The 56,377-nt window shown below is 64.8% G+C and carries 51 protein-coding genes, 6 tRNA genes and 1 pseudogene (1 of these 58 running past the window's edge); 40 read left to right on the forward strand and 18 right to left on the reverse strand.

Going from position 1 to position 56,377, the window contains the following annotated elements; genetic code table 11:
* The 4 genes and pseudogenes from ACE04A_RS03935 to ACE04A_RS03950 form a co-directional block, all read right to left on the reverse strand.
* Positions 1–959: pseudogene (locus ACE04A_RS03935) on the reverse strand (YeeE/YedE family protein); the annotation flags it as partial.
* 168 nt (positions 960–1,127) lie between these two features.
* On the reverse strand, positions 1,128–2,408 hold the full coding sequence (locus ACE04A_RS03940) for an arsenic transporter (protein ID WP_259251611.1): 1,281 nt from the start codon (positions 2,406–2,408) through the stop codon (positions 1,128–1,130).
* A gap of 9 nt (positions 2,409–2,417) precedes the next feature.
* Positions 2,418–3,362, reverse strand: coding sequence for an AEC family transporter (locus ACE04A_RS03945; RefSeq protein WP_279996946.1), 945 nt, complete (start codon positions 3,360–3,362; stop codon positions 2,418–2,420).
* Positions 3,363–3,395: 33 nt separating this feature from the next.
* Positions 3,396–4,298 (reverse strand): DMT family transporter, encoded by a 903-nt coding sequence (locus tag ACE04A_RS03950; protein WP_259252634.1) that lies wholly within the window; start codon positions 4,296–4,298, stop codon positions 3,396–3,398.
* A 112-nt stretch (positions 4,299–4,410) separates the two neighbouring features.
* On the opposite strand from ACE04A_RS03950, the gene ACE04A_RS03955 reads away from it, so the two are divergent.
* A complete protein-coding gene (locus ACE04A_RS03955) occupies positions 4,411–4,860 on the forward strand; it encodes a GNAT family N-acetyltransferase (protein WP_391441122.1) in 450 nt (149 codons plus the stop codon).
* A 117-nt stretch (positions 4,861–4,977) separates the two neighbouring features.
* Here the strand turns inward: ACE04A_RS03955 and ACE04A_RS03960 are convergent.
* Positions 4,978–5,062: transfer RNA gene (locus tag ACE04A_RS03960), tRNA-Leu, on the reverse strand.
* Between the two features lie 144 nt (positions 5,063–5,206).
* Here ACE04A_RS03960 and ACE04A_RS03965 point away from each other — a divergent pair.
* The gene (locus tag ACE04A_RS03965; RefSeq protein WP_447988249.1) at positions 5,207–5,818 is read left to right on the forward strand and encodes a tRNA-uridine aminocarboxypropyltransferase; all 612 of its coding nucleotides are present in this window, start codon (positions 5,207–5,209) and stop codon (positions 5,816–5,818) included.
* A 212-nt stretch (positions 5,819–6,030) separates the two neighbouring features.
* On the opposite strand, the gene ACE04A_RS03970 is transcribed toward ACE04A_RS03965, so the two are convergent.
* From ACE04A_RS03970 to ACE04A_RS03985, 4 genes are all read right to left on the reverse strand, one after another.
* Positions 6,031–6,115: transfer RNA gene (locus tag ACE04A_RS03970), tRNA-Leu, on the reverse strand.
* Positions 6,116–6,217: 102 nt separating this feature from the next.
* Positions 6,218–6,302, reverse strand: a tRNA-Leu gene (locus ACE04A_RS03975).
* 102 nt (positions 6,303–6,404) lie between these two features.
* Positions 6,405–6,489: transfer RNA gene (locus ACE04A_RS03980), tRNA-Leu, on the reverse strand.
* A gap of 102 nt (positions 6,490–6,591) precedes the next feature.
* Positions 6,592–6,676, reverse strand: a tRNA-Leu gene (locus tag ACE04A_RS03985).
* A gap of 279 nt (positions 6,677–6,955) precedes the next feature.
* Here ACE04A_RS03985 and rnr point away from each other — a divergent pair.
* The 12 genes from rnr to ACE04A_RS04045 all read left to right on the forward strand — a co-directional run bounded on the left by rnr (position 6,956) and on the right by ACE04A_RS04045 (position 19,639).
* Complete coding sequence (gene rnr / locus ACE04A_RS03990; protein ID WP_485819874.1) at positions 6,956–9,421, forward strand: ribonuclease R; 2,466 nt, start codon at positions 6,956–6,958, stop codon at positions 9,419–9,421.
* A gap of 142 nt (positions 9,422–9,563) precedes the next feature.
* Positions 9,564–10,301 (forward strand): 23S rRNA (guanosine(2251)-2'-O)-methyltransferase RlmB, encoded by a 738-nt coding sequence (rlmB, locus tag ACE04A_RS03995; protein ID WP_100857043.1) that lies wholly within the window; start codon positions 9,564–9,566, stop codon positions 10,299–10,301.
* A gap of 60 nt (positions 10,302–10,361) precedes the next feature.
* Positions 10,362–11,606, forward strand: coding sequence for a cystathionine gamma-synthase family protein (locus ACE04A_RS04000; protein WP_100857042.1), 1,245 nt, complete (start codon positions 10,362–10,364; stop codon positions 11,604–11,606).
* Between the two features lie 57 nt (positions 11,607–11,663).
* Complete coding sequence (locus tag ACE04A_RS04005) at positions 11,664–12,344, forward strand: Fe2+-dependent dioxygenase (protein WP_485819875.1); 681 nt, start codon at positions 11,664–11,666, stop codon at positions 12,342–12,344.
* Positions 12,345–12,701: 357 nt separating this feature from the next.
* Entirely contained in the window at positions 12,702–12,974 is a 273-nt protein-coding gene (locus ACE04A_RS04010) for an HU family DNA-binding protein (protein ID WP_003812968.1), read from the forward strand.
* A 169-nt stretch (positions 12,975–13,143) separates the two neighbouring features.
* Positions 13,144–13,219: transfer RNA gene (locus ACE04A_RS04015), tRNA-Val, on the forward strand.
* A 316-nt stretch (positions 13,220–13,535) separates the two neighbouring features.
* Positions 13,536–14,345: an energy transducer TonB gene (locus tag ACE04A_RS04020; protein WP_100857040.1), complete on the forward strand. Its 810-nt coding sequence runs from the start codon at positions 13,536–13,538 to the stop codon at positions 14,343–14,345.
* Between the two features lies 1 nt (position 14,346).
* Positions 14,347–15,294, forward strand: a complete 948-nt coding sequence (locus tag ACE04A_RS04025; protein WP_448718447.1) for a MotA/TolQ/ExbB proton channel family protein — start codon at positions 14,347–14,349, stop codon at positions 15,292–15,294.
* Positions 15,294–15,797, forward strand: a complete 504-nt coding sequence (locus ACE04A_RS04030) for an ExbD/TolR family protein (protein ID WP_259251589.1) — start codon at positions 15,294–15,296, stop codon at positions 15,795–15,797. Before ACE04A_RS04025 ends, ACE04A_RS04030 begins: the two co-directional genes overlap by 1 nt.
* Before the next feature lie 63 nt (positions 15,798–15,860).
* Entirely contained in the window at positions 15,861–16,532 is a 672-nt protein-coding gene (locus ACE04A_RS04035; RefSeq protein ID WP_006218435.1) for a response regulator transcription factor, read from the forward strand.
* Positions 16,533–16,598: 66 nt separating this feature from the next.
* On the forward strand, positions 16,599–17,714 hold the full coding sequence (locus ACE04A_RS04040; protein ID WP_259251588.1) for a sensor histidine kinase: 1,116 nt from the start codon (positions 16,599–16,601) through the stop codon (positions 17,712–17,714).
* Positions 17,711–19,639 carry a potassium transporter Kup gene (locus tag ACE04A_RS04045; protein WP_259251587.1) on the forward strand — a complete coding sequence of 643 codons (1,929 nt, stop codon included), beginning with the start codon at positions 17,711–17,713 and terminating at the stop codon, positions 19,637–19,639. Before ACE04A_RS04040 ends, ACE04A_RS04045 begins: the two co-directional genes overlap by 4 nt.
* Positions 19,640–19,743: 104 nt before the next feature.
* Here the strand turns inward: ACE04A_RS04045 and argG are convergent, their stop codons facing one another.
* Both argG and ACE04A_RS04055 read right to left on the reverse strand, forming a co-directional pair.
* Entirely contained in the window at positions 19,744–21,084 is a 1,341-nt protein-coding gene (argG, locus tag ACE04A_RS04050) for an argininosuccinate synthase (protein WP_259251586.1), read from the reverse strand.
* A gap of 152 nt (positions 21,085–21,236) precedes the next feature.
* Positions 21,237–22,145 (reverse strand): LysR family transcriptional regulator, encoded by a 909-nt coding sequence (locus ACE04A_RS04055; protein WP_100857034.1) that lies wholly within the window; start codon positions 22,143–22,145, stop codon positions 21,237–21,239.
* 96 nt (positions 22,146–22,241) lie between these two features.
* Here ACE04A_RS04055 and ACE04A_RS04060 point away from each other — a divergent pair, with 96 nt between their 5' ends.
* The 5 genes from ACE04A_RS04060 (at position 22,242) to ACE04A_RS04080 (ending at position 26,168) form a co-directional block, all read left to right on the forward strand.
* Complete coding sequence (locus ACE04A_RS04060) at positions 22,242–23,108, forward strand: amidohydrolase family protein (protein WP_448718444.1); 867 nt, start codon at positions 22,242–22,244, stop codon at positions 23,106–23,108.
* An 86-nt stretch (positions 23,109–23,194) separates the two neighbouring features.
* Positions 23,195–24,148: a Bug family tripartite tricarboxylate transporter substrate binding protein gene (locus ACE04A_RS04065; protein ID WP_448718443.1), complete on the forward strand. Its 954-nt coding sequence runs from the start codon at positions 23,195–23,197 to the stop codon at positions 24,146–24,148.
* A 2-nt stretch (positions 24,149–24,150) separates the two neighbouring features.
* Positions 24,151–24,681 (forward strand): carboxymuconolactone decarboxylase family protein, encoded by a 531-nt coding sequence (locus ACE04A_RS04070; protein ID WP_391442020.1) that lies wholly within the window; start codon positions 24,151–24,153, stop codon positions 24,679–24,681.
* A 39-nt stretch (positions 24,682–24,720) separates the two neighbouring features.
* On the forward strand, positions 24,721–25,284 hold the full coding sequence (locus tag ACE04A_RS04075; RefSeq protein WP_448718684.1) for a hypothetical protein: 564 nt from the start codon (positions 24,721–24,723) through the stop codon (positions 25,282–25,284).
* 32 nt (positions 25,285–25,316) lie between these two features.
* On the forward strand, positions 25,317–26,168 hold the full coding sequence (locus ACE04A_RS04080; protein WP_448718683.1) for an alpha/beta fold hydrolase: 852 nt from the start codon (positions 25,317–25,319) through the stop codon (positions 26,166–26,168).
* A 227-nt stretch (positions 26,169–26,395) separates the two neighbouring features.
* Here ACE04A_RS04080 and argF read toward each other — a convergent pair whose 3' ends face one another.
* Both argF and ACE04A_RS04090 read right to left on the reverse strand, forming a co-directional pair.
* Entirely contained in the window at positions 26,396–27,334 is a 939-nt protein-coding gene (argF, locus tag ACE04A_RS04085; protein ID WP_448718442.1) for an ornithine carbamoyltransferase, read from the reverse strand.
* 14 nt (positions 27,335–27,348) lie between these two features.
* Positions 27,349–28,572, reverse strand: a complete 1,224-nt coding sequence (locus tag ACE04A_RS04090) for an aspartate aminotransferase family protein (RefSeq protein ID WP_448718441.1) — start codon at positions 28,570–28,572, stop codon at positions 27,349–27,351.
* 188 nt (positions 28,573–28,760) lie between these two features.
* Here ACE04A_RS04090 and ACE04A_RS04095 point away from each other — a divergent pair, with 188 nt between their 5' ends.
* A complete protein-coding gene (locus tag ACE04A_RS04095; protein ID WP_100857029.1) occupies positions 28,761–29,051 on the forward strand; it encodes a DUF3579 domain-containing protein in 291 nt (96 codons plus the stop codon).
* 101 nt (positions 29,052–29,152) lie between these two features.
* Here ACE04A_RS04095 and ACE04A_RS04100 read toward each other — a convergent pair whose 3' ends face one another.
* Positions 29,153–29,872 (reverse strand): GntR family transcriptional regulator, encoded by a 720-nt coding sequence (locus ACE04A_RS04100; protein WP_100857028.1) that lies wholly within the window; start codon positions 29,870–29,872, stop codon positions 29,153–29,155.
* Positions 29,873–30,120: 248 nt separating this feature from the next.
* On the opposite strand from ACE04A_RS04100, the gene ACE04A_RS04105 reads away from it, so the two are divergent.
* The 8 genes from ACE04A_RS04105 (at position 30,121) to ACE04A_RS04140 (ending at position 39,278) form a co-directional block, all read left to right on the forward strand.
* Positions 30,121–30,858: an aspartate/glutamate racemase family protein gene (locus ACE04A_RS04105; protein ID WP_448718440.1), complete on the forward strand. Its 738-nt coding sequence runs from the start codon at positions 30,121–30,123 to the stop codon at positions 30,856–30,858.
* Positions 30,859–30,982: 124 nt separating this feature from the next.
* Entirely contained in the window at positions 30,983–32,560 is a 1,578-nt protein-coding gene (locus ACE04A_RS04110; protein ID WP_100857026.1) for an ABC transporter substrate-binding protein, read from the forward strand.
* Between the two features lie 80 nt (positions 32,561–32,640).
* Positions 32,641–33,633 (forward strand): ABC transporter permease, encoded by a 993-nt coding sequence (locus tag ACE04A_RS04115; RefSeq protein ID WP_100857025.1) that lies wholly within the window; start codon positions 32,641–32,643, stop codon positions 33,631–33,633.
* A complete protein-coding gene (locus tag ACE04A_RS04120) occupies positions 33,623–34,564 on the forward strand; it encodes an ABC transporter permease (protein ID WP_259251579.1) in 942 nt (313 codons plus the stop codon). Before ACE04A_RS04115 ends, ACE04A_RS04120 begins: the two co-directional genes overlap by 11 nt.
* A 26-nt stretch (positions 34,565–34,590) precedes the next feature.
* A complete protein-coding gene (locus ACE04A_RS04125; RefSeq protein ID WP_448718439.1) occupies positions 34,591–35,784 on the forward strand; it encodes an amidohydrolase family protein in 1,194 nt (397 codons plus the stop codon).
* Positions 35,784–37,283 carry an amidohydrolase family protein gene (locus ACE04A_RS04130; protein ID WP_485819881.1) on the forward strand — a complete coding sequence of 500 codons (1,500 nt, stop codon included), beginning with the start codon at positions 35,784–35,786 and terminating at the stop codon, positions 37,281–37,283. The genes ACE04A_RS04125 and ACE04A_RS04130 overlap by 1 nt, the downstream gene beginning before the upstream one ends.
* A complete protein-coding gene (locus ACE04A_RS04135; protein ID WP_100857021.1) occupies positions 37,280–38,305 on the forward strand; it encodes an ABC transporter ATP-binding protein in 1,026 nt (341 codons plus the stop codon). Before ACE04A_RS04130 ends, ACE04A_RS04135 begins: the two co-directional genes overlap by 4 nt.
* A complete protein-coding gene (locus ACE04A_RS04140; protein WP_448718438.1) occupies positions 38,295–39,278 on the forward strand; it encodes an ABC transporter ATP-binding protein in 984 nt (327 codons plus the stop codon). Before ACE04A_RS04135 ends, ACE04A_RS04140 begins: the two co-directional genes overlap by 11 nt.
* Before the next feature lie 42 nt (positions 39,279–39,320).
* Here ACE04A_RS04140 and ACE04A_RS04145 read toward each other — a convergent pair whose 3' ends face one another.
* The 3 genes from ACE04A_RS04145 to ACE04A_RS04155 form a co-directional block, all read right to left on the reverse strand.
* A complete protein-coding gene (locus ACE04A_RS04145; RefSeq protein ID WP_485819876.1) occupies positions 39,321–40,598 on the reverse strand; it encodes a TRAP transporter large permease in 1,278 nt (425 codons plus the stop codon).
* 35 nt (positions 40,599–40,633) lie between these two features.
* The gene (locus tag ACE04A_RS04150) at positions 40,634–41,134 is read right to left on the reverse strand and encodes a TRAP transporter small permease (protein ID WP_100857867.1); all 501 of its coding nucleotides are present in this window, start codon (positions 41,132–41,134) and stop codon (positions 40,634–40,636) included.
* A 102-nt stretch (positions 41,135–41,236) separates the two neighbouring features.
* Entirely contained in the window at positions 41,237–42,211 is a 975-nt protein-coding gene (locus ACE04A_RS04155) for a TRAP transporter substrate-binding protein (RefSeq protein WP_485819877.1), read from the reverse strand.
* Between the two features lie 101 nt (positions 42,212–42,312).
* Here ACE04A_RS04155 and ACE04A_RS04160 point away from each other — a divergent pair, with 101 nt between their 5' ends.
* From ACE04A_RS04160 to ACE04A_RS04200, 9 genes are all read left to right on the forward strand, one after another.
* Positions 42,313–44,850 (forward strand): ABC transporter permease, encoded by a 2,538-nt coding sequence (locus ACE04A_RS04160; RefSeq protein ID WP_448718436.1) that lies wholly within the window; start codon positions 42,313–42,315, stop codon positions 44,848–44,850.
* The gene (locus ACE04A_RS04165; RefSeq protein WP_438859238.1) at positions 44,850–45,272 is read left to right on the forward strand and encodes a group II truncated hemoglobin; all 423 of its coding nucleotides are present in this window, start codon (positions 44,850–44,852) and stop codon (positions 45,270–45,272) included. Before ACE04A_RS04160 ends, ACE04A_RS04165 begins: the two co-directional genes overlap by 1 nt.
* Positions 45,273–45,342: 70 nt before the next feature.
* Positions 45,343–46,011 carry a 3-deoxy-D-manno-octulosonic acid kinase gene (locus tag ACE04A_RS04170; protein WP_259252631.1) on the forward strand — a complete coding sequence of 223 codons (669 nt, stop codon included), beginning with the start codon at positions 45,343–45,345 and terminating at the stop codon, positions 46,009–46,011.
* A 145-nt stretch (positions 46,012–46,156) separates the two neighbouring features.
* Positions 46,157–47,260, forward strand: coding sequence for a polyamine ABC transporter substrate-binding protein (locus ACE04A_RS04175; protein ID WP_259251568.1), 1,104 nt, complete (start codon positions 46,157–46,159; stop codon positions 47,258–47,260).
* Between the two features lie 6 nt (positions 47,261–47,266).
* The gene (locus ACE04A_RS04180; protein ID WP_259251567.1) at positions 47,267–48,394 is read left to right on the forward strand and encodes an ABC transporter ATP-binding protein; all 1,128 of its coding nucleotides are present in this window, start codon (positions 47,267–47,269) and stop codon (positions 48,392–48,394) included.
* Positions 48,391–49,311 (forward strand): ABC transporter permease subunit, encoded by a 921-nt coding sequence (locus tag ACE04A_RS04185; RefSeq protein WP_100857014.1) that lies wholly within the window; start codon positions 48,391–48,393, stop codon positions 49,309–49,311. The genes ACE04A_RS04180 and ACE04A_RS04185 overlap by 4 nt, the downstream gene beginning before the upstream one ends.
* Positions 49,308–50,117 (forward strand): ABC transporter permease subunit, encoded by an 810-nt coding sequence (locus ACE04A_RS04190; RefSeq protein ID WP_259251566.1) that lies wholly within the window; start codon positions 49,308–49,310, stop codon positions 50,115–50,117. The genes ACE04A_RS04185 and ACE04A_RS04190 overlap by 4 nt, the downstream gene beginning before the upstream one ends.
* Positions 50,114–50,470, forward strand: coding sequence for a Spx/MgsR family RNA polymerase-binding regulatory protein (locus ACE04A_RS04195; protein WP_485819878.1), 357 nt, complete (start codon positions 50,114–50,116; stop codon positions 50,468–50,470). The genes ACE04A_RS04190 and ACE04A_RS04195 overlap by 4 nt, the downstream gene beginning before the upstream one ends.
* 15 nt (positions 50,471–50,485) lie before the next feature.
* Complete coding sequence (locus ACE04A_RS04200; protein ID WP_448718435.1) at positions 50,486–51,229, forward strand: DNA-3-methyladenine glycosylase; 744 nt, start codon at positions 50,486–50,488, stop codon at positions 51,227–51,229.
* Positions 51,230–51,294: 65 nt separating this feature from the next.
* Here the strand turns inward: ACE04A_RS04200 and ACE04A_RS04205 are convergent, their stop codons facing one another.
* Complete coding sequence (locus ACE04A_RS04205) at positions 51,295–51,996, reverse strand: PhoP regulatory network YrbL family protein (protein WP_259251563.1); 702 nt, start codon at positions 51,994–51,996, stop codon at positions 51,295–51,297.
* A 133-nt stretch (positions 51,997–52,129) separates the two neighbouring features.
* Between ACE04A_RS04205 and ACE04A_RS04210 the strand changes: the two genes are divergently transcribed.
* The 3 genes from ACE04A_RS04210 to ACE04A_RS04220 all read left to right on the forward strand — a co-directional run.
* Entirely contained in the window at positions 52,130–53,557 is a 1,428-nt protein-coding gene (locus ACE04A_RS04210; RefSeq protein WP_448718434.1) for a DNA recombination protein RmuC, read from the forward strand.
* Positions 53,558–53,738: 181 nt separating this feature from the next.
* Complete coding sequence (locus ACE04A_RS04215; RefSeq protein WP_448718433.1) at positions 53,739–55,265, forward strand: amidase; 1,527 nt, start codon at positions 53,739–53,741, stop codon at positions 55,263–55,265.
* Positions 55,266–55,348: 83 nt separating this feature from the next.
* Positions 55,349–56,377, forward strand: partial view of an isovaleryl-CoA dehydrogenase gene (locus ACE04A_RS04220; protein WP_485819879.1) — the 5' portion only. The gene runs 636 nt beyond the window's last position; 1,029 of the gene's 1,665 nt are visible here — the first part of the coding sequence; its start codon is at positions 55,349–55,351; the stop codon falls past the right edge of the window.

Raw genomic sequence — 56,377 nt, forward strand, 5'->3', positions numbered from 1 at the left:
GCCGCGCCCCGCGCGCCCAGCATCAAGCCAATGTCCATGACGGTGGTGACGTCCTGGCGCAGGGGAGCGCCCAGCGACGGCTGCTTGGCCCAGTAGGCCCAGCTTGCAACGTCACCGCCGACGGCGTTCAAGGTCTTGGCGCCCCACAGGGCGAAGGCCGACGTGATGCCCCAGGGGCGGCCGGCCAAGGCCAGCGTGGCGAAGTTCAGCACCACCAGCGCCACACCGCCCCAGATCAGCGGCCAGGGGCCTTGCAGCAAGGACACGGGGCGCGACGTGCGCGATGCGAAGGAAATCACGTGCCCGTGGCGGCGCTTTTCCAGAGCCGTTGCGCCCCAGGCAATCAGCGCGAACACGGCCAGGTTGGCGATCAGCGCGGGCGCCAGGCCCCAGGTCTTGATCAGCGAGGTGGGCGCCAGGGCGGGCAGGGCGGACCACCATTCAAAGTTGGCGGTGGCAATGACCGAACCCACAATGAAGAACAGCAGCGTGACCAGCATGCGGGTATTGCCCCCGCCCACGGCGAACAAGGGGCCGGAGGCGCAGCCTCCGCCCAGCTGCATGCCGACGCCAAAGAGAAACGCACCCAACAGCACCGACACGCCCGGCGGCGACACAAAGCCCGTGACCGGTTGGCCAAACAGCGTGCCCGCTGCCAGGAAGGGGAAGAACAGCAGCACGCCCACGCCCAGCATGAGCATCTGCGCGCGCAGGCCCGCACTGCGGCGGTCAGACACAAACACGCGCCAGGCCTGCGTGAAACCAAAAGAGGCGTGGTACAGCGTGACACCCAACAGCGCGCCGATGACCCACAGCGCACCCTGGCGCCAACTGACGGTCTGAAGCAGATACAGCGCGCCGGCCAGCAACAGCAGCAGGGCAATCCACAGGGGCTTGCGGTTGATATGGATGGGCGGCAGGGCCGAGGGCAGGGGCAGGGTCGAGGCGTTGGAGCTCATGGGGTATCCCGGTGGGATCGGATTCGTCAAAGCAAACGGGCGCAATAAGCGGCGCCCGTGGAGATGGATGAAAGTTTACGGCGGCAGTTTAATTGCTCATACCATCAATTAATGCTTGTCTAATAACTAAAAGTAATTAAAAGGCGGCGCAACGGGGATCCCCCGGATTTACTGCAAGCGCCACACCAGCGCTGCCAGAGTCAAGAGCAGCACCGGTAACGTCAGCACGATGCCCACCTTGAAGTAATAGCCCCAAGTGATGCGCAGCCCTTTGCGCGCAAGCACGTGCAGCCAGAGCAGGGTAGCCAGGCTGCCGATGGGCGTGATCTTCGGACCCAGGTCGCTGCCGATGATGTTGGCGTAGATCATCGCGTCTTTCAGCGGGCCGGTGGCGCTGGTGTCGGCGATCGACAGCGCGCCCACCAGCACGGTGGGCAGGTTGTTCATGATGGACGACAGGAACGCCGTGATGAGTCCCGTGCCCATCGCCGCGCCCCACAGCCCATACTCGGCGCACCAATCCAGCACCCGCGCCAGATGCGCGGTCAGGCCGGCGTTGCGCAGGCCGTAGACAACCAGGTACATGCCCAGCGAGAAGATCACGATGTGCCAGGGCGCTTCGCGCATGATCTTGCGCGTGCCCACGATGTGCTGGCGTCCCGCGATCAAGAGCAGGCCCAGCGCCCCGGCCGCCGCGATGGCGCTGACCGGAATGCCCATCGGTTCCAGCACGAAGAATCCGGTCAGCAGCAAGCCCAGCACGATCCAGCCGGCCCGAAAGGTGATCGGGTCGCGAATGGCCGAGGCGGGCGCGGGCAGTTGGCTGACGTCATAACGCGGCGGAATGCTCTTGCGAAAGAACAGCAGCAGCACCACCAGCGTGGAGCCCACCGCCATCAGGTTCACCGGCAGCATCACCGATGCGTACTCCCCAAAGCCGATGCCGAAGAAGTCGGCCGACACGATGTTCACCAGGTTCGAGACGATCAGCGCAATGCTGCCGGTATCGGCGATGAAGCCCGCCGCCATCACGAAGGCAAGCGACGCGCCCGGCCCAAAGCCCAGCGCCAGCAGCATTTCCATGACGATGGGCGTCAGGATCAAGGCCGCGCCGTCATTGGCGAACAGCGCCGACACGGCGGCGCCCAACAGCACGATCAGCACGAACAACAGCCGCCCGCGTCCGCCGCCCCAACGCGCCACGTGCAGCGCGGACCATTCGAAGAAGCCGGCTTCATCCAGGATCAAGCTGGTGACGATGATGGCGATAAAGGTGGCGGTGGCGTTCCAGACGATGCGCCAGACATCCGCGATGTCGGCCACGTGGACCACGCCGGTGGCCAACGCCAGGCCGGCGCCGATGACCGCGCTCCAGCCGATGGACAGGCCCCGTGGCTGCCAGATGACGAGCGTGATGGTCAGGATGAAGATGGCGGCGGCAAGCAGCATGACAGGCAATCAGGAAATGGGGTGGGCGCTGATCCAGGCCACCAGCAAGCTGACGGTGAGCACGGACGCGACGGTGGAAACGAGAATGGCGCGCGAGGTCACGCGGGCGTCGCGCCCGTACATCTTCGCCAGCATGAAGGGGCCCGTGCCGATGGGAAGCGCGCTCATCAGCACGGCGGTCCAGGCCCACAGCGGCGGCATCGAAAATACATAGAACGCCAGCACGGCGGTGATGATAGGCTGCAGCAGCAGTTTGCCGACCACCAGGCGCAGTACGCCGGGGCCCGCGGTGGCGGTTTCAGTCTGCGCCAGGAACAAGCCGATGGTGACCAGCGCGCAGGGGCTGGCCGACGCGCCCAGCAGGGCGACGTAGCGGTCGATGCCTTCGGGCAAGGTCAGGCCGGTGGCCGCCCAGGCCAGGCCGAGCACCGGCGCGGCCAGCAAGGGGTTGCGCATCAACGCGCGGCCCACCTTGAGCAGCGTGACGCCGACGTTGGGCGCTTGTTGCCGGTCGAACTCGATCAGGGCGATGGCAAAGCCGAACAGAACGCTGGCGGTCAGCAAGGTGGTGAACGCGGCGGGCGCCAGACTTTCCGCGCCAAACAGCGCGACACAAAGCGGGATGCCCATGTAGCCCGCATTGGCATAGGACGCCGCCAGGCCTTCGATGCTGCGGTCGGTGAGCGGGCGCCGTCCACCCCGGCCGGGCAGGAAAGACACCAGGAAGGTGACGGCGATGCCGCCCGCGAAGGCGGCCACAAAGCCCCAGTGCGCCATATGCGCCAGATCCACCTGCGTCATGGCGCGAAACAGCAGCGCCGGCAAGGACAGGTAGACCACATAGCGGTTCAAGGCGTCCGTGGCGCCGGGTCCCAGCACCTTGCCCCGGGCTGCCAGCCAGCCGGTCAGGATCAGCGCGAAGACCGGCAGGGCGGCAGTGATGACGGCGTTCATGGATAGGGGCGTGGGCGCGGGAAGGCGCTCATTCTACTTGGATGGCTGTGGATTCCGGCGCGCGCTGCGGCTAACCAGCAGAATGCCCGCTGCGGCCAACGCCATGCCTGGCCACGCCAGCGCCGGGATGGGTTCGTCCAGCGCCAACAGCGCAAAAATGGCGGCGCAGGGTGGCACCAGGAAAAAGAGCGCGGACACGCGCGAGGCTTCGCCGTGCCGGATCATGGTCAGCAGCAAGGTGATGGCGACCAGCGAATTTCCCACGACAAGATACGCCAGCGCGGCCAGCAACGGGCCTGTCCATTCAATGTGCATGGGTTCCAGCGCGAACGCCAGCGGCGCCGTCACGGCGAGCCCGACGGCATACTGCACCAGGTTGGACGTGACGGGATGCGTGGCCGCGCCGTAGCGCTTTTCGTAGAGCGTGCCGCTGGTGATGCAAAGCAGCGCGCCCACGGCGAACAGCAGCCCTAGCGGCGCGAGCACATCGATGGACGCCTTGGCCACGATGACCAGCGCGGCGCCCGCAACGCCCAGGCCCAGCCCCGCCCAGCGCCGGGCGTCGACCCGTTCATGCGCGATCATGGGCGCCAACAGGCCGATCAGAATGGGTTGCAGCGATGCAATCAACGCAAGCCCGGCGGCGGACATGCCCAGTTTCAGCGACAGGTAGGTGCAGCAGAAATACCCGGCCTGCAACAGCACGCCGACCATGGCCAGATGGCCCCATGCCCGCGCGCCTTGGGGCAGAGGCGGGCGCATGATCAGCATGAATGGCGCCAGGATGAGCACGACGCAGGCGTAACGCACGGCCAGGAAAGTCAGCGGGTCGGCGTAAGCCAGGCCGATCTTCAGCACCACGAAGCCGCTGGACCACAACAACAGGAAAAGCGCGGGGGCGGCTTTCAACCAGGTCGGGGGCGCGGCGGGCGTCATGTTGGGTGCGGGCAACGTGGGCAAGCCGCGATCGTACCCCTTTTCGTCTCGTTGTCATCCCTGCGAGAATGCGGCGTAGGATATTTATTGTTGATCTGCCGCACGCGAGGAAATGGAGATGTCGACCAACAAGCAATCAGCGGTGCGTATTGCCCTGGGTACCTGGGACCGCCTGCGCGAAGATGCCTATTCGGTCCGCCACGAGGTGTTCGTGGTTGAACAGAAGGTGCCGCCGGAGGTAGAGCTGGATGACGACGACGCCGTGTCGGTGCATGCGGTGGCCTATGGCCCCGACGGCACGCCGATGGGCACGGGGCGCCTGTTGCCTGATGGGCACATCGGCCGCATGGCCGTTCACAAACGGGCGCGTGGCATGGGCGTGGGCGGCCAGTTGCTTAGCGCCTTGATCGAGCAGGGCCATGGCGACGGGCACCGCATGCTGGTGCTGCACGCGCAAAAGCATGCCGCCGGTTTCTATGAGGCGCACGGCTTCACCGTCGAGGGCGAAGAGTTCATCGAAGCCGGCATTCCGCACGTCGTGATGACGCGCGAACTGAAGTAGGGCACTACGACGCCGCCCCGCCACGTCGGGCGCGGCAAGAAAAGAAAAAACCCCGGTCGTGTTCACGAACGGGGTTTTTCTTGGCGCATCACGACAGGTACCTCGTGATGTAATAATTGGTGCCCAGGAGAGGACTCGAACCTCCACACCTTGCGGCACACGGACCTGAACCGTGCGCGTCTACCAATTCCGCCACCTGGGCTTATGTTGCTTCTATCGCTGTTGCTTCATTCGTTTCGTCGCTCGCGCGGCGTTTCTTGTTCAGCAGCAGAGAAGCGAGATTATGCACATTTTTTTTGGCGTGCGCAAGCAAGAGTTTATTGGCCAGAGTTTATAGTGTCGCCCCATGTCTCGAGCCCTATGCACGCGTTGCCTGCGCCCCGAATCCCACTGCCTGTGCGCGCTTATCCCCGCCTTGTCATGCCGCACCCGTCTGTTGGTGCTGCAGCATCCCAGTGAAGCGCGCCATGCCTTGAACACGGCCAGGTTGGCGGTGCTGGGTTTGGCCGGCGCGCGGCGCGTGGTGGGCGAAACCTTCACGCCTGATGTGTGGGAAAAGCCGGGCTACGCGCCCCGTCTGCTGTTTCCAGGGCCTGCCGCCGAAGTCTTGACGCCCGGTTATGGCCGGGATCTGGATCAGCCGATTCAACTGATCGTGCCGGACGGCACCTGGGGGCACGCGCGCAAGCTGCTGCACATCAACCCGGAGCTGGCGGCGCTGCCGCGTGTGATGCTGCCGGCGGGGCTGACGACACGCTATCGCGTTCGCCATGCCGACATTCCGGGCGCGCTGTCCACCATTGAAGCGGTGACGCACGCGTTGAATGCGATTGAAGCCCCGATGAATGTCGACACCTTGTTGCGGCCGTTCGAAGCGCTGATCGACGGGCAGATCGAAGGGATGGGTGAGGATCTTTATGCGCGCCATCATTTGCAGCGCAAGGTGCCGTGGCGTTAATGTCTTCACCCATGGCTAGGTGGGAAGAGGGTGAATAATCAAATCGGCTGGGCGCAAATCGGGTGCATCGGATAATGCGCCCGATGTATCGAATGTCAGCCGCTTGCGCTTATTGGCGCGCATAAAGCAAAAGCCCCGAGCATCTTTCGATATTCGGGGCCTTCAGCCTTGCTATCAACCCAGCGCGAACGCTGTTCTGACTTATATGCGGGTGGTGCCCAGGAGAGGACTCGAACCTCCACACCTTTCGGCACACGGACCTGAACCGTGCGCGTCTACCAATTCCGCCACCTGGGCACTGGAAGAGCTATTTGCTCTAGCAGGTTTGCTGCTGGTACTGCTTGTAATGCTGCTTCTTGCTATCCAACCCGTTTGAAAACGGATTCGATTTAAATTCCGTGGTGCCCAGGAGAGGACTCGAACCTCCACACCTTTCGGCACACGGACCTGAACCGTGCGCGTCTACCAATTCCGCCACCTGGGCACTGGAAGAGCTATTTGCTCTAGCAGGTTTGCTGCTGGTACTGCTTGTAATGCTGCTTCTTGCTATCCAACCCGTTTGAAAACGGATTCGATTTAAATTCCGTGGTGCCCAGGAGAGGACTCGAACCTCCACACCTTTCGGCACACGGACCTGAACCGTGCGCGTCTACCAATTCCGCCACCTGGGCACTGGAAGAGCTATTTGCTCTAGCAGGTTTGCTGCTGGTACTGCTTGTAATGCTGCTTCTTGCTATCCAACCCGTTTGAAAACGGATTCGATTTAAATTCCGTGGTGCCCAGGAGAGGACTCGAACCTCCACACCTTTCGGCACACGGACCTGAACCGTGCGCGTCTACCAATTCCGCCACCTGGGCACTGAGAGATACTTGTCAGAACTATGTGATACGCTGCGGCCCTAGTTGCATTGTTTTTATTAAGTGCTGTATGTGGATTTCAACTTGCGTTGTTTTCAACATACTGACTTAACTAAAACATGCGTCCTGAGCGCACTTGGTTTTACAATGTGGTCTTTCGACCTAGGGTTGCAAGCTTGGTTTTGACACCTGATTTGCAACCCTTCTGACCATTTCTGCTTCAGTGTTCAGCCTTGGGCGAACCACAGAAGCTGCGCATTATATACGGAAATTTCAGCTTTGGCAAAACGATCGAATAACGAATCGAAAAACAACAGATCAACATCCTTGCCCGAAGCGCCGCCGGACTTCGACCCTGACGTCCCGTCCCGTGAAGCCATTCTGACCGCGCTGCGTTCCGCAGGTTCGCCGTTGTCTCCGGTGGAATTGGCCGAACGCATGGGCGTCGAGCGCGCGGCGACGATGGTCGGATTTGAACGCCGCCTGGGCGCCATGGAGCGCGACGGCCAGCTTATGCCCAACCGCAAGGGCGTCTTGCTGCTGGCCACCAAATTGGACTTCGTGGCTGGCAAGGTGCTGGGTCACCGCGACGGCTTCGGATTCCTGCTGCGCGATGATGGCGGGCCGGACCTGTTCCTGTCCCCGCGCGAAATGCTCAAGGTGCTGCATGGCGACCGCGTACTGGTCAAGCCCACCGGCGAATACCGGGGCAAGCCGGAAGGCACCATCGTTGAAGTCATTGAGCGCCGCACCAATAAGCTGGTGGGCCGTTTCCTGCACGAGCATGGTTTGTCCATCGTTGTGCCGGAAGACCAGCGCATCAAGCACGACATCCTGATTCCTCCCAGCGATACCAATGGCGCCCAGCATGGGCAGGTGGTCGCGGTTGAAATCATTGAGCAGCCCACTCGCCACACGCAGCCGCTGGGCCGTGTGGCTGAAGTGCTGGGCGAAATCGACGACCCCGGCATGGAAATCGAAATTGCCGTGCGCAAGTTCGACGTGCCGGTCGAGTTCTCGGAGGCGGCCCGCAAGCAGGCTGCCCGCCTGCCTGACGTGGTGCGCAAGAGCGACCTGAAAGACCGCGTTGATTTGCGCGACGTGCCGTTGATCACCATCGACGGTGAAGACGCGCGCGACTTCGACGACGCCGTGTATTGCGAACCCGTCGAGCTCGGCACGGGTCAACGCAAGCGTCCTGGCTGGCGCCTGCTGGTGGCCATTGCCGACGTCAGCCATTACGTGCGTCCCGGCGATGCGCTGGATGATGACGCCATCGAACGCGGCACCAGCGTGTACTTCCCGCGCCGCGTCATTCCGATGTTGCCGGAATCCCTGTCCAACGGACTGTGCTCGCTGAACCCCGACGTAGACCGCCTGGTGCTGGTGTGCGACATGGTGATCCCCGCGACGGGCGCCAAGGCCGGCACGGTCACGGCCTATCAGTTCTATAACGCGGTGATGCATTCGCAGGCCCGCACCACCTACACGAACATCTGGGCCGCGTTGCAGCAGCCTGGTGGCCCCGCCGCCGCCGCGATGCGCAACGTGTTGCCGCATGTCCAGCACTTGTATGAGCTGTTCCAGTTGCTGGTGCAGGGCCGCAAGAAGCGGGGCGCCATTGATTTCGATACCGTCGAAACCAAGATTGTCTGCAACGAACTGGGCCGCATTGAACAAATCGTGCCGTCGGTGCGCAACGACGCCCACAAGCTGATCGAAGAATGCATGCTGGCCGCCAACACCTGCGCGGCCGATTTCATGACGCGCAGCAAGCATCCTGGCCTGTACCGTATTCACGAAGGTCCCACGCCGGAACGCCTGCAGTCGCTGCGCGAATTCCTGCGTACGATGGGCCTGTCGTTGGGCGGGGGCGATATGCCCACGGCCAAGGACTACGGCGACTTCCTTGATTCCGTTCGCGGCCGTCCTGATTACCAGCTGCTGCAGTCCATGTGCCTGCGATCCATGCAACAGGCCGTCTACAGCCCCGACAACATGGGCCACTTCGGTTTGGCCTATCCGGGCTACAGCCACTTCACGTCGCCCATTCGCCGCTATCCCGACCTGCTGACGCACCGTGTCATCAAGGCGCTGTTGGCCGGGCAGCGCTATGTGCCCAGCCTGGACGACCACGCGGTGGTCATCGGGCGTACGCAGAAAGAACATGAACAGGCCATCTGGGAAAAGATGGGCCTGGTGCTGTCGGCCACCGAACGCCGCGCCGACGAGGCGTCTCGCGACGTCGAGGCCTGGCTCAAGTGCTGGTTCGTTAAAGAGCGCGTGGGCGAAGACTTCAGCGGCACCGTAACCGGCGTGGCCAGCTTTGGCATCTTCGTTACGCTGGATACGCTGCACGTTGAAGGGCTGGTGCACGTGTCCGAACTGGGCGGCGAGTACTTCCAATTCAACGATGGGCTGCATGAACTGCGCGGTGAGCGCACGGGCATGCGCTACCGCCTGACCGACAAGGTGCAGGTGCAGGTGGCGCGTGTTGACCTGGAAGCGCGCCGTATCGAGTTCCGTCTGGTGCAGGGCACGAGTTTCGACGCCTTGCGTAAGGCATCCGCCCGGGGTCCTGACGAGCCGGTGCGCCGCGTGAAAAAGGCGGCGGCGCCGAAGCCGGCCGCGCTGAAAGGGCAGACCGCCAAGGAACGCCGCGCGGACGCCAAGAAAGCGGGCAAGCCGCCTCGGACGGCCAAGCGCGCCGCCCCGGCAAAAAAGGCGACGCACAAGCGCCATTGACCTCCGGGTTGATGGTCCCTTCATGGTCGGCCCGCCGTAGGGCGGTACGGCCATAAGGGGTAACATTGCGTTGATGGCCGGCTTGGTCCGGTGGCCCGCCCCCTTTGGGGCGGGTATTCGTTTATCTAAAGGTATTGCATTTATGGCGTCGACCCAAGTTCTAGCCGGGTTTCACGCGGTTGTCGCGCGGCTGCGCCACGCGCCCGAGTCGATCAAGGAAATCTATGTCGAGGCCTCGCGCCGCGACAAGCGCATGCAGACGTTCATCGAACAGGCCGAGAAGGCGGGTTGCCGCGTGCATCCGGTTCCGATGGAACGCCTGGACGGGCTGTCGCGCGGCACGCGCCACCAAGGCGTGGTTGCCCTGGCCGACGAGCGCCAGTTGGCGGTGGACGTGGACGAAGTGCTCGACGTGATCGAAGGGCCGCCACTGCTGTTGATTCTGGATGGTGTGACAGACCCGCACAATCTGGGCGCCTGCCTGCGTACGGCTGATGCGGCGGGCGTGCACGCCGTGATCGCACCGCGTGACCGCGCGGTGGGTTTGAACGCCACCGTGCAGCGCGTGGCTTGCGGCGCGGCGGATACCGTCCCCTACCTGATGGTGACCAATCTGGCGCGCACCATGCGCAGCCTGAAGGATCGCGGCGTGTGGCTGGTGGGCACCGATGACCAGGCCACCGAGAGCATGCACCAGATCGACGCGCGCCAGCCCATGGCGTGGGTGATGGGGGCCGAAGGCGAGGGCATGCGACGCCTGACCCGCGAAACCTGCGACCAGTTGGTGAACATTCCGATGCTGGGTTCGGTGGAAAGCCTGAACGTCAGCGTGGCCAGCGCCGTCTGCCTGTACGAAACCGTGCGTCAGCGCAAAGCCTGACCGGTCCGCCCGACTTTTAGGCCCGACCTTTTTTCCAGATCTTTCTTTATTCAGCCCATCATGCACCAGAACGGCTTTACCACCACGATCCTCCATTCCGACCGCCAGCAATCCGTCGAGCACGGAGCGGTGCACAAGCCGATGCATCCGTCATCGGAATTCGCCTACGACGACGCGCGTGAGCTGGCCGCGGTTTTCCAGGGCAAGGCGGGCTTTACGTACGCACGCCAAGGCACGCCCACCACCACGGCGCTGGAAGCCAAGATCAATCACATGGAAGGCGGCAAGGGCACCGTCAGCTTCGCCACGGGCATGGCGGCGCTGTCGGCCATCTTCACGACCCTGCTGCGCCGCGGTGACCACATGGTGTCCAGCCAGTTCGTGTTCGGCAATACCAACAGCCTGCTGGGCACGCTGCTTGAGTTGGGCGTCGAGATCACCTTTGTTGACGCCACGGACGCTGCGCAAGTGCGCGCGGCCATTCAACCGAACACGCGCATGGTCTTCACGGAAACCATCGCCAACCCGGGCACGCAAGTGGCTGACCTGGCCGTGATTGGCGAGATCTGCCGCGAAAAGAATCTGGTCTACGTCGTGGACAACACCTTGACGTCGCCCTGGATGTTCCGCCCGTCAGCGGTGGGGGCGTCGCTGGTGATGAATTCGCTGTCGAAATACATCGGCGGCCATGGCAACGCGCTGGGTGGCGCGGTGACGGACACGGGCCTGTATGACTGGGCCGATTACTCCAATATCTACGACGCCTACCGCAAGGGTCCGTCCACCAGTTGGGGCCTGACCCAGATCAAGAAGAAGGGCTTGCGCGACATGGGCGGCACGCTGGCGGCCGAGCCCGCGCACCGCATCGCGGTGGGCGCCGAGACGCTGGCGCTGCGCATGGCCAAGCACTGCGCCAACGCGCTGGCGCTGGCCCGCTTTCTGAACGAACACCCTGGCGTGGCCAAGGTGCATTACCCCGGCCTGGCGGGCCACGCGCAGCATGCGCGCGCCGCCGCCTTGTTCGGCTCGCGCTTTGGTGGCTTGCTGGGCGTGGAGCTGGCCGATGGGGTGGACTGCTTTGATTTCCTGAACCGCCTGCGCATTGTGCTGATGGCAACGCACCTGGGCGACACCCGCAGCCTGGCCCTGCCTGCCGCGCACACCATCTATTACGAGATGGGCGCCGAGCGCCGCAAGCAAATGGGCATCGCGGACAGCCTGATCCGTGTGTCGGTCGGCATCGAAGACGAGGCCGATCTGCTGTTTGATTTCGATCAGGCGCTCAATGCTTGCCTGAAGGGATAATTCGGCAACGGCGTGCCGGACGTCTTTGCGACTGGCACGTTTCAAGGACTCCGGCTCATGCTTATACAGATTGCAGACGTTTTCACGCCCGACGAGGCGGCTGATATCCGCCAGCGGCTGGATGCCTCCGAATGGGTGGACGGCAAGGGCACGGCGGGCTATCAGTCCGCCGAGGTCAAGCGCAACCGCCAGTTGCCCGAACAGCATCCGCTGGCGCAGGAACTGGGCAACCTGATCCTGCAGCGGCTGGCCACGAACAACCTGTTCATGTCAGCCGCCTTGCCGCGCAAGATCTTCCCGCCCCTGTTTAACCGCTATGAAAGCGGCGAGGCCTTTGGCTACCACGTTGATAACGCGGTGCGGGGCATCACGGGCACGGCCGAGCGCGTGCGCACGGACTTGTCCGCCACGCTGTTTTTCTCGGAACCTGATTCCTATGATGGCGGCGAACTCGTCATCGATGACACCTACGGACCGCGCGCGGTGAAGCTGCCTGCTGGGCACATGGTGCTGTACCCGGGCACCAGCCTGCATAAGGTGAACCCCGTGACGCGCGGTGCGCGTGTCAGTTCGTTTTTCTGGATGCAAAGCCTGGTGCGCGAGGATAGCCAGCGCGCATTGCTGCTGGACATGGACGTGGCCATACAGCGGCTGAATCAGGACGTGGCGGGGCATGCATCGATCGTGCAACTGACCGGCATTTATCACAATTTGCTGCGCCGCTGGGCGGATGTTTGATTCAGGCTTGAAGTGTTTTCTTTGGTGTCGCGCAAACCCCGAAATGCGCGTTTGTGTTTATTGCGAAAGCGGCTAAAAGCTAGTATTGGCGCGGGTTGTGGTGAGGTTTTTGCTTGACAGCGGCTCTGCGCCAAGGCCTAATACACCTCTGCGTCGCTGACGGTTTGAAGGCATTTATGCCATCAAATCCTAAGCGGCGCAGCAGTTTAAAAGTTGTGCTTTTGCAGCGCAAGAAAAGTCTATCCACTGTCTGTTCGTCGTTTGTCGGACCTTGCGATTAGTTGGTGGCGTCCCCTCATGACAGCCATGAACCCCACGGTCTCGCCAGACTCCATACCTTGTGAGGGGTACACCTGAATGAACAAAACTGAACTCATCGATCACATCGCCAGCAAGGCCGATATCTCCAAGGCTGCCGCCGGCCGTTCGCTCGACGCCCTGATCGGTGCCGTCAAGACCACGCTGAAGAAAGGCGGCACGGTAACGTTGGTTGGCTTTGGCACGTTTGCCGTGTCGGCTCGCGCTGCTCGCACCGGCCGTAACCCGCGTACGGGCGAGACCATCAAGATCAAGAAGGCCAAGGTGCCGAAGTTCCGTCCGGGCAAAGCCCTGAAGGACGCCGTCAACTAATTGACGGCAAGGCAATCGCCGGGCACCGGCCCCACGCGATTTGCCGACAATGACGCGGTCCGGTATACTCCGGCCCGCGTATTGCTTTTGAGTACCCCGAGTTGGCTGCGAATTGGTCACTGCCTTGAACGAGTCATCGTGTTCAAGCAGCACTGAAAGTGTCAGGATCGGGTGCTTAGCTCAGTTGGTAGAGCGGCGCCCTTACAAGGCGTAGGTCACAGGTTCGACCCCTGTAGCACCCACCAAAAGCAACATTCGCATTTCTGCCAGTTCTCCAAGCGAAACCCGCACACCTCAACGTGGCGGGTTTTTTGCTTTTGGCGCCGCGCCAGGCTCGTTCGCCTGCCTTCTTTGCGCTTGCGCAAGCTTTCTTGTTCACGTTTTGAGCTTTCTGGTTTGACCCGGTAGGGCAGTGTTACGCTATTCCAGACGAAATAGAACGTGCGAATCATTCGCATTTAAGATATTATGATCGGCTTGTACCGGCTGGCAGATGCCGCTTTTTTTTGGGCGGCGTCTTCGTCTAGCTGGCCGGATAAGTCAATGCACCCTGGCTGATTCATGCCTAGTTTTCAACGCGGTTCGAATTCCTCTTCGCCGTCTTCATTTGGTATACGCGCTGGCGCCGGGCTGGCGGTTGTCGCACTTCACGCGGCTGTGATCGGAGCCATTTTCATGGCGCCCACGACTCGTCCTGAGCTTGAGGAACCCGAGGCCGTCATGGTCAGCTTGGTCGATGCGCCCATTCCGCAGGTCGCCAAGGCTGAACCCACGCCCGAACCGCCGCAGCCGGTGGTTGAGCCTCCGCCCGAGCCGCAGCCCGAAATCGAGCCGGAACCCGAGCCCGAACCCGAGCCGGAATTGAAGCCCGAACCGGAACCCGAGCCCGAGCCCGTGGTTGAAAAGCCGCCGATGCCGGCGCCGAAGCCCAAACCCAAACCAAAGCCCAAACCCAAGCCGCAACCCAAGCAGGAAGTCAAACCCGAGCCCAAGCCGGAGACGCCGCCGCCACAGACACCGCCCACGGGCGCGGTCGATGGCGCCCAGGCTTCGGCAAGCCCGCAGCAGGGTCCGCCGCCCGATCAGCCTGTGCTGGTGTCGAGCATCGAATTCCAGGGCGCGCGGCCCATGCCTACCTACCCGATGGCGTCGCGCCGCATGCGGGAAGAGGGGCGGGTGCTGGTGCTGGTGGAGATCAATACGCAGGGCCTGGTGGAACGCGCAACGATCGACACGTCGTCGGGCTTTTCGAGGCTGGATGAATCCGCGCTGACCGCGGCTCGCAAGGCCAAGTTCAAGCCCTATACCCGTAACGGCGTGGCCTATCCCGCCAAAGCCAAAATTCCGTTCGATTTCGTAATGAGGAACTGAGATGTCCAACGCACTGCATGGCGCCACCCTGGTGGCGCAGGCGACGACCAGCCCGGCCGCACCGGCTGCCGCCGCCACTGCGCCCGCAGCCCAACAAGCCGCCACGGCCGGCGCCGGCGTCGTTCAGCAATCGGCTGACGCGCTGCAAAGCGCCGCCGCCACGCTGCCGTCGCTGCCCGCGCCCGCCCCGGTCGCCACCCCCGACATGGGCTTCCTGCACTTTGTCGCCCAGAGCGACTTCGTGGGCAAGAGCCTGTTCGTCATCCTGATCCTGATGTCGCTGGTGACCTGGTACCTGATCCTGGTCAAGGCCGCCAGCAATGTCAGCATGCGCAAGCGTTCGGCGGACTTCCTGAACAAGTTCTGGAACGCCAGCTCGCTGGAGCAGGTCGAGCACGAAATCAGCACGCACGGCGCGCGCGATCCGTTCTCGCACCTGGCCAGCCACGCCATGCACGCGCAGGCGCACCACAACAAGTTCGGCGCCACCAAGCTGGAAGAGTCGGGCAGCAACTCCGATTTCGTCACGCGCACCATGCGCAAGGTGATCGACGAAGAAACCGCCAAGCTGGAAAACGGCCTGACGGTGCTGGCCTCGGTGGGTTCCACCGCGCCGTTCGTCGGCCTGTTCGGCACGGTGTGGGGCGTGTATCACGCTCTGGTCGGTATCGGCCTGTCCGACGGCGTGACCATCAACCGCATCGCCGGTCCGGTGGGCGAAGCCCTGATCATGACGGGCCTGGGTCTGGCCGTGGCCATTCCCGCGGTGCTGGCGTACAACACCTTCGTGCGCAACAACCGCGTGTTCCTGTCGCGCCTGGACGCCTTTGCCCATGACCTGTTTGCGTTCCTGACCACTGGCCAGCAAGTGATGCTGTCCGACGGCAAGGTGCGCGCCCTGCGCCGCCAGAACGGTAACGGCGCCGCGGTTCAACGCGGGAGCGAATAATGGCCTTTGGCAGCTTCGAGGGAAAAGGGTCCGGAAGCCATACGGTTTCCGAGATCAACATGGTGCCCCTGATTGACGTCATGCTGGTGCTGCTGGTGATCTTCATCATCACGGCCCCGCTGCTGGCGCATTCGATCAAGATCAACATGCCCCAGGTGGCCGCCGAGCAGATCGAGGAAGAGCCCAAGACGGTCGACCTGGCCATTGATGCCAGCGGCGCGCTGTTCTGGGACGAAAAGCCGGTCAATATTGACGACCTGCCCAACCGCTTCAAGTCGATCGCCGGCACCAAGCCGCAACCTGAAATCCGCATTCGCGCCGATCAGAACACGCGCTACGAAACGCTGGCCAAGGTGATGGCCGCGGCGCGCCGTTCGGGCATGTCGCGCATCGGGTTCATCACGACGCCGCCTTCCAGCGGCGCCGCGACTGGCGAAGCGCCGGCTGGGGCAACCCCGGGCAGCGCCACCCCGGCTCCTGCCGGGGCGCCGTCCGGCGGGTGAACGAATCCAGGGAAGGGGCGCATTTCGCGCCCCTTTTTTTTCGGATCGCGCTAGAATCGCGGCATGCGAGTTCTGGTAATCGAAGACGACACCACCCTGGGCCATGCGCTCCAGGAATTCCTGGCCGACCAGGGTTATGCGGTCGACTGGCTGACCGAAGGCGACCGAGTGCTGGGCGCCTTGGCTGGTCAGCCTTACGACCTCATGCTGCTCGACCTAAATTTGCCCGGCATGAGCGGGCTTGATGTGCTGCGGCAGTTGCGCCAAGACGGCAATCAAGTCCCCGTACTGATCCTTACCGCGCGCGACGGCATCGAAGACCGCGTTGCGGGCCTGGACGCCGGCGCCGACGATTACGTCACCAAACCCTTTGAACTGCCCGAGCTGGCGGCGCGCGTGCGTGCCTTCGGCCGGCGGCGCGCGGGCCAGGCGCAACCCCTGATCGAAGTCGGCCCGCTGGTGTTCGACACGGTCGGCCGCGAAGTACGCGCCAATGGCCAACGCCTGTCCTTGTCGGTGCGCGAGCTCTCCGTGCTGGAAATGCTGATGGCCCGCGTGGGCCGCGTCGTCACCAAGCGCCAGATAGTGAACTCCCTGTCCGCCTGGGATGCCGATTTCAGCGAAAACGCGGTCGAAGTCTACGTCTACCGCCTGCGCAAACGCCTGGAAGGCACCGGCGCCAGCATCCAGACGGTGCGCGGCTTCGGCTACATGCTGGATGTGGAAACGGCCTGACGGGCCTGGCGCCGCCGGCAGGTTCCGGCTGCGCCCTTCCATCCGCCCAAGCGAGGGTATCGCGTCATGACGCACGAACGCACTCCTTCTGCTCCCACGCCCACTCGCCCCTTGCTCCCTTCCCGCTCGCTTGCCCGGCATCTTGTCATTCGCTTGATGCCCCCGATTCTGCTGCTTGTCCTGCTGGACCTGGCGGCCACATGGGTGATCACGCACAAGATCGACATGTCGCTCTGGATGCTCGAAGATTTCTTCTGGCTGATGGTGGTGGGGCAGATTGCGCTGATTGCGTTGTTCACCTGGGTGGTGGTGCAGGGTGTGCGTTCCGGGCTGCGCTCGGTGAACCATCTGTCCGAGGAAATCCGGCAGCGCTCCATTGACGACATGCAGCCCCTGGAAGTGGCCGGCGTGCCGGTCGAGATCGAGCCCCTGGTCACGCACACCAATGACATGCTGCTGCGCCTGGATGCCTCGCTGGCGGCGCAGCGCCGCTTTATCGGCCATGCCGCGCACCAACTGCGCACCCCCTTGTCCGGCCTGAGGCTGGAATCCGAACTGATGCTGGCGCGCCCCTTGCCCGACGATGTCCGAGCGCGCGCCGAACGCATCAAGGCCGTGAGCGACCGCATGATCCGCCTGGGGCAGCAATTGCTGGTGCTGGCGCGCGCCGACCCCAATGCCCGGCCGCAAGACAGCTTTGTGCGCATCGACCTGTGCGAATGGGTGCGGGTGCATGGCGCCGAGTGGTTTCCGCGCGTGCGCGAGGCGCGCTACGAACTGGATCTGGTGGCGCCGGACGCCCCGATCTGGATCGATGCCGACCCCTTGCTGCTGGCCGAGCTGCTCAGCAACCTGATCGACAACGCCTTGCGCTACGGCAACGAAACCGGCCGAATCACGCTGATTGTGGGCGCCAACCCGCCGTCGCTGACGGTCGAGGATGACGGCCCCGGCATTCCGCCCGAGGAACGCGACCGTGTGTTTGAAGCGTTTTACCGTTCGCCCACCGCCACAGCCGGCGGCTCGGGCCTGGGGCTGGCCATCGTGCGCGAGATCGCGCACGCCCATGGCGCCTGGTGGAAGCTGACCAGCCGCCCCGACTTCTCTGGAACACGGCTGTCCGTCGTGTTCCCCGGCCCCCGCAAAGGGGCTCAACTTACTCGTCAAGAACTCCGATCATGAGCCAAGCCTCGGCTGGTGTCCCTTCCCCGACTGGCGCCCATGCGGGCGGCGTGCATGCGCCGTCGTCGCGCGCGGCGCTGATCCTGGGGGCCTTGGGCGTTGTGTATGGCGACATCGGCACCAGCCCGTTGTATACGCTGCGGGCCTGCCTGACCGGCCTGAGCGTGCACACCGACCTGGAGCCCGCGCACTTGCTGGGCGTGCTGTCCATCCTGTTCTGGATGCTGATGCTGGTGGTGTCCCTGAAGTACGTCACGCTGGTGCTGCGCGCCGACAACCGCGGCGAAGGCGGCACGCTGGCGTTGCTGGAATTGGCGGTGCGGGCACGCGAAGGCAAGCTGCGCTGGGTATTGATCGTGCTGGGGATATTCGGCGCGGCGCTGTTCTATGGCGACAGCATGATCACGCCTGCCATTTCGGTGCTGTCCGCGCTGGAAGGCATCGGGATCGTGTCGCATACCCTGGATCGCTGGGTGGTGCCGATCGCGCTGGTGGTGCTGGTGGCCTTGTTCGCGATTCAATCGCATGGCACGGGCTTGATGGGCAAGCTGTTCGGCCCGGTCATGCTGCTGTGGTTCGGCACGCTGGCCGCCTTGGGCGGTTGGCAGATCTGGCAGACCCCGGAAGTGCTGGCGGCCTTGAACCCCATGTGGGGCCTGCGCTTTGTCGTCGAATTTCCGCTGATCAGTTTCGTGCTGCTGGGCGCCGTTGTGCTGGCGCTGACGGGTGCCGAGGCCTTGTACGCCGACATGGGCCACTTCGGTCGGCCCGCCATACGCGGCGCCTGGTTCAGCATGGTGTTGCCGGCCTTGACGCTGTGTTATTTCGGCCAGGGCGCGCTGTTGCTGCGCAACCCGGAGGCCATCCGCAACCCATTCTTTCTGATGGCGCCGGACTGGGGCCTGGTGCCCTTGGTGGCGCTGGCCACCATCGCCACCATCGTGGCGTCGCAAGCCGTGATTTCCGGCGCGTATTCCGTCACGCGCCAAGCGGTCCAACTCGGCTTTTGGCCGCGCATGCAGATCCTGCATACCTCCGCCGTGGAAAAGGGCCAGATCTATCTGCCGCAGGTCAACGCGCTGCTGCTGTGCGCGGTGCTGGTGCTGGTGCTGCTGTTCCGCAATTCCGATAACCTGGCCGCGGCCTATGGGTTCGCGGTAACGGGCACGATGCTGACCACGTCGGTACTGGCTTTCGCCGTGCTGCCGCGCGGTACGACGGGCATCAAGCGCATGGCGTGGTTCGCTGTCCTGGGCTTCTTGCTGCTGTTTGATGTGCTGCTGTTTTCGGCCAACGTGTTCAAGATCCACGAAGGCGGCTGGCTGCCGCTGCTGGTGGCCATTGTGGTGTTCACGCTGATGATGACGTGGCGTCGCGGACGCCGCCTGCTGTCGGATATGCAGCAACGCGACCGCCAGCCGCTGAAGGAATTCATGGAGCAACTGGAGCAATACCCGCCATCGCGCGTGCCGGGCACCGCGATCTTCATGACGATGAATTCGGGCAACGTGCCGCCCGCGCTGCTGCATAACCTGAAGCACAACAAGGTGCTGCACGACCACGTGCTGTTCCTGACGATCCTGGTGGCCGACGTGCCGTACATCTCGCCCGAAGAGCGTTTCGTGGTGAACAAGCTGTCGTCGTCGAGTTGGACGGCAACGGTGAATTACGGCTTCAAGGAAGATCCGGATGTGCCGGAGGCGCTGCGCTTGGTGGCCGAAGCGTATCCCGAGCTGGATCTGGAACCGATGCGCACCTCGTATTTCCTGTCGCGCCAAACGGTCGTGGCCGCACGCAAGCCGGCGCTGTTGCGATGGAGGCGCGCCGTGTTTTCCTTCATGGCCCGGAACTCGACGCGCAGCACGAAGTTCTTCAAGATTCCCGCCAACCGCGTGGTGGAAATGGGCATGCAGGTAGAGCTGTAGCGGGCCGATCAGCTTCAAGCGCGCCGGCTTCGCTGGCGGCGCCGGCGCAATAAAAAAACCCCTCGATGACATGCATCGAGGGGTTTTTTGTTGGCGCTGAAGAATTACTTCTTCTTGGCCGCGTCTTTCAGTTGGGGCAGCGACGTGCCGCTGGACGCCAGCAAACCGGTCTTCACGTAGGTGAAGAGCTTTTCGCGGGTGTCGACGATGTCGAGGTTGCGCATGGTCAGTTGGCCGATGCGGTCGGCCGGCGTGAACGGGGCGTTTTCAACCTTTTCCATCGACAGGCGTTCCGGCGCGTACGTCAGGTTGGCCGATTCGGTGTTCAGCAGCGAATAGTCATTGCCGCGACGCAGTTCGATGGTGACTTCGCCGGTGATGGCGCGGGCAACCCAGCGCTGGGCCGTTTCGCGCAGCATGATGGCTTGCGGATCGAACCAGCGGCCTTGGTACAGCAGGCGGCCCAGCTTGCGGCCGTTTTCGCGGTACTGCTCGATGGTGTCTTCGTTGTGGATGCCGGTGACCAGGCGTTCGTAGGCGATGAACAGCAGCGCCAGGCCCGGGGCCTCGTAGATGCCGCGGCTCTTGGCCTCGATGATGCGGTTTTCGATCTGGTCGCTCATGCCCAGACCGTGACGGCCGCCGATGCGGTTGGCTTCCAGCAGCAGTTCAACCGGGTCGCTGTATTCCACGCCGTTCAGGGCAACCGGCTGGCCTTCCTCGAAGCGAACCGTGACTTCTTCGGCCTTCACGGCGACGTCGTCGCGCCAGAACGCCACGCCCATGATGGGCTTGACGATGCGGATGCCGGAATTCAGTTGTTCCAGGTCCTTGGCTTCGTGGGTGGCGCCCAGCAGGTTGGAATCGGTCGAGTAGGCTTTTTCGGCCGACATCTTGTAGTCGAAGCCGGCTTGGCGCATGTATTCGGACATTTCCGAACGGCCGCCGAGTTCGTCGATGAAGCGCTGGTCGAGCCAGGGCTTGTAGATCTTCAGGTCCGGGTTGGTCAACAGGCCGTAGCGGTAGAAGCGCTCGATGTCGTTGCCCTTGAACGTGCTGCCGTCGCCCCAGATGTTGACGTCGTCTTCCTTCATGGCGGCCACCAGCATCGTGCCGGTGACGGCGCGGCCGATGGGCGTCGTGTTGAAGTAGGTGATGCCGGCCGTCGAGATGTGGAACGCGCCCGCTTGCAGGGCGGCAATGCCTTCAGCCACCAACTGCGCGCGGCAGTCGATCAGGCGGGCATTTTCAGCGCCGTAGGCCAGGGCCTTGCGGGGGATCTCGTCGTAGTCGGACTCGTCAGGCTGACCCAGGTTGGCCGTGTAGGCGTAGGGGATGGCGCCGTTGTTGCGCATCCACAGCAGGGCCGCGCTGGTGTCGAGACCGCCGGAAAAGGCGATGCCGACCTTCTGGCCGGTAGGAAGGTTCGGGAGGATAGTGGTCATTGTTTGAGGTGAGACGCCAACAGGACTTTGACAAAAGGCTTTGACAGCAGCAAGCCGCCAAACAAGAAAGAGTGCGGGCATTTTAACTCTTTTGCCTGGGGCGGCCAGATCCACGCCGGTATTCCCCATTCCGCGGCGCCCCACGCGAGCGCTCAGGCCCCCGGCGCGAACAGCTTGGATAAATCCAGTTGCCGAATCAGTTGGCCGGTGGCCGTCGCCAGGCGGGTGGCGGGCCGGTGGCGGGCGCTGGCCAGCACGAGATTGTTGGTGATGGTGGGTGAGCCGATGTCGCAGAGCGACAAGGCATGTTCGGCGGCCGGGCCGCGCGCGGCCGAGCGCGGAAGAATGGCATAGGCGTCGCCTTGCGCGGCCAGTTCCACGATGGTCTGCACGGCGTCCACCTCGGCGGCCACCTTCAGGCGCACGCCCTGCGCGCGGCACACGCTTTCGACCAGCGTGCGGATGGCGTTGGGCAGGCTGGGCAGCACCAGCGGATAGTCGCCCAACTGCGCCACGGCAACGCGCGCGGGCAGCGGCGGCTGGTGGCCGGCGGCGGCGGCCAGCACCAGGTCTTCGCGGAACAGCGATTCGTAGGCAAGCTGGGGCGAGGGCGCGGGGTCATACAGCAGCGCCAGATCGACCCGCCCGGCCAGCAGCCATTCGCGCACCTGGGCGCTAAGGCCTTCGGCGACCGCGATAGAGGCTTCGGGGAAGCCGCGGCGAAAGGCCTGCACCAGCGGCGGCGTCAGCACGCGGGCGATACGCGGGGGCAAGCCCACCACAACCTTGCCCGTGGGCGTGGCGCGCAGCGTTTGCAGATCTTCCTTGGCGCGTTCGGCCAGGGTCAGCAGGGCGCGCGCATGCTCCAGGAAGCGCAAGCCGGCCTCGGTGGGTTCGGCGCCACGGCCGTTGCGGTAGAGCAGGTGCTGGCCAAGCTCCAGTTCCAGCAGGCGCACCTGGCGGCTCAAGGTGGGCTGGGCGACGTCCAGCATTTCGGCGGCGCGCGAGAAACTGCGCCGTTCCGCCACCCTGACGAAGTATTCGATCTGCTTCAGATCCATGGGATATTTGAATTATCTATATCTGAAATCAAAGATATAGCATTGTTCGGCACGCGGCAATCCGCGACGATGGCGTTTTCCCAGCAGGAACTCACTGTGCCCGATTGCCGTCCTCCGCTTGCGTCTCCGTCCCGTCCTCGCCACACGCTGCCGCCGGGCGCTTGCGACACGCACTGCCATGTGTTCGGGCCGGGCGATGTGTTCCCGTATGCCGAGGGCCGGTCGTACACGCCGCCCGATGCGCCGTACGCGGCCATGGCCGCGCTGCATGCGCACCTGGGCATCGAGCGCGCGGTGGTGGTGCAGGCCAACTGCCACGGCTCGGACCACAGCGCCTTGCTGGATGCGCTGGCGCAAAGCGGCGGGCGCTATCGCGGCGTGGCCTTGCTGGGGGCGGACGCCACGGCGGCCAGCGTCCAGCATCTGCATGATGGCGGCGTGCGCGCCGCGCGCTTCAACTTTGTGCCGCACTTGGGCGGCGCACCGGACCCGGCCGTGTTCGATCACGTGGTCGCCTTGATTGCGCCGCTGGGCTGGCACCTGTGCCTGCACGTGGACGGGGCGATGTTGCCCGACCTGTTGCCGCGCTTGCTGGCGCTGCCGGTGCCGTTTGTCGTGGACCATATGGGGCGCCTGAAGGCGGCCGATGGGCTGGAATCGCCCGCAATGCGGGCCTTGCTTAGCCTGGCTGATGTACCCCAGGCCTGGGTCAAGGTGTCGGGCATTGACCGTATCGCGTCGGGCAAGCGCCCGTTCGCCGAAGGCATCCCGTTTGTGCGCGCGCTGACCCTGGCCATGCCGGACCGCAGCCTGTGGGGCACGGACTGGCCGCATCCCAACGTGTCGGGCGACATGCCCGATGACGGCGAACTGGTGGACACGTTCTTTGAAGCGTGCCCGGATGCCGGACTGCGCCAGCGGGTGCTGGTGGACAACCCGGCAAGACTGTACGGATTCGTGTAGACGGCAGGCGGCTGCGCATCAGCGCGATCGCTTGGCGAGCAGTAAAAATTTCGAGCCATAAAAATTCGATTCAACGAGGAGACACCATGTTCAAGAAAGTGCTTTCAGCCGCCGTGCTGAGTTTCGCCGCCTTTGGCGCGGCGCATGCCGACGGCCCCGTTCGCCTGATCATCGCGTTCCCGCCCGGCGGGCCGGTGGACCTGGTGGGGCGCGTGCTGGCCGAGCAGTTGGGCAAAGAGCTCAAGCAGCAGGTCATCGTCGAAAACAAGGCGGGCGCCAATGGCAACATCGCCGCCGCCTATGTGGCCAAGGCGCCGGGCGATGGGTCGGTGCTGTTCCTGACCAGCGTGGGCGCGGTGGCGATCAGCCCGGCGCTCTACAAAGACATGCCCTACGATCCGGCGCGTGATTTCGCGCCGGTCTCGCGGGTGGTGAACAACGCCACGGTGTTCGTGGTGAACCCGTCCAACCCGGCGACGGACGCGGCCGACTTCGTCAAGCGCTCGCAGGCAGCGTCGCAATCGGTGGCGATCGGCTCGTCGGGCATCGGCAGCATTCCGCACCTGACCTTGGAAATGTTCGAAGACGCCAGCAAGGCCAACGTGCTGCATGTGCCGTACAAGGGCGCCGCGCCCGTCATCAACGACGTGATGGGTAACCAGGTGGCCGGTTTCTTCGGCGACGTGCCGGGCCTGATCGGCCATATCCAGGGCGGCAAGCTGAAGCCGCTGGGCATTGCGGCGCCCACTCGTCATCCGCTGCTGCCGGACGTGAAGACACTGGCCGAGCAAGGCATTGCCGGCGTGGAATCCAACAACTGGTATGGCATCGTGGCGCCCGCGTCCACGCCGACCGCCACCGTCGACAAGCTGAACCAGGCCGTGCGCGCGGCGCTGGGTAATGAAGCGGTGCGCAGCAAGCTGGAAAAATTCGGTGCGCAAGCGGCGCCCAGTTCGCCGCAAGAACTGGCCGACCTGATCGCGTCCGATCGCGCCAAGTGGACCGCGCTGATCCAGCGCAAGAACATCCGTCCGGAGTAAGTATGAGCGCCAGCCGAGTGACGCCCGTTGAACCGGGCACCCGCGCGGAACTGGCCACGCTGGAGGCGCGCATCAGCGCCGCGCGTGGTCGCATATCGCCGCTGTACCAGGTGCTGCTGAACAGCCCCGCCGTGGTGGAAGGCTGGGAAGCCATGCTGACCGCGATCCGCCAGAAGACATCGCTGTCGCCGCGTCTGCGCGAACTGATCATCTTGCGCGTGGCCACCTTGAACAATGCGCCGTACGAGTTTGACGCGCATGTGCCGCATGCCTTGGCGGGCGGCATGCCGCAGGACGTGATCGACGCCTTGCGTGCTAACCCGGCGCCTGGCGACGTGCAGGGGCTGGCGCCCGGCGAGGCCGACGTGCTGGCGCTGACCGACGCCATGACGCGCGACATCGAGGTGCCTGACGCGGTGTTCGCGCCCGTGCGCGCCCGTTACGATGACGCGCAATTGGTCGAACTGGCGGCCACGGTGGGCGCGTACAACATGGTGTCGCGCTTTCTGGTGGCGTTGCGCGTCGGGCATTGAAAGGAGAAAACTGTGCAGGAAATGCTGGAAGGGCAGGAAATGCAGCAAGGGATATTGCTGGTGTCGCTGGGCGAGCGTTTTGACAACGCGCGCGCGGCCGACCTGGCGCAGCGCCTGACGACGGGGCTGGACGGTGTGCGCGTCAATGCGTTCGCCGCGCTGGAAGAAGAAGACACCTACGTGTACCTGCGTGGCGCGGCGGACTCGTTGCCGGAAATCCAGGCGCGGCTGGCCGAGCACTTTCCAGGCGCCCGGGCGCGTGTGTTGCATCAGACTTTGGACTTGGCCGGTGCCTCCGCCGGCCAGGATGCGCCGTGGCACTACATCGTGGAAACCGATGTGCTGCCCGACGCCGAGGCGGACTTGAATGCCTGGTATGACCAGGAACATCTACCCGGTCTGGCGTCGGTGCCGGGCACGGTACGCGCGATGCGCTACGAATGCCACGATGAATCGCCGCGATACCTGGCCTGCTACGACCTGCACACCCGCGAAACCTTCGGCAGCCCGCCGTGGCTGGCCGTGCGCGCCACGGACTGGAGCAGCCGCGTGCGGCCATCGTTTCGCAATACGCGCCGCACGATGTTCAAGAAAATCCTGTGAATGCCAAGCCGGTGGAATGCCGGCAAGGAGACATGATGATGAAGCAACTGCTGACCGGCCTGACGATCACCTGCGCGTTCGCCGCGGTGTCGCCGGCGCTGGCCGATGCGCCCAAGCGCGTCAACGTGCTGGTGGGGAACGGCGCCACCATCGAAGTGCTGGACCAAGGGCAGGGGCCCGCGCTGGTGCTGTTGCCGTCGCGCGGGCGCGGCGCGCAGGATTTCGATGAACTGGCCGAACGTTTCGTGCAGGCGGGCTACCGCGTGCTGCGTCCGCAGCCGCGCGGTATCGGCGGCAGCACCGGGCCCATGTCGGGCATCACGCTGCATGACCTGGCCGATGACCAGGCCGCGGTGATCCGTAACGTGGCGCGCCAGCCGGTGGTGATGGTGGGCCACGCTTTTGGAAATTGGGTGGCGCGTACGACGGGGGTGGATCACCCTGAACTGGTGCGCGGCGTGGTGATCGTGGCGGCCGCGGCCAAGCAGTATCCCAAGGGCTTGAGCGAACACGTGGATCGCAGCGCGGATTTGTCGCTGCCGGATGCCGAGCGCCTGAAATCCATCCAGCATGCGTTTTTTGCGCCGGGTAACGATGCGCGTGTCTGGCTGAATGGCTGGTATCCGCAGGTCAGTGACAGCCAGCGTAAGGCGGGCAAGGCGACGCGCCAGTCTGATTGGTGGTCGGGCGGGGACAAGCCCCTGCTGGATTTGCAGGCTGAACTTGATTTGTTCAAGCCGCCTGCGACCCGGAACGAGATTCGCGATGAATTTGGTGGTCGCGTGTCGGTGGTGGTGATCGGGGGGGCTGGGCACGCGCTGGTGCCGGAGAAGCCGCAAGAGGTGGTGGACGCTATTGCGGGGTGGGAGCGTGGGTTGCGGTGAGGGGGCGGTTATTTGCGCGGGGTGATGGGTTGCGCGCGATCGGGGGTGGCTCTGTGGCCGGTACCGTCGCGCGCTTCACCCATCCTACGGGCCACCGTTGCGCGGGCCACCCGTCCAACGGGCCGGTGCGCGGGTCACCCGTCCAACGGGTTGCCGGTGCGCGGGTCACCGTTCAACGGGTCACCGGCGCGCGGTTCACCCATCCAAGGTGTGAACCGCCGCGCGGGTCACACTTGGCCGAGTAGCAGGAATTCCATCAGTGCTTTTTGTACGTGGAGGCGGTTTTCGGCTTCGTCCCAGACCACGCTTTGCGGGCCGTCGATGACTTCACCGGTGACTTCTTCGCCACGGTGGGCCGGCAGGCAGTGCATGAAGACGGCTTGCTCGTCGGCGGCGGCCATCATTTCGGCGTCCACGCACCAGTCGGCAAACGCCGCGCGGCGCTCTTCGTTTTCGGCTTCGTAGCCCATGCTGGTCCAGACGTCGGTCGTGACCAGGTGCGCGCCCTGGCAGGCCTCCATGGGGTCCTTGAACTGGCGCAGCACCTTGTCCGAAGGCGTGCCGATGCGGGACGCTTCGAGCTCGTAGCCGGCGGGCGTGGACACATGCAGCGTAAAGCCCAGCATCTCGGCGGCGTGCAGCCAGGTGTACGCCATGTTGTTGGCGTCGCCCACCCAGGCCACCGTCTTGCCCGCGATGGGGCCGCGATGTTCGATGTAGGTGAAGATGTCGGCCAGGATCTGGCAGGGGTGGAATTCGTTGGTCAGACCGTTGATGACGGGCACGCGCGAGTGCGACGCGAAGCGCTCGATGCGGGTTTGCTCGAACGTGCGGATCATGACGATGTCGACCATGCGCGAGATAACGCGCGCCGTGTCTTCGATGGGCTCCGAGCGGCCCAGTTGCGAGTCATTCGAGGTCAGGTTGATGACCGACCCGCCCATTTGGTACATGCCGGCTTCGAACGAGACGCGGGTGCGGGTGCTGGCTTTTTCGAACACCATCGCCAGCGTGCGGTCGTGCAGCGGCATGTGGAGTTCGTAGCGCTTGAACTTTTCCTTGATGATGCGAGCGCGGTCCAGCACGTAGGCGATTTCCGCGGGCGAGAAGTCCTTGAACTGAAGAAAATGCCGCAACGGGCCGTTTTGAGTCGTGGGAGGAGTCATGGTGTTGTCGCAGGTCATTGGGCCCGGCCAGGCTCAACGCCAGGTCGGGACAGGGATGATGAATTTTCGGCCAGAAACTGTTGGATGAGCGGGACCAGGGTGGCGACGATCTGGTCCGCCTCTTGCTTGTTCAGGATCAGCGGGGGCAGCAGACGCACCACGCGGTCGCGGGTGACGTTGATGAGCAGGCCCGCTTCCAGGGCGCGCAGCGCCAGCACGCCGCAGGGGCGCGCCAATTCAATACCCAGCATCAGGCCACGGCCACGTACCTCGGTCACGCCGGTGGTGCCCGCCAAGGCGCTGGCAAGCGCGTTCTGCAGATAGCTGCCCACGGTGTGGGCGTTGTCCAGCAGCTTGTCGGATTCCAGCGTGTTCAGCACGGCCAGGCCGGCCGCGCAGACCAGGGGCCCGCCGCCGAACGTGGTGCCGTGGCTGCCCGGCGTGAAGACGCCCGCCGCGGGGCCGGCCGCCAGCATCGCGCCGATGGGCACGCCGCCCGCCAGACCCTTGGCCAGCGTCATGACGTCGGGCTTGATGTCGGCCCATTGGTGCGCGAACCATTTGCCGGTGCGCCCGATGCCGGATTGCACTTCGTCGATCATCAGCAGCCAGCCGCGTTCGGTGCAAAGTTGGCGCAGCGCTTGCAGGTACGTGATGTCGGACGGGCGGATGCCGCCTTCGCCTTGCAGCACTTCAAGCAGCACCGCCGTGGTGCGCTCTTCGGCGTCGCCGGCCGCGCGCACGGCGGCAAGGTCGTTGTAGGGCACCTGGATGAAGCCGGTGGGCAGCGGTTCGAAGCCCTTGCGCGCCTTCTCGCTGCCAGTGGCCGCCAGCGTGGCCAGCGTGCGGCCATGCCAGGACGAATCCATGGTGATGATGTGGGCGTGCTTGTTGCCTTGCTGGTAGGCGTAATAGCGCGCCAGCTTGATGGCGGCTTCGTTCGCTTCCGATCCGCTATTGCAGAACGCGACTTCCCGCATGCCGGACAAGGCCGTCAAGTGGGCGGCCAGCGCCTCTTGCTGCGGAATGTCGTAGATGTTGGACGTGTGGATGACGCGCGCGGCTTGCTCGCTGATGGCGGCCACCAGCTTCGGATGCGCGTGGCCCAGGCAGGAAACGCCAATGCCGGCCAGCGCGTCCAGGTATTTGCGCCCGTTTGCATCCCACAGCCATACGCCCTGGCCGTGCGAAAACGCAACCGGCAGGCGAGCGTAGATATTGGCCAGAGGCGAGGTCATTGCGGATCCTCCTGGGGGATGACCAAAAAGCCGGTCCTTGATTCGATGAATCCCCAGGCGAAAGCGGGGCGGAATCGGCTTTTGGAAGAGAGCAAAGGATCAATCATATACAATTCGCGGCGCAGGGCGCATGTTTGATCACGCCGAAGATCCGGCTTTCGTGAAAGGCGCGCTGTAGTGAAGAACTCATGGCAACTAGCGTCAGACAATTCGTAATTCATGGCGTTACCGAAAGCGGTAGCCGATTCCGCCCCAGCGATTGGGCGGAGCGGCTCGCTGGCGTAATGGCTCAGTTCCGGCCCGCCGGCTGTGCCGGTAACCACCTCACCTATTCGCCTTATGTGCTGCCCGTCGTTATCGACGGCGTGCGCGGAATCGTGGTCGACTTGCGTTTGCGCGACCTGGAACCGCTGGCGTACAAGTTCGTGGTGGATTTCGCTCGCGACAACAACCTCAAGACGGAAGAACGCGAAATCTAAGTCCCGGAACGAAAAAGCGCCCCAACCGGGCGCTTTTCTCATTCGTGGGGAAAGTGGCTCGCCCATCGGGCGGGCTTGAGGCTACGCCGCGCGCGTGCGCATCACGTGCCGTAGCGATCCAGAATCTTGCGGATATCGCGCACGCCCGTTCCGTCGGTGCTCAGCAGCGCCCGCGCGGTGACGGATTCCAGATGGTGTTCAAGCAGATGCAGCACGTGCTTTTCGTCACGCGCGCGCAGGCCTTCCACAATTTCCATATGTTCGCTGACCGCGCATTCGCTGGAATGCGGCCGTCCGTAAAGCGCCAGGATCAGCGAGCAGCGCGACACAATTTCGTTCACGTAGCGGGCATAGACCGCGTTGCCCGATAGTTCGGCCATCAAGATGTGGAATTCGCCCGACAGCCGGATGGATTCGTTCGTGCTGTTGCGTTTGCGGGCCGCTTCCTCTTCTTCCACATGCCGTGCCAGGCGTGTCAGCCCGGCTTCGGTGATGTGTTGCAACAGCCGCCGGGCGACGTCGCGTTCCAGGCAGCGGCGCGCTTCGAAGATGTCGTGCGCTTCTTCCAGGCTGGGGCGCGCCACCGCCGCGCCGCGATTGGGGCGCAGGTCTACCAAGCCTTCACTGAACAAGCGCGTCAACACACTGCGGACGATGGTGCGGCTGACGCCGAAGCGTTCACCGATGATGTCTTCCGGCAGCTTGTCGCCGGGCAGCAGGGCCTGCTCGATGATGGCGCGGCGCAAATTTATGTATACGATTTCGCTGCGATTTACGTCTTTCTTTGGGGGCTCGTTGGCCGATGGCGCGAGAGGTTTCATCTTCTTCCTTGGCTCCTGGACCTGCGCGTATTTTTGTAATGCATAGGGGCCACGGAACCCGCGGCACCGCGCTGCGCGGGGCGTAAGCAAGCATAGTACAACGCCGCTAAGGGTTAGCGATAGCTTGAAGCCTGGCCTCAGGCGCGTACATTGTCGGCATAAATCGTATACAAACATTTATACAAAATCTCCAACTACTCAGTTAGTTGTTGACCTGTTTCGTATACAAACTTGCCGAGGTTTGTTTCATGTCAGCCATGCCCGACGCCGTGTCCCCGGACCGGCCCGCCTTCACGCCGTACCGCCTGCTGGTGGTCAACGGCAACACTACGTCCAGCCTGACGGACCGCCTTGCCGCGCAAGCGCACAGCTTTCTTGGCGGCGCAGCGCACATACACGCCGTCACCGCCGTGTTCGGGCCGCCCTATATCGCCAGCCGGGTCGAGGCCGCGGTGGCCGCCCATGCGGTGCTGGAAACCGTGGAGCGCGAAGTGGCCCTGGTCGACGCGCCCTTTGACGCCTGCCTGCTGGCCTGTTTTGGCGAACCCGGTATCGGCGCGGTGCGCGAATGCCTGACCGTGCCCGTCGTCGGCATGGCCGAAGCGTCCATCATGGCCGCCATGCAGCGGGGCGACCGCTACGCCATCGTCACGGTCGGCCAGCGCTGGCCGGGCATGCTGCGCGAACAGATCCGCCAGCTCGGGCTGGAAGCCCGCTGCGCCGCCATCATCGCCTTGCCCGGCAATGCGCTGGACTACGTGTCGCAAACGCCGGAGTCGGCCGCCCAGGTCAGCCTGGCGCTGGATGCCGCCGTGGCGCAAGGCGCCGACGTCATCATCGTGGCGGGCGCCGCGCTGGCGGGTTATCTGCCGGTGCTGACGCGCCGGCCCGCCGTGCCGGTCATCGATTCCTACCGCGCCGCGCTGGCGCAGGTGCTGGCCCTGGCATCGCTGGATCGGGTGCAACGCCAGTGCGCGTGGACCTGATCCGCTTTCCTGGCACAGCCGCCATCCCCATGGCGCCAGGCCAGGCCGGGGTGCAGCCGCAGACCGCAAGCCGCAAACCACACATCACAAACCACAGATCAATAGACAAGGGAGAGTTGCAGCCATGAAGACGTTGCTTAAATGGACCGCCGGCGCCGTGATCGCGCTGTCGGCAATTACCGGGGCTTCGGCCGCCAACACGCTGAAGTGGGGCGCCGCGCGCGACCTGGATTCGCTGGACCCGTATTCCTACGGCAGCACCTTCAATCTGGCGTTTCTGAACCATGTGTACGAAGCGCTGATCCGCTACGACGACAAGTTCAACATCACCCCGGCGCTGGCCGAATCCTGGGAAGCCACGTCGCCCACCGTGTTGCGCTTCAAGCTGCGCCAGGGCGTGAAGTTCCACAACGGCGCGTCGTTCACGGCGGACGACGTCGTGGCCTCGATGACCCGCGTGTCCGACGATGCCTCGCCGCTGAAGGGCAACCTGCCGGCCTTCAAGGCCGTGAAGAAGGTGGATGACTACACCGTCGACATCGAAATGACGCATCCGTATCCGCTGATGCTGAACGACCTGACCAACATCTTCATCTTCAACCGCCAGTGGCTGGTGGACAACAACAGCACCAAGCCGACCGACGCCGCCAAGAACATCGAAGGCTACGCCACGCACCACGCCAATGGCACCGGCCCCTTCAAGGTGGAGTCGTACCGGCCCGACACGCGCACCGTGCTGGTCGTGAACAAAGACTGGTGGGATAAGCCCCGTCACAACCTGGACCGCATTGAATTCACGCCCATCGCGTCCGCGCCGACGCGTGTGGCGGCGCTGCTGTCGGGCGATATCAACTTCACCGAAAACGCGCCCTTGCAGGATCTGGACCGCCTGCGCGCCGCGTCCAACGTGAAGGTGTTGGCGGCCACCGAACTGCGCACGCTGTACTTCGGCTTCAACCTGGGCGACAAGCTCGTCGGGTCGAACATCACCGACAAGAACCCGCTGAAAGATGTGCGCGTACGCCAGGCCCTGTACATGGCCCTGTCGCCCGACCTGCTGCAAAAGCGCGTGATGCGCGGCCTGTCGCGCACCACGGGCGCGCTGGTGGCGCCGTCCATACCCGGCTACGAGGCCAAGCAGGAAACGCGCTTGCCGTTTGACGCGGCCAAGGCGAAGGCGCTGCTGGCCGAAGCGGGCTATCCCAACGGCTTTACGTTGTCGCTGCTGTGTTCCAACGACATGTTCGTGAACGAGGAAGAGCTGTGCCAGGCGGCGGCGTCGATGTGGGCGCGGATCGGCGTGAAGGCCTCGCTGGCCAGCGGCCCCCGTTCGTTGCAGAACCCCAAGCGCTCGCGCGGCGAGTTCGACATCACCATCCACGGCTGGGCCAACGAGCCGCAGATCGATGCGCTGTCGATCTTGCTGCAAGTGATGCATAGCCGCACCGGCCCTGCCGGCGTCTTCAACTGGGGCCAGTGGGGCGATGCCGCGCTGGACGCCAAGATTGACGCGGCCGCGGCCGAGATGGACCGCGCCAAGCGCATCCAGATGATGGCCGAGGCCTTGCAGACCCTGCATGACGATGTGCGCTTCCTGCCGCTGCACCAGCAGCCCATGGCCTGGGCCGTGGGCGACAAGGTGGGCGACGTGCTGCAAATGCCGGACAACAAGGCGCGTCTGTGGACCGTGCGCATGCAGTAGCGCGCGTTCAGGGGGAACGCTGCGCTCCGCGATGGGCGTGGCGTTTCAAAGTCCGACATCAGGTCTGAAGGAGGCCGCACATGCTGGCATTCATTGTTAGACGGGTCTTCAACGCGGCTGGCGTGATGCTGGCGGTGGCGTTGCTGGCCTTCGTGATCTTCCGTTTTGTCGGCGACCCCGTCGACATGATGCTCAACGAGCAAGCCTCGCAGACGCAGCGCGACGAACTGCGCGAGCGCCTGGGGCTGAACGCCTCGATGGGCATGCAGTACGTCAACTTCGTCACCAACGCGGTGCAGGGCGAATTCGGTATTTCGTACCGCAACCAGCAAGACGTGTTTGCGCTGGTGGCCGAACGCTTTCCCGCCACGTTCGAGCTGGTGATGATGGCCACGCTGCTGTCGCTTGTGATCGGCGTGCCGCTAGGCGTGCTGACGGCCATCTACCGCAAGTCGCGCCTGGCGCAGGCCTTGCAGTTCGTGTCCATCCTGGGTATTTCGCTGCCCAGCTTCGTGGTGGGCATCATGCTGATCCTGATCTTCTCGGTGCAGTTGGGCTGGCTGCCCGGCTTTGGCCGGGGCGAGACGGTGAAGATCGGCTGGTGGTCCACCGGCTTGTTGACGCCGTCGGGCCGCGCCGCGCTGGTGCTGCCGTCCATCACCCTGGCGCTGTTCCAGATCACGCTGATCATGCGGCTGGTGCGGGCCGAGATGCTGGAAACGCTGCGCACGGAGTTCATCAAGTTCGCCCGCGCCCGTGGGCTGCCCGACCGCGTGGTGCACTTTCGGCTGGCGCTGCGCAACTGCCTGATGCCCGTCATCACGGTCACGGGCATGCAGATCGGCAACCTGATCGCCTTCGCGCTGATCACGGAAACCGTGTTCCAGTGGCCCGGCATGGGGCTGCTGTTCATTCAATCGGTCATGTTCGTGGACATTCCCGTCATGGCCGCCTATCTGGTGATCGTGTCTTTCATCTTCGTGACCCTGAACACGTTGGTGGACATGATGTATGGCGTGGTTGACCCTCGCCTGCGCAGCCAGCACGTCAAAGGAGGCGGCAATGCTCACTAACCCCTTTTCGGGCGGCGCGCAGAGCCGGATGTCCCGCTTCCTGCAAAGCGACTTATGGTGGAGCCTGCGCAACGATTACGTGGCGATGGGCGCGGGCATCGTGCTGCTGGCCGTGGTGTTGCTGGCGGTGTTTGCGCCGTGGATCGCGCCGCAGAACCCCTACGACCTGGCGCAGCTGGACCTGTTGAACGCCGAACTGCCGCCGTTCTGGGTGGAAGGCGCCGACCCGCAATTCCTGCTGGGCACCGATACGCAGGGCCGCGACGTGTGGTCGGCCATTCTGTATGGCTCGCGCATGTCGCTCGCCATCGGGCTGGCCACGGTGGTGCTGTCCTTGGCGATCGGGCTGCTGGTGGGGCTGGCGGCCGGCTATTTCGGCGGCTGGATCGACAACGCGCTGATGCGGGTGGGCGACACGCTGCTCAGCATTCCCACGATTCTTGTCGCCATTCTGGTGACGGCGGTGTTCCGCCAATTGCTGCCGCCCGGCCTGCGCGAAACACTGTCGGCGGTGATCCTCATTTTGGCCATCTCCATGACCAACTGGGTGCAGTACGCCCGCACGGTGCGCGCGTCGGCGTTGGTGGAACGCGGCAAGGAATACGTGCAGGCGGCGCGGCTGATCCGGGTGAGCCCGTTGCGCATCATGCTGACGCACATCCTGCCCAATACGCTGACGCCGGTGATGGTGACGGCCACGCTGAACCTGGGGCTGGCGGTGCTGATCGAGGCCACGCTGAGCTTTCTGGGCGTGGGCATGCCGCCGACCGAACCGTCGCTGGGCACGCTGATCCGCCTGGGCAACCAGTTTCTTTTTTCGGGGCAGTGGTGGGTGGTGGTCTTCCCCGCGCTGTATTTGAGTCTGATCGTGCTGGTGGTGAACCTGCTGGGCGATTGGCTGCGCGATGCGCTCAACCCCCGTCTGCGCTGAAGGCGCATCTTCAATAGAGGTCAAGCATGGAAAATGCAACGCTGTACACCCAGGTCCGCCCCGCCGGCGGGGAACTCACTACGGTGCTGGTGCGCGACGGCCGCATCCAGGCGCTGGGAGGCGCGGCGCCCCAGGGCGTGCCGGTGGTGGACGGGGGCGGCGCGCTGATGCTGCCGGGGCTGATCGACGCCCACGCGCATCTGGACAAGACGATGTACGGCATGCCCTGGTACCGCAACGACGTCGGCCCGAGGCTGATCGACAAGATCGAGAACGAACGCGCCGAGAAAAAGCGCCTGGGCATAGATCCCTACCGGCAATCGGCGCGGCAGATCGTGATGTCGATTGCCGATGGCACCAGTCACATCCGCAGCCACGTGGACGTGGATACCGACATCGGCCTGGCCGCCATTGAAGGCGTGATGCGCGCCCGCGAGCAGTACCGTGACCAGATCGATGTGGAACTCGTGGCGTTTCCGCAAAGCGGCCTGCTGATCCGGCCGGGCACGCTGGAACTCATGGACGAAGCCCTGCGCATGGGGGCGGAGGTGGTGGGTGGGCTGGACCCGGCCGGCATGGACCGCGATCCCAAGGGCCATCTGGACGCCATCTTTGCGCTGGCCGACAAGCACGGCAAGCCCATCGACATCCACCTGCACGAAGCGGGCGAGCTGGGCGCGTTTTCGATGCAGATGACCATCGACCGCGTGCTGGCGCTGGGCATGCAGGGCAAGGTCACCTTGTCGCACTCGTTCTGCCTGGGCATGCCCGACACGCAGGCGGTCCAGGCGCTGACGGATGGGCTCTTGCAAGCGGGCATACACATCATGACGACGGGGTCGGCGTCGCGTCCCGTGCCCAACGTGGCGCGGCTGCGCGCGGCCGGCGTCACCATCTGTACCGGCAACGACGGCATGCGCGATACCTGGGGGCCCTACGGCAAGCCGGACATGCTGGAACGCACCATGCTGGTGGGCCTGCGCAACAACTTCCGCCGCGACGACGAACTGGCGATGGCGTTGGACGTGGCCACCTACGGCAACGCGCGCGTGATGAAGCTGGCCGACTACGGCCTGGCCCCGGGCTGCCACGCCGACTTCGTGTTGGTGGACGCCGAAACCGTGGCCGAAGCCATTGTGGCGCGGCCGGTGCGCAAGCTGGTCGTCAAGCGCGGCCGCGTGGTGGCGCGCGATGGGCGCGCCTTGGTGAGCGCGCCGTGATGCCCGCCGCCGAAGGCCCCATCCTGCTTACCGCCCGCTGGGTGGTGGGCCACGAAAACGGGCGGCACTGCCTGTACGAAAACGGCGAGCTTGTCTTCGAAGGCGATCGCATCTTGTATGTGGGTCACCGGTATCCCGGGCCCGTCGCGCGCCGCCATGACTACGGCCGCGCGGTGATCGGGCCAGGCTTCGTGGACTTGGACGCCTTGTCGGACCTGGACACCACCATCCTGGGTTTCGACAATTCCCCCGCTTGGCAAAAGGGCCGCATCTGGCCCGAGACCTATATGAAGCAGGGGCCGTACGAGATGTACTCGGCCGCCGAGCTGGCGTTCCAGAAGCGCTATGCCTTCGCACAGTTGATCCGCAATGGCATCACCACAGCCTTGCCGATCGCCTCGCTGTTCTACCGGGTCTGGGGTGAAACCCGCGACGAGTTCCTGTCGGCCGCCAACGCGGCGGGGGAACTGGGCCTGCGTGTCTACCTGGGACCGGCTTACCGCAGCGGGCACACCTATGTGGATGCCGAGGGCAAGATCCGCTGCCACTACGACGAAGCGCGCGGCATGGCCGGACTGGCCGAGGCGCTGGCGTTCTGCGACGACATCGACAGCCGCTACGACAGCCGCTACAACGGCCGCATCCGCGCCATGCTGGCGCCCGATCGCATCGAAACTTGTACGCCGGACCTGCTGCGCGCATCGGCCGCCGCCGCGCGAGAACGCGAAATTCCGATCCGGCTGCATTGCTGCCAGTCGCGCCTGGAATACGACCTGGTGCTGGAACAACACGGCATGAGCCCGCCAGAATGGTTGCAAAGCCTGGACTTTCTATCGCCACGCGCCTTGCTGCCGCACGGCACGTATGTGTCCGGCTCGCGCCATATTTCGCGCCCGGGCCGCGATCTTGAAATCATCCGCGACGCGGGCGCCAGCATCGTGCATTGCCCGCTGGTGTCCGCGCGGCATGGCGCCGGGCTGGCCTCGTTCGCAAGCTATCGCAAGCTGGGCATCAACATCGGCATGGGCACCGACACCTGGCCGCCCGACATGGTGCAGAACATGCAGGTTGGCATGATGCTGTGCCGGGTGGCGGAAGGGGCCACCGAGGCGGTGCGCGCCGAAGACTATTACGACGCGGCCACGGTCGGCGGCGCCGATGCGCTGGGCCGCCCGGACCTGGGCCGCCTGGCCGTGGGCGCCAAGGCCGACATCGTCGTCTTTGATTTTTCGCACGATCGCAATGGCCAGATGATCGACCCGATCCAGACCTTGATGATCAGCGGCAGCGGCCGCGACGTGTCGCAGGTCATCATCGATGGGCGCTTCGTCATGGTGGATGGCCGCATTCCCGGCTTTGACGCCCGCCTGGCGCAAGAGCAGGCGCAGTCGCAGTTTGACGGCCTGGTAGCGCGCTACCCCGACCGCACCTGGGGGCATCCTCCGGTCGAACAGATTTTTTCTTCCAGCTATCCGCGTCCCGCAAGGAGCCCGTCATGATGGCAGTCGTACCCAACACCGCGCCGCCGCCCGCCGCCATTCCGACCTTGTCGGTGCGTGGCCTGTCGGTTGAATTTCCCACGCGCCACGGCACGCTGGTGGCCACGCGCGACATCAGTTTCGATATCCAGCCCGGCGAAATCCTGGGCATGGTGGGCGAGTCCGGCGCGGGCAAGTCCCTGACCGGTATGGCGGTGATCGGCTTGCTGGAGCCGCCCGGGCGCTTGGGCGCGGGTGAGATTCATCTGGCCGGCAAGCGCATCGACAACCTGCCGCCCAAGGCGCGCCAGCGTTTGCGCGGCAAAGAGATCGGCGCGATTTTCCAGGACCCGCTGACCAGCCTGCACCCGCTGTTCACCGTGGGCGACCAGTTGGTCGAAACCATCCGCCACCACGACAAGGGCTCCGCCACGGCCGCCCGCGCCCGCGCGCTGGAACTCTTGCAGGCCGTGGGCATCCCCGCGGCTGACAAGCGTATCGACCACTATCCGCATCAGTTTTCGGGTGGCATGCGGCAACGGGTGGTGATTGCCCTGGCCTTGGCGGCGCGCCCCGCGCTGATCATCGCGGACGAACCCACGACCGCGCTGGACGTCTCGGTGCAGGCGCAGATCACCGCGCTGCTGCGCCGGCTGTGCCGCGAGCAGGGCACGGCCGTGCTGCTGGTCACGCACGACATGGGCGTGATTGCTGAAACCGCGGATCGCGTGGCGGTGATGTACGCGGGCCGCATTGTGGAAATCGGCCCGGTGCTGGACGTGTTACGCCGCCCCGGCCACCCGTACACGCAGGGCTTGATGAACGCCATCCCCGGCCTGCGCCACCGCGCGGCGCGCTTGAACCAGATCGACGGCGCCATGCCGCGCCTGCACGCCATGCCCACCGGCTGCGCGTTCCACCCGCGTTGCGCGCACGCGGGGCCGCGCTGCACCCAGACTCGCCCGCCCCTGGCGGCATCGCCTTCGGGCGCCACGGTCAGCGCTTGCTGGCTGCATCAGGAAGGAGTGGCCCATGCCGCGTAATGACGATGTGCTGCTGCGGGCCGACGACCTGGCCTGCTGGTTCGATGTGTCGCCGCCCTGGCTGGAACGCACGCTGTCGCGCCAACCCGAGCAAACGCTGAAGGCGGTGGACGGGGTGTCGCTGGCGGTGCCACGAGGCACCACCTTGAGCATCGTGGGCGAATCCGGCTGCGGTAAGTCCACACTGGCCAAGCTGTTGGTGGGCCTGGTCGCGCCCACGCGAGGCAAGCTGGAATATGGCCGCAACCGATCGGGCGGCGTGCTGCATCCGCAAATGATCTTCCAGGATCCCTATGCCAGCCTGAACCCGCGCTGGCGCGTGGGCAACATCGTGGCCGAGCCCATCATCACGCTGGGCCTGCGCCAGACGCCGGCGGATACGCGCCGCCGTGTGGACGAGCTGCTGGAACTGGTGGGCCTGTCCGCCAGTGACGCAGGCCGCTTTCCGCATGAGTTCTCGGGCGGACAGCGGCAGCGCATTTCGATCGCGCGCGCGCTGGCGACCGAGGCGGAATTCCTGGTATGCGACGAGCCGACGTCCGCGCTGGACGTGTCGGTGCAGGCGCAGATCCTGAACCTGATGGGGGACCTGCAAAAGGAATTCGGGCTGACGTATGTGTTCATCAGCCACAACCTGTCGGTGGTGCGCCACGTGTCCGATAGCGTGGCGGTGATGTATCTGGGCAGGATCGTGGAGCAGGCCGCGGCGGATCAGTTGTTTGAATCCCCGCAGCATCCGTACACGCGCATGCTGCTGGACACGATTCCCGACCTGGAAGACCCCCGGCGCGACCGGGAGCCCATGGGTGGCGAAGTGCCCAACCCGATCCAACCGCCCTCGGGGTGTACGTTTCACCCGCGCTGTCCGGAAGCTAGGGACGAATGCCGGGTGGAGGTGCCCGAGGTCAGCCGGGTGGCGGGACGCCAACTGCGTTGCCACGCGGTGCGGTGGGAACGCGCGGTGGCGGCATAGCGGCGAGTATCGGGTGGGAGCCGGGCCCACCCCGATACCCGACTATTTCGCGTAGACCATATCTCGCAGGCCCAACGACAAGCCGGGCCAATACGTGATCACCAGCAGGCAGACGATCACCACCCCCACAAACGGAATCAGCGGTTTGATCAAGCGTTCAAGCGGCAGCTTGGCCACCGCCGATGCCGCGAACAGGTTGACCCCGAACGGCGGCGTGATCATGCCCAGCGCCAGGTTGACCACCATGATGATGCCGAAGTGCACCGGCTCGACGCCGAACTTCAAGGCCACCGGCAGCAGCAAGGGCGCCAGCACCACGATGGACGCCGACGTTTCGATGAACATCCCGATCAGGAACAGCGCCACGTTCATGCCCATCAGGAACGTGAACTTCGTATCGAAGACCTGCGACAGCCACGTGCCCAGCGCGTCGGGTACGCCGGCGCGGTTGAGCAGGAAGCTGAACACGCCCGCGTTCGCGATCACGAACATGATCACGGCGGTGGACACCACCGATTTGTGCAGCGTCACGGACAGTTGCTTGAAGCTCAGGCGGCGGTAGATGAACTTGCCCACCACCACCGCGTACATCACCGCCACCACCGAGGCTTCGGTGGGCGTTAACACGCCGCCATAGATGCCGCCCAGAATGATGACGGGCATCATCAGCGCCAGCCAGGCGTTCTTGAACGCCGGCCACAGCGGCAGGCGGCCTTCGCCGTCGCGCTTGCCCAGGTTGTTGCGCTTGGCGTAGAACCACACGTAGAACATCAGCGCAACGCCGATCAGGATGCCGGGCATCACGCCGGCAATGAACAGTTCGCCGGTCGACGTGTCGGTGGACACGGCGTACAGAATCATCGGGATCGACGGCGGGATGATCACGCCGAGTTCCGCCGCGCTGGCCTGTAGTGACGCGGCGAAGGGGGCAGGGTAGCCGTGGCGGACCATCGCGGGGATCAGGATGGCGCCCACGGCGAACGTGGTCGCCACGCTGGAACCGGCCACCGCCGCGAAGATCATGCAGGTCAGCACGCAGGTGCAGGCCAGGCCGCCCTGGATGCCGCCCACCACGCTCTTGGCGAATTCCACCATGCGTTCGGAAATGCCGCCGGCTTCCATCAGGTTGCCGGCCAGGATGAAGAAGGGAATGGCGACCAGCGGGTACTTGTCCAGCGCGGCGTACAACTGCTGCGCCACCACCACCCAGGGCAGGCCGGAACTGCCGACTCCCGCCAGGCTGGCCAGGCCGATCGACACGGCGACCGGTACCGACAGCCCGAAGAAGATCAGCATCGAGACAATCATTAATTGAGACATGGCGAGTTCTGCTGCGTAGGTTCGTTGGGGGCGGCTTAGCCTTGCGCGTCGTTGCGCACCGGCACGTCGTCTTCTTCGCCCGCGCACCAGCGGGCCAGCACGGCGATGGCGGCAAGCGTCGCGCCAACGGGGATCGCCAGATAGATCCAGGAAATCGAAATATCCAGGCTGGGCACGTTCTGGAAGCGCACCCGATAGGTCATGTTGCCGCCAATCCAGGCCAGAAAGCCCAGGAAGCTGGCGCAGATCAGCCCGATCACCGCTTCAAGCACGCGCCGCTTCTTTCCGCCCAACAGGTTGCGCAGCAGCTCCACGCTGATCATCGCGCCATGGCGAAAGGCCAGCGCCACGCCCAACAGCACGGTCCAGATCAGGAGGGCGCGGGTCAGCACCTCGCTCCAGTCGGCGGGCGATTGCAGCACGAAGCGGGCGATGACCTGGTAGAAGGCGGCGGCCGCGGCGGCCACCATCAAGAGTTGGGCAAGAACCGAGACCAGCTTGAACAGGCCGCGGTCGAAAGCGCAAAGCAAACGCATGATGAATCCCGATAGCGATGGGCGCATAGGATGAAAAACGGCAAGCGGCGGGATCAGGATCCCGCCGCTCAAGGCGGTATGCCCCGTGGGGGCAGCGCCGGCTTACTTGGTGTCGCGGATCGCGTCGATCAGCTTCTTGTCGAACTTCTTGTAGTACTCGGGGTAGGCGGGCTCGACGGCGGCGGCGAACGCGGCGCGGTCGACTTCGGTTACCTGCATGCCTTCCTTCTTCAACTGCTCGACACCGGTCTTCTCGATGTTGTCGACGTAGGCGCGCATGGCCATGGCCGATTCCTTGCCGGCCTTGTCGAAGTTGGCCTTGTCGGCGGCCGACAAACCTTCATAGACGTTGGCCGACATCAGCACCAGCGCCGGGCCGTACACGTGGCCGGTCAAGGACAGGTACTTTTGCATTTGCGACAGCTTGGCCGACGTGATCACCGACAACGGGTTTTCCTGGCCGTCGATGGTGCCTTGCTGCAGGGCGGTGGCCACTTCGGGCCAGGCCATGGGCGTGGGCAGAATGCCGATCTGGCGGAAAGCCGTGATGTGGATGGGGTTTTCCGTGGTGCGGATCTTCAGGCCCTTGGCATCAGCCGGGGTCTTGACCGGACGCACGTTGTTGGTCAGGTGGCGAAAGCCCTGTTCGCCCCAGGCCAGGGCGATGATGCCGCGGCTGGGAAACTTGGCCAGCATGTCCTGACCGATCTTGCTGTCCAGCACGGCACGGGCGTGCGGCAGGTCGCGCAGCAGGAAGGGGATATCGAAAACCCCCGTCTCGGGAACAAAATTCAGGGTGGCGCCTGTCGAAACGATGGCCAGGTCGATCGTGCCGATCTGCAGGCCTTCGATCACCTCGCGTTCGCCGCCCAGCGCGCTGTTGGCGAATTGCTGTACTTTGTACTTCCCGCCCGAGGAGGCCTCGATGGACTTGGCCAAGGCGGCGGCGCCGGCGCCATAGTGCGACGAGGTCGACAGGGCGTAGGCCATCTTCAGGGTGGTTTGTGCTGCCGAGGGCAGGGATGTGGCGGCCGCGCAGGCGGCCAGAACCGTGGCCGCAAGCCAGGATTTACGCATTGTCTTCTCCGGTATTAGGTATCTTTAGGGGCGGCGTTGCCTCCCGCCCCGGGATGATATCGGGATTCGGACGCCGTTTAGGCGGTTTTTAACATTGATGAATGATGGATTTCCCTGATATGTCACAGGCCAAGCGCCCCGGTTTCTGGTCCACCCTGCGCCTGGGCGCCAGGATGATGATGCGCGACGCCCGGGCGGGCGAGCTGCGCTTGTTGGTGCTGGCGCTGGTGGTGGCGGTGGCCGCGGTGACCAGTGTGGGCTTTCTGGCCGACCGCGTCAGCCGGGCGCTGGAACGCGACGCCGGCCAGATGCTGGGCGCTGATCTTGTGCTGGATGCCGACGAGCCCGTGCCCGCGCCATTTCTGGATCAGGCCCGCGAACGCGGCCTGACCCTGTCCAGCACAATGCAGTTCCCGTCCATGGTTGGCGCCGGCGACGGCGCGCAACTGGCCGCATTGAAAGCGGTGGAGCCGGGCTACCCGCTGCGCGGCGCCTTGCGCGTGGCCGAGGCCCCGTTCGCCCCTGACGCCGTCACCCGCGACATCCCGCCCGAGGGCGCGGTGTGGGTGGATGCCCAACTGCTGTCGCTGCTGAACCTGAAAGTGGGCGACACGCTGAACGTGGGCGACGCCCACCTGCGCGTGGACCGCGTCATCACCTATGAGCCCGATCGCGGGATGCAGTTCGTCAACGTGGCGCCGCGCGTGCTGTTGCGCGCCAGCGACTTGCCGGCCACCGGCCTGATCGCGCCCGGCAGCCGCATCGGCTACGCCATGCTGGTTGCCGGTCAACCGGACGCCGTGGCGGGCTACGCCACGTGGCTGAATCAAAACTTAAAGCGCGGGCAAAAAGTGGCCACCCTGGAGTCGGGCCGGCCGGAGGTGCGCCGCACGCTGGACCGCGCGCAGCGCTTCCTGTCGCTGGTCGCGCTGCTGGCGGTGCTGATATCCGCCGTGGCGGTGGCGCTGGCGGCGGGCCGCTACATGACCCGGCATCGCGACGGCATTGCCGTCATGCGTTGCCTGGGGGCGGTGCAATCGCAGATCTCGCGCATGCTGACGCTGGAGTTCGCCCTGGTGGGCCTGTTTTCATCGGCCGCGGGCTGCTTGCTGGGCTTTGCCGTGCACCAGGTGCTGGTGATGCTGCTGGGTTCCTTGATCGACACCAGCCTGCCCGCGCCGTCCGCCATTCCCGCCTTGCAAGGCGTGTTGACCGGCTTGTTGCTGTTGCTGGGCTTTGCCTTGCCCGCGCTGGCGCAACTGCGCCACGTGCCGCCCGCCCGCGTGCTGCGGCGGGATGCCGACACGCTGAGCGCCCGCAGCGCGTTCGGCTACGTGGTGGGCGCCACGGGCTTTGCGCTGTTGATCTGGTGGTTCGCGGGTGACGCCAAGCTGGGCGCGGTGGTGGCCGGGGGCTTTCTGGGCGCCTTCGCCGTGTTCGCGCTGGTGGCGTGGTTGTGCGTGCTGGGCCTGGCGCGTGTGCGCGGCTTGGCCTCGGGGTTTCCCGCGCTGCGTTTCGCGCTGGCGGGCGTGGTGCGCCGCCGCGCCGCCACCATCACGCAGGTCTGCGCGCTGGCCGTCGGGCTGATGGCGCTGCTGCTCTTGACCATGACGCGCACCGACCTGATCCAGGGCTGGCAGCGCACCATGCCGGCGGACGCACCCAACCGATTCCTGATCAATGTGCAGCCCGACCAGCGCCAACCCGTCAGCGACGCGCTGGCTCGCGAGGGCTTGGGCGGCATCACGCTGTCGCCGATGGTGCGCGGGCGCTTGATTGCCATCAACGGCAAGCCCGTGGGCCCGGACGACTACGAAGAACCCCGCGCCAAGCGCCTGGTGGACCGCGAGTTCAACCTGTCCTATGACGACGAGATGCCGTCGTCCAACAAGATCGAGCAGGGCCGTTGGCTGTCCCCGGACGCGACGGCGTCCGAGGTATCGCTGGAGTCGGGTCTAGCCAAGTCGCTGGGCCTGAACCTGGGCGACAAGATGACCTTCGACGTGGCGGGCCAGCAGGTGGAAGCGACCGTCACCAGCACCCGGCGGGTGGATTGGGATACGATGCGCGTCAACTTTTTTGCCATCCTGAGCCCCGCCGCGCTGGCCGACATGCCCCAAAGCTGGATCACGTCCTTTTACCTGCCGCCTGAAAAAGCGGCGGTGCTGCCCGCGCTGGTGCGCGAATTTCCGAACCTGACCGTGTTCGATGTCAGCGCCATCCTGCAGCAATTGCAGTCGGTGCTGAACGAAGTGGGCAAGGCGGTTCAGTTGCTGTTTCTGTTCACGCTCGCCGCCGGCGTGCTGGTGCTGTCGGCGGCGCTGACGGCCACCCGCGACGAGCGCATGCGCGAAGCGGCTGTGCTGCGGGCGCTGGGCGCCACGCGCACGCAATTGGCGCGCTCGCAGCGAATTGAACTGTGGGCGGTGGGCGGCCTGGCCGGCCTGTTGGCGGCAGCCGGCGCCACCGCCATTGCCTGGGTCCTGTCAACCCAGGTGTTTGACTTCACCATTACCCTGAGCCTGTGGCCGTGGCTGACCGGCATCGGCGCGGGCATGTTGGGCGCCTGGGCGGGCGGCGCCCTGGCCCTGCGCGGCGTGTTGCGCACGCCGCCCCTGGTCACCCTTCGAGAAACCTGATGACGACCCGCGTCCATACCATTAGCGAACCTGTGGAAAATTCCAGCAGCATTTTTGACCTTCTTGGCGGCGAGCCCGGCGTGCGCGCGCTGGTCGACCGCTTCTATGACCTGATGGACATGGAACCCGACCTGAAAGAACTGCGCGCCGCCCACGGCCCCAGCCTGGACGAGGCGCGCAACAAGCTGTTCTGGTTCCTGTGCGGCTATTTTGGCGGGCCGGACCACTACATCGAACGCTTCGGCCACCCCCGGCTGCGCGCGCGGCACCTGCCGTTTTCCATCGGCCAGGTCGAGCGCGACCAGTGGGTGACCTGCATCGGGCGCGCCATGGAAGACCAGGGCATCGACCCGGCGCTGGTGGAGCGGTTGCTGGAATCTTTTTACGGCGTGGCCGACTGGATGCGCAATCGTGAAGGCTGACGGCGCGCGCGCTGTCGACGCGCGATCCGGCGCGCAGCGCCAGTCCTGGGCGGGTCCGCTTGCGGGCGCCATGTTGAGCGATGCGTCGCGCCTGGCGGACGCCGGCCCCGACATTTTCAACCCGTCGCATTACGGCGACCGCGCCCGCCCGGTGGACGCGGGTGGCCGGCAAGCCGCCTGGTTCGTGCAGGGCGCGGGTTGGCAGGGCGTGTTGCGGCGCTACCGGCGCGGCGGCATGATCGCCCGCATCAGCCGCGACGCCTATCTTTGGAATGGCGAGGATCGCACCCGCAGCTTCCGCGAATTCCGCTTGCTGGCCGAGATGCGCGCGCAGGGGCTGGACGTGCCCGCGCCCCTGGCCGCCGCCTACTGGCGCCAAGGCCCGATCTACCGCGCGGCCATCGTGGTGGAACGCATTCCGGGCGTGCGGCCCCTGGCCCACGCGCTGGCCGAGCCGCTTTGGGGCGCGGTGGCGCAGGCCATCGTCCGCATGCACCGCGCCGGCGTCTGGCACGCTGACTTGAACGCCTTCAATATCCTGATCGGTGGCGACAACCGGGTCTGGCTGATCGATTTCGACCGCGGCACGCTCGGTGCGCTGTCCGAACGCCAGCGCCAGGGCAACCTGGACCGGTTGCGCCGCTCGCTCGTCAAAGTAGCGGGCGACGAGGGCGACCGCTTCTGGATGAAGCTGCGCGACAGCTACTGGACGGCTTGGGGCGTGGGCGTCCAACCCTGAACCGCCGCAAAGGGGCGTTGCCGTCGCGATCAGCCTTCAAATGCGCCAATTCGCCGCTAAAGTTGGGCAGGCCATCGCTAAAAGGCTTTATCATTTCGCCTTTTGGTAGTCCTGACATACACGGCATACGGCAAGGGGGCTTGTAATGGAACTAAGGGCGGGAATGCGCTGGGCGCTTGGCGCGGTGTTGGTCGCGGCATCGGCATCGTCGGCGGTCGCGCAGGACAAGGTCGTCAACGTCTACAACTGGGCCGAATACACGGCGCCGGACACGATTCCGGGTTTCGAAAAGGAAACCGGCATCAAGGTCCGCTATGACGTCTATGACAGCAACGACACGCTGCAAGCCAAGCTGCTTGCCGGCAAGTCGGGGTACGACGTTGTTGTCCCCTCCACCCATTACGCCTCGCGCCAGATCCAGGCCGGGCTGTTCCAGAAGCTGGACAAGTCCAAGATTCCCAACTGGAAGTACCTGGACCCGGAACTGATGGCGCTGGTCGCCTCGGTCGACCCGGGCAACGAGCACGCCATTCCGTGGGGCTACGGCACCAATGGCCTGGGCTACAACGTCACCAAGGTCAAGCAGATCATGGGCGACAACGTAGACCTGGCCAACTGGGACATGATCTTCAAGCCCGAGAATGCCGCCAAGCTGAAAGAGTGCGGCATTTCGATGCTGGACGAAGCCGCGCAGGTGTTCCCGGCCGTGCTGAAGTACCTGGGCAAGGATCCCAACAGCACCAACACCGACGACTACAAGGCCGCGCTGGATGTCTTGAAGCAGATCCGCCCGTACATCCGCCAGTTCAGTTCGTCGGGCTATATCGATGAGCTCGCCGTGGGCGACCTGTGCATGGTCTACGGTTTTTCGGGCGACGTGATGATTGCTCGCAAGCGCGCGCAAGAAGCCAAGAAATCGTATGAAGTGAACTACTTCATTCCGAAGGGCGGCGCGCCCGCGTGGTTCGACCTGATGGTCATTCCGAAGGATGCGCCGCACCCTGAAGAAGCCCTGGCGTTCATGAACTACATCGAAACTCCGCAGGTGCACGCCGCCATCACCAACACCATGTTCTATCCCAACGCCAACAAAGAGGCGCGGAAATACGTGGTGAAGGACGTGGCCGAGAACCCCATGATCTATCCGCCGGCTGAGGTCTCCAAGACCTTGTATGTGATCAAGGCGCTGCCCTTGAACATTCAACGCCTGCAAAACCGGATGTGGTCCGAGCTGAAGTCTGGAAGATAAGTCATCATGAGCGATAGCCGTTACTCGGCGCCGCATACGGTCGACCCGGACGAATTCGTCCGGGTGTCCGATGTGGTCAAGATCTTTGGCGATGTGGTCGCCGTGCGTTCCGTCAACCTGTCCGTCAAGCGCAACGAGATCTTTGCGCTGCTGGGAAGCTCCGGCAGCGGCAAATCCACCTTGCTGCGCATGCTGGCGGGCTTTGAGGACGCCACGTCCGGGCAGATCCTGCTGGACGGCGAGGACATCACCGCCGTGCCGCCGTACCGCCGGCCCGTGAACATGATGTTCCAGTCCTACGCGCTGTTCCCGCACATGACGGTTGAAGCCAATGTGGCGTTCGGCCTGAAGCAGGAAGGCGTGGACCGCGCTGAAATCCACGACCGCGTGTTTGAAGCGCTGGACTTGGTCCAGATGGCCGGCTATTCGCGCCGCAAGCCGAACCAGCTGTCGGGCGGCCAGCAGCAGCGCGTGGCGCTGGCGCGCAGCCTGGTCAAGCGGCCCAAGCTGCTGTTGCTGGACGAACCGATGTCCGCGCTGGACAAGCAGATTCGCCAGAAGACGCAGATTGAACTGGTGAAGATTCTTGAACAGGTCGGCGTGACCTGCATCATGGTGACGCACGACCAGGAAGAGGCCATGACCATGGCGCACCGCCTGGCCGTCATGACCGAAGGCCAGATCGTCCAGTGCGGCACGCCGCAAGACGTCTATGCCTTTCCGAATTCGCGCTTCGTGGCCAGCTTCATCGGGTCGACCAATATGTTCACCGGCACCATCGTGGTGGACGAGCCCGACCACGTGGCCATTGAATGCGGCGAATTGACGCGGCCGCTGTTCGTGAACCACGGCGTGAGCGAACCGCTGGGCATGGAAGTGCACGTGTCCATCCGGCCCGAGCGCCTGGTGGTGTCGCGCGAGCAACCGCCGGGTGAATACAACTGGGCGCACGGCATGGTCAGCCACATGGCGTGGATGGGCAGCTACGCGCTCTATCAGATTCGCCTGGACTCCGGCAAAACGGTGGAAGCCAGCGTGCCCAGCCTGTTGCTGGCCCAGATGGACGCGCCTGGCATCGACGAAGAAATCTTCGTCAGCTGGGGCGAAGACAGCGCGACGGTGCTGGCGTCATGATCCGCTTTTCGCCCCGCGACTGGTTGCCTTCCGGCCGGGCGCTGGCGGTGGTGCCGCCGTTTGCCTGGCTGGTGCTGTTCCTGCTGCTGCCTTTCCTGCTGGTATTGAAGATCAGCTTTGCCGAAGTGGAATTCGGCATTCCGCCGTATACGCCGCTGGCGCAATTCCAGGACGAAGCGGTGCAGTTCAGCCTGCACCTGCGCGGCTACATCCTGCTGTTCACCGACAGCCTGTACTTCAAGACCTACCTCAGTTCAGTGAAGATCGCCGGCATCACCACGCTGATCTGCGTGCTGATCGGCTATCCCATCGCGTACTACATCGCGCGCTCTTCGCCACGGGTGCGCAACCTGCTGCTGCTGGGCGTGATCCTGCCGTTCTGGACGTCGCTGTTGCTGCGCGTGTATGCGTGGGTGGGCATCCTGCGTAACGATGGCTTGTTGAACAACCTGCTGCAAAGCCTGGGCATTATTTCCAGCCCGCTGGAAATCTATCGCACCGATGTGGCGGTCTACATTGGCATGGTCTATGCGTACCTGCCGTTCTTCATCCTGCCGCTGTATGCCACGCTGGTGAAGATGGACTTGCGCCTGCTGGAAGCCGCGTACGACCTGGGCGCCAAGCCCTGGCAGGCGTTCTGGCAGATCACCGTGCCGCTGTCGCGACAGGGCGTGATCGCGGGCGCCATGCTGGTGTTCATTCCGGCCGTGGGCGAATACGTCATCCCCGAAATGCTGGGCGGCGCCAACACGCTGATGATGGGCCGCGTCATGTGGAACGAGTTCTTCAATAACGCGGACTGGCCCATGGCGTCGGCGGTGACGTGCGTAATGGTGCTGTTGCTGCTCGTGCCCTTGGTTTACTTCCAGTACAACCAGGTCAAGCAGCAGGAACAAGCCAACGGAGGCCGCAAATGAAAGGCCCCAACAAGACATTGCGCGCCGTGGTGCTGGGGCTGGGGTACTTCTTCCTGTACGTGCCCATCATCAGCCTGATGGTGTTCTCGTTCAACGCGTCGCCCACCGTCACGTCGTGGACGGGCTTCTCGTTTCGCTGGTATCACGCGCTGGTCAACGACGACGCGCTCTTGCGGGCCGCGTGGCTGTCGTTTCGCATCGCGGCACTGACGGCCACGGCCGCCGTCATCATCGGCACCTGGGCCGGCTATGTGTTGGGCCGCATGGGGCGCTTTCGCGGCTTTTCGCTGTACGTGGGCATGCTGAGCGCGCCGCTGGTCATTCCGGAAGTGGTGCTGGGCATTTCCTTGCTGCTGATGTTCGTGGAACTGCGCGGCAGCCTGGGCTGGCCCTCTGAAAATGGCGTGTTCACCATCTGGGTGGGGCACGTGACGCTGTGCATGGCGTTTGTGGCCGTTGTCATCCAGACCCGCATCCGCGACCTGGACCGCTCGCTGGAAGAGGCCGCGCTGGACCTGGGCGCAACCCCCATCACCGTGTTCTTCAAGATCACGCTGCCGCTGATCGCGCCGGCGCTGGCCTCGGCCTGGCTGCTGTCGTTCACGCTGTCGCTGGACGACGTGGTGCTGGCGTCGTTCCTGTCCGGCCCCAGCTCCAGCACGCTGCCGATGGAAGTGTTTTCGCGGGTGCGCCTGGGGCTGAAACCCGAGATCAACGCGCTGGCCACCTTGTTCATCCTGGCCGTGGGCACGTGCGTGATCCTGGCCAACCGCCTGCAATGGCGCAAGGAGTCTGAATCCAAATGAAGCAAACCACCCTGTATGGCCTGACCAAGTGCAGCACCTGCGTCAAGGCGCGCGACTGGCTGTCCGAACACGGCGTCGACCACGTGTTCGTGGATTACCGCGATCACCCGGTTGACGCGGCCACGCTGAAATCGTGGTCCGACAAGGTCGGCGGTTGGGAAAAGCTGGTCAACCGCTCGTCGATGACCTGGCGCAACCTGCCGGAAGACCGCAAGTCGGCCGCGACCGACAAGCAATGGAGCGACCTGATTGCCGAATCCCCGGCCCTGGTGCGCCGCCCGGTCACCGTGACGACGGACGGCGAGGTCACGGTGGGCTTCAGCGAAAAGCGCTACGGCGAACGCTTCGCCTGACGCCACCCGGCTGCGATGGCGTCCCCCATCCAGGCATCGCGCGGCGCCGGCCAGGCGTTGCCCGATGCCTTTTTTGATCGCGATGCCTGCACCCTGGCGCGCGACTTGTTGGGCAAGGTCATCCGCCATTGCGTGGACGGGCTGTGGCTGTCTGTGCGCATCATCGAAACCGAAGCCTATTACCTGGAAGAAAAGGGCAGCCACGCCTCGCTGGGCTATACCCACAAGCGCCGCGCGCTGTTCATGGATGGCGGCGTCATCTACATGTATTACGCGCGGGGCGGAGATTCGCTGAATTTCAGCGCCGCCGGGCCGGGTAATGCGGTGCTGATCAAGTCCGGTTATCCGTGGACGGACGCACTGTCCGGCCCCGATGCGCTGGCGCGCATGCAACAGTTGAACCCGGATGCGCGGGGCCTGCCGCGTCCGCCGTCGCGTCTGTGCGCGGGGCAGACGCTGCTGTGCCGTTCGTTGGGGCTGAAGGTGCCGCAGTGGGATGCGCGCCGCTTCGATCCCGGCGCGCTGTATGTGGAGGACGTGGGTGGCTCACCGCAAGCCCTGGTCTGCACCACGCGCCTGGGCATCCCGCCAGGGCGCGACGAGCATCTGCATTACCGTTTCGTGGATCCGGCCTACGCTGCATTCTGCACACGCAACCCGTTGCGGCGCGGGCAACGCGCCGGCCAGGATTATGTGTGGGTGGACCGTCAGGGCGTCGTGCTGCCCGAGGCGCCGGCGTTTCAGATGCCCGAACTCTAGGCGCCCGGAGGCCCGGCGCCCGGAAGCCCGGCGCCCGGATGCCCGGCGCCCCAACGTCCGGCGCGCTAGGCTGCCTTCGCGGCGTCGATGCGCGCTTGCAGGGACTGGCGCATTTCCTGGTATTTGCGCGCAATGCGCTTGCGGTTCAGGCGCTTGCTCCAGGCGTAAAGCGGAATCAGCGGCAAGACCCCGAACCCGTCGATCAGGTACATGCCCTGCTTGCCCTCGGCGTTCTGGCCACAGGCGATATTGCTGGCGGAGATGTCGTGCAGCACGACATGCGCGTCGGCCAGATCGTTGAAGAACTCGTCCAACTGTTCGAAGAACTGCGCGTCCACCTTGCCCTGCGCGGCCAGGTCAGCCACGGTGGGCGCAATGTTGCCGTCGGCGTCGGTGATCTTTTCCACTACCAGGCCCAGGCCCAGCGAGGTTTGCGCCACGCCCAGGATGCGCGCCATGGGCACTTGCCACACGCCCGACGGGCGGGTAGTGGTGGTGACGTATTCCGATATCTCGTTCAGATAGACGCGGTAGGCGCTTTCACGCTGGTACTGCTTGTACCAACGCTTGAACGGCCGCGCCTCCAGATAGATCGCGCGGGCGCGCATGTCCATGACCTTGACGAGCAGGTCGGGGGAATGCGGATGCTGGAAAATGTGGCGGTCGCCGCCGGTTGCGAGCGGCGTTGCGGCGTCCAGGTCCAGGGGACCGAACACCGATTGGAAGGAGACGCTGGATCGAGAGGAAGAAAGATCAGCTGAATTCAAGTTGTGTCGAACGTTGTATTCAAAGTGCGGGAAGTTTAATCCTGTTGCGCGGCGGCGGCGGCTCGGGTTGCATCAAGGGATGTCGTTTGCTTACAACGTGGCGATGATGCGTCCTACAATTCCGGCTTTGGAGATGCCTCTTTTGAATGACATTCTGCTTTGGGTAGCCGCGGGCGGCGCGGGTCTGGCGTGTTTGATGGCCATGCTGGCCTGGTTGCGTCCGGCCGCGCCAGATGCGCGGCTGGATGCACTGCTGGAAGGCCTGGAACGCACCGAGCGTGCGTTGCGCGCCGATATCGCTGAAGGGCAACGCGGCCTGCGCAGCGAATTTTCAGAGTCCACACGCGCGCTGCGGGTAGAGCTGGCGCAATCGCATGGCGACTTGCGCACCGGCCTGGCGCGCGATGCGCAGGCCGCGCGCGCCGAATCGGCCGAGTCACTGGCCCGCTTTGCGGCGGGCTTCGGCGAACAATTGCAGGGCCTGATCCAGATCAACGAGCGGCGTCTGATGGAAGTGCGCGCCACCGTGGACCAGCGGCTGCAATCCTTGCAGGCGGATAACAGCGCCAAGCTCGATGAGATGCGCCGCACCGTCGATGAAAAGCTGCATGCCACGCTGGAACAGCGCCTGGGCGAATCGTTCAAGCTGGTGTCGGACCGGCTGGAGGCCGTGCACAAAGGCCTGGGCGAGATGCAGGCGCTGGCGGCGGGCGTGGGCGACCTGAAGCGCGTGTTGACCAACGTGAAGTCGCGCGGCACCTGGGGCGAAGTGCAACTGGCCCGCCTGATTGAAGACAACATGACGCCCGACCAGTACGCCAGCAACATCAAGCCCGTGCCGGGCAGCGATGCGGTGGTCGAATTCGCCATCCGCTTGCCCGGGCGGGGAGACGGCGGCGCGCCCGTGTGGCTGCCGATCGATGCCAAATTTCCCAAGGAAGAATACGAACGGCTGATGGACGCGCAGGACGCCGCCGACGTGGACGGCGTGAAAACCGCCGGCGCCGCGCTGGGCCGCGCGGTGGAATTGCAGGCGCGGCTGATTGCCAGCAAATACGTGTCGCCGCCGCACACGACCGACTTCGCCATCATGTTCCTGCCCACCGAAAGCCTGTACGCCGAAGTGCTGCGGCGCCCGGGCTTGCTGGACAAGCTGCACGACCTGCGCATCAACGTGGCCGGCCCCAGCAACCTGGCGGCCTTGCTGAACAGCTTGCAGATGGGGTTTCGTACCTTGGCGATCGAGCAGCGTTCATCGGAAGTGTGGCAGGTGCTGCGGGCCGTCAAAACCGAATTCGGCAAGTTCGGCGACGCGCTGGCCAGCGTCAAGAAGTCGCTGGACACGGCCAGTAACAAGATCGGCCAGACCGAGGTTCGCACTCGGGCGATGCTGAAAAACCTGAAGAATGTCGAAGCCTTGCCCGACGCGGAAGCCTTAAGGCTATTGGGCGATGCCGATGCGGTGGGCGACGCGGATGAGGCCAATGGCGCTGACGATGACCCCGCCGCCACGCAACCCCTGGCTACGCCGCCCAACACGGCTTCTTCCGGCCCGGCCTGACGCGGCCCGGCCTGCCGCGGCCCGGCCTGACGCGGCCCGCTCGGCCTAGTCCGGCCCGGCCTGCCTGCCACCGAACCGGCATCGCGCGCGGCAAGCGCGACGTGCCGGCTTGTTGCCCACGCGGACTGTCGATATCCTGGCATGTGCGGCATTTCGCCGTCGACCCTGGAGCATCGCAAGCATGAGCACCGCTGACCGCCATGATTCCTCACCCCTCGACGCGACGGCGCTGGGCGCCGATATCGCCCAAGGCGTTACCACCGCGCTTGCCGCGATGCAGCAGGCGGTGGACCGGGTGGCGGCGCGCAATCCCGCCATCAACGCCGCCTGCGGCATCGAAGCCGACGCCGGGCTGCGCCTGGCCCAGGCGCTGGACGATGAACTGGCCGGGCTGACGCCTGACCAGCGGCTGGCGCAACTGGACACCCGGCCCTTCCTGGGCGTGCCCACCTTGCTGAAAGACCTGGGCACGGCGGCCCTGGGCTTGCCCAGCGCCATGGGGTCGGTACTGTATGGGCATGTTGAATGGGATGTGGATGCCGAAATCGTCAAACGCTACCGCCGCGCCGGACTGATTCCGTTTGGCCGCACCACCAGCGCCGAACTCGGCCTGAGCCCCACCACCGAATCGCCCGCCTACGGGCCGCCTACCCAAAACCCCTGGAAGGCCGGCCATAGCGCGGGCGGGTCCAGCGGTGGCGCGGGCGCGGCCTTGGCCAGCGGCATGGTGCGCATCGCGCACGGCAGCGACGGCGGCGGGTCCATCCGCATCCCGTCCTCGTGCTGCGGGGTGCTGGGCCTGAAGCCGTCACGCGGGCTGATGCCGCTGGGCCCCTTGAAGGGCGAAGGTTGGGGCGGCCTGGCCACCGAACACATGATGACCCTGTCGGTGCGCGACTGCGCCGCGTCGCTGGACATCAGCGCGGGGGCGGACGTGGGCGCGCCCTACGCGGCCCCGGCGCAACCCGAGTCGTACCGGGCAGTGGTGGCGCGTGTTGCCGCCGACCCGCATGGTGCGCCGCGTCGCCGCATTGCCTTCATCAACACCACCTATGAAGGCGGGGCGATCCACCCCGAAGTCGCCGCCACCGTGGACGAGGCGGCGCGCCTTTTCGCATCGCTCGGCCATGAAATGGTGCCGGCCCTGCCGCCGGTGGGGTCCGAAGAAGTGCTGTCGCCCATGCTGCCGCTGATTGCCAGCGCCGCCGCCAATGCCATCGACAGCTTTGTCGCCGAGCGCGGGCGCCGCCTGGCCGCCGACGAGCTGCAACCCACCACGCTGGGTGCGCGCGAATATGCGCGGGCGATATCCGGTGCCCAATACGTGGCCTGCGTGGACACCTGCCACGAAATCACCCGGCGCATCGGCCGCTTCCTGCACCGCGACGGCACCCACGGCCATGACCTTTTCCTGAGCCCCGTCCTGGCGCAACCGCCCGCGCCCCTGGGCCGGTACGCCATGGACAACGCCGATTACCTGGCCTACCGTCTGGGCAAGAAGGGCGTGATCGGCTATTCGCCCTTTGCCCCCCTGGCCAACCTGACCGGCATGCCGGCCATCTCCATCCCGTTCGGCATGTCGTCCGATGGGCTGCCGATCGGCATCCAGGTGATGGGGCCGTTGGGTAGCGAAGCGCTGCTGCTGGAATTGGCGGCGCAGGTCGAGGCCTTGCGGCCCTGGGCGTTGGTGGCGCCCATGGCCAGATAGCGGGCTTTACCGCGGCGGGCGTTACCGCAGCGGGCTTTATCGAGAGCGGCTTTTACCGAGAGCCGGCCCTACCAGGAGCAGCCATGTCGTCGTTTGCCACGCACACCGTGCAAAACCAGGTGCCTCCGCTGGAAGACTATTCGCTGTACGACACCGACCCCGCCTTGCGCGAGGCGGTGCGGCGCGAGGGCGCACAGGCCTGGGAAGGCGACCTGGCCGCGCACGGCGCCTGGCTGGGCCGCGCGCAGACGCTGGCCGCCGGTGCCGAAGCCAACCGCTGTCCGCCCCGGTTGATGAGCTATGACCGCTCGGGGCACCGCATCGACCACGTGGAATTCCACCCGGCCTGGAACCTGCTGATGACCGGCATCATGGCGCGCGGGCTGCACAGCCGCGCCTGGGCGCAAGCGGTGCCCGGCGCGCAAGTGGCGCGTGCCGCCGCCTATTTGATGCAAGGGCAGGTAGAAGCCGGCACGCTGTGTCCCACCACGATGACGTTTGCCGCCGTGCCGCTGTTGCAGCGCGAACCGTCCGGCGCCGTGGACTTTGCCGGGCAATGGCTGCCCGCGCTGTACTCGCGCGAATTCGATGGCGCCGACGCGCCCCTGGCCGCCAAGCGCAGCGCGCTGGTAGGCATGGGGCTGACCGAAAAGCAGGGCGGCTCGGACCTGCGCGCCGTCAATACCCGCGCGGTGCCCTTGGGCGCGGCGGGTCGCGGCCACGCCTATCAGTTGGTGGGACACAAGTGGTTCTTTTCGGTACCGCAGGCGGACGCGCATCTGGTGTTGGCGCACACGGACGAAGGGCTCAGTTGCTTGTTCGTGCCGCGCTGGATTCCCGACGGCCCGCGCAACGCCATTCGCGTGCGCCGCTTGAAAGACAAGCTGGGCAACCGCAGCAACGCCAGTGCCGAAGTCGAATTCGAGGATGCCTGGGGCGTGATGGTGGGCGAACCGGGGCGTGGGCTGGCCGTGCTGCTGGAAATGGCGGCCACCACGCGGCTGGACTGCGTGCTGGGCAGCGCCGCGCTGCTGCGCCAGGCGCTGGTGCAGTCCCTGCATCACGCGCAGCATCGGCACGCCTTCGGCAAGCCGCTGATCGCGCAGCCGCTG

Source organism: Achromobacter colocynthidis (genome assembly GCF_057334535.1).

Bases quoted from the DNA above. Each gene is read 5' to 3' on its own strand.
- ACE04A_RS04055 (WP_100857034.1), bottom strand. From the start codon at position 22,145: ATGGATCTGAAGCAGATCGAATACTTCGTCAGGGTGGCGGAACGGCGC.
- ACE04A_RS04195 (WP_485819878.1), top strand. From the start codon at position 50,114: ATGAAGCAAACCACCCTGTATGGCCTGACCAAGTGCAGCACCTGCGTC.
- ACE04A_RS03945 (WP_279996946.1), bottom strand. From the start codon at position 3,362: ATGAACGCCGTCATCACTGCCGCCCTGCCGGTCTTCGCGCTGATCCTG.
- ACE04A_RS04010 (WP_003812968.1), top strand. From the start codon at position 12,702: ATGAACAAAACTGAACTCATCGATCACATCGCCAGCAAGGCCGATATC.
- ACE04A_RS04215 (WP_448718433.1), top strand. From the start codon at position 53,739: ATGAGCACCGCTGACCGCCATGATTCCTCACCCCTCGACGCGACGGCG.
- ACE04A_RS04090 (WP_448718441.1), bottom strand. From the start codon at position 28,572: ATGACCTCGCCTCTGGCCAATATCTACGCTCGCCTGCCGGTTGCGTTT.
- ACE04A_RS04130 (WP_485819881.1), top strand. From the start codon at position 35,784: ATGCCCGCCGCCGAAGGCCCCATCCTGCTTACCGCCCGCTGGGTGGTG.
- ACE04A_RS04210 (WP_448718434.1), top strand. From the start codon at position 52,130: ATGCCTCTTTTGAATGACATTCTGCTTTGGGTAGCCGCGGGCGGCGCG.
- ACE04A_RS04020 (WP_100857040.1), top strand. From the start codon at position 13,536: ATGCCTAGTTTTCAACGCGGTTCGAATTCCTCTTCGCCGTCTTCATTT.
- rlmB (WP_100857043.1), top strand. From the start codon at position 9,564: ATGGCGTCGACCCAAGTTCTAGCCGGGTTTCACGCGGTTGTCGCGCGG.
- ACE04A_RS04070 (WP_391442020.1), top strand. From the start codon at position 24,151: ATGAGCGCCAGCCGAGTGACGCCCGTTGAACCGGGCACCCGCGCGGAA.
- ACE04A_RS04065 (WP_448718443.1), top strand. From the start codon at position 23,195: ATGTTCAAGAAAGTGCTTTCAGCCGCCGTGCTGAGTTTCGCCGCCTTT.
- ACE04A_RS04175 (WP_259251568.1), top strand. From the start codon at position 46,157: ATGGAACTAAGGGCGGGAATGCGCTGGGCGCTTGGCGCGGTGTTGGTC.
- argG (WP_259251586.1), bottom strand. From the start codon at position 21,084: ATGACCACTATCCTCCCGAACCTTCCTACCGGCCAGAAGGTCGGCATC.
- ACE04A_RS04040 (WP_259251588.1), top strand. From the start codon at position 16,599: ATGACGCACGAACGCACTCCTTCTGCTCCCACGCCCACTCGCCCCTTG.
- ACE04A_RS04080 (WP_448718683.1), top strand. From the start codon at position 25,317: ATGATGATGAAGCAACTGCTGACCGGCCTGACGATCACCTGCGCGTTC.
- ACE04A_RS04120 (WP_259251579.1), top strand. From the start codon at position 33,623: ATGCTCACTAACCCCTTTTCGGGCGGCGCGCAGAGCCGGATGTCCCGC.
- ACE04A_RS04180 (WP_259251567.1), top strand. From the start codon at position 47,267: ATGAGCGATAGCCGTTACTCGGCGCCGCATACGGTCGACCCGGACGAA.
- ACE04A_RS04035 (WP_006218435.1), top strand. From the start codon at position 15,861: ATGCGAGTTCTGGTAATCGAAGACGACACCACCCTGGGCCATGCGCTC.
- ACE04A_RS04165 (WP_438859238.1), top strand. From the start codon at position 44,850: ATGACGACCCGCGTCCATACCATTAGCGAACCTGTGGAAAATTCCAGC.
- ACE04A_RS03965 (WP_447988249.1), top strand. From the start codon at position 5,207: ATGTCTCGAGCCCTATGCACGCGTTGCCTGCGCCCCGAATCCCACTGC.
- ACE04A_RS04200 (WP_448718435.1), top strand. From the start codon at position 50,486: ATGGCGTCCCCCATCCAGGCATCGCGCGGCGCCGGCCAGGCGTTGCCC.
- ACE04A_RS04140 (WP_448718438.1), top strand. From the start codon at position 38,295: ATGCCGCGTAATGACGATGTGCTGCTGCGGGCCGACGACCTGGCCTGC.
- ACE04A_RS04125 (WP_448718439.1), top strand. From the start codon at position 34,591: ATGGAAAATGCAACGCTGTACACCCAGGTCCGCCCCGCCGGCGGGGAA.
- ACE04A_RS04095 (WP_100857029.1), top strand. From the start codon at position 28,761: ATGGCAACTAGCGTCAGACAATTCGTAATTCATGGCGTTACCGAAAGC.
- ACE04A_RS04115 (WP_100857025.1), top strand. From the start codon at position 32,641: ATGCTGGCATTCATTGTTAGACGGGTCTTCAACGCGGCTGGCGTGATG.
- ACE04A_RS04100 (WP_100857028.1), bottom strand. From the start codon at position 29,872: ATGAAACCTCTCGCGCCATCGGCCAACGAGCCCCCAAAGAAAGACGTA.
- ACE04A_RS04135 (WP_100857021.1), top strand. From the start codon at position 37,280: ATGATGGCAGTCGTACCCAACACCGCGCCGCCGCCCGCCGCCATTCCG.
- ACE04A_RS04170 (WP_259252631.1), top strand. From the start codon at position 45,343: ATGTTGAGCGATGCGTCGCGCCTGGCGGACGCCGGCCCCGACATTTTC.
- ACE04A_RS04150 (WP_100857867.1), bottom strand. From the start codon at position 41,134: ATGCGTTTGCTTTGCGCTTTCGACCGCGGCCTGTTCAAGCTGGTCTCG.
- ACE04A_RS04155 (WP_485819877.1), bottom strand. From the start codon at position 42,211: ATGCGTAAATCCTGGCTTGCGGCCACGGTTCTGGCCGCCTGCGCGGCC.
- ACE04A_RS03940 (WP_259251611.1), bottom strand. From the start codon at position 2,408: ATGCTGCTTGCCGCCGCCATCTTCATCCTGACCATCACGCTCGTCATC.
- ACE04A_RS03950 (WP_259252634.1), bottom strand. From the start codon at position 4,298: ATGACGCCCGCCGCGCCCCCGACCTGGTTGAAAGCCGCCCCCGCGCTT.
- ACE04A_RS04075 (WP_448718684.1), top strand. From the start codon at position 24,721: ATGCAGCAAGGGATATTGCTGGTGTCGCTGGGCGAGCGTTTTGACAAC.
- ACE04A_RS04045 (WP_259251587.1), top strand. From the start codon at position 17,711: ATGAGCCAAGCCTCGGCTGGTGTCCCTTCCCCGACTGGCGCCCATGCG.
- ACE04A_RS04145 (WP_485819876.1), bottom strand. From the start codon at position 40,598: ATGTCTCAATTAATGATTGTCTCGATGCTGATCTTCTTCGGGCTGTCG.
- ACE04A_RS04110 (WP_100857026.1), top strand. From the start codon at position 30,983: ATGAAGACGTTGCTTAAATGGACCGCCGGCGCCGTGATCGCGCTGTCG.
- argF (WP_448718442.1), bottom strand. From the start codon at position 27,334: ATGACTCCTCCCACGACTCAAAACGGCCCGTTGCGGCATTTTCTTCAG.
- ACE04A_RS04000 (WP_100857042.1), top strand. From the start codon at position 10,362: ATGCACCAGAACGGCTTTACCACCACGATCCTCCATTCCGACCGCCAG.
- ACE04A_RS04185 (WP_100857014.1), top strand. From the start codon at position 48,391: ATGATCCGCTTTTCGCCCCGCGACTGGTTGCCTTCCGGCCGGGCGCTG.
- ACE04A_RS04105 (WP_448718440.1), top strand. From the start codon at position 30,121: ATGTCAGCCATGCCCGACGCCGTGTCCCCGGACCGGCCCGCCTTCACG.
- ACE04A_RS04030 (WP_259251589.1), top strand. From the start codon at position 15,294: ATGGCCTTTGGCAGCTTCGAGGGAAAAGGGTCCGGAAGCCATACGGTT.
- ACE04A_RS03955 (WP_391441122.1), top strand. From the start codon at position 4,411: ATGGAGATGTCGACCAACAAGCAATCAGCGGTGCGTATTGCCCTGGGT.
- ACE04A_RS04005 (WP_485819875.1), top strand. From the start codon at position 11,664: ATGCTTATACAGATTGCAGACGTTTTCACGCCCGACGAGGCGGCTGAT.
- ACE04A_RS04190 (WP_259251566.1), top strand. From the start codon at position 49,308: ATGAAAGGCCCCAACAAGACATTGCGCGCCGTGGTGCTGGGGCTGGGG.
- ACE04A_RS04025 (WP_448718447.1), top strand. From the start codon at position 14,347: ATGTCCAACGCACTGCATGGCGCCACCCTGGTGGCGCAGGCGACGACC.
- ACE04A_RS04160 (WP_448718436.1), top strand. From the start codon at position 42,313: ATGATGGATTTCCCTGATATGTCACAGGCCAAGCGCCCCGGTTTCTGG.